Below are 56,217 nucleotides of genomic sequence, written 5' to 3'. Positions count from 1 at the left end.
GACAACGACATCACCCACAACGGACTGTCGGGCGTGTCGATCGCAGAGGGCGGCAACCCCACGCTGCGCCGCAACCAGATCCACGACAACAAGCAAAGCGGCGTCTACGTCCACACCAGCGGTCTGGGCACGCTGGAGGACAACGACATCACCCGCAACGGCCTGGCGGGCGCGTCGATCAAGGAGGGCGGCAACCCGACCCTGCGCCGCAACCGGATCCACGACAACACGCAAAGCGGCGTCTACGTCCACGCCAACGGTCTGGGCACGCTGGAGGACAACGACATCACCGGCAACACCATGGCGGGCGTGACGATCCAGGGCGGCAGCAAGCCGACCCTGCGTGCCAACCGGATCAATGGCAACGGGTACGAGGCGGTGTGGATCTACGAGGGCGGTGGTGGTGTGATCGAGGACAACGACCTGAGGGACAACCGCAGGGGCGCGTGGGACCTCGCAGACGGGTGCGAGGGCAATGTGTCCCGTGCCCGCAACAAGGAATGAGACGAAGCGAAAAAATCCGGCGCTCTTCGCCGCTGAGGTGATTCCGGAGGCCGCTGCACCATGACGGCCCACCGACGGCCCCGGCGACCGGACATCCTGGGCCGACGGCCTGCCCGGCCATCGACCCAGGATGCGAGAGCACCCACCAAACAGCCCTGACCTGCGGCTACAGCACCGGCAGGTTCTTGCGCAGCTCGAATGCCGTGACCTCCGAGCGGTACTCCTCCCACTCCTGCTTCTTGTTGCGCAGGAAGAAGTCGAAGACGTGTTCGCCCAGGGTCTCGGCGACGAGGTCGCTGCGCTGCATCAGGGCGAGCGCCTCGCCGAGGTTCTGCGGGAGGGGCTCGATGCCCATCGCCCTGCGCTCGGCGTCCGTGAGCGCCCACACGTCGTCCTCGGCGCCCGGCGGCAGCTCGTAGCCCTCCTCGATGCCCTTCAGGCCGGCCGCCAGCAGGAGCGCGTAGGCCAGGTACGGGTTGGCGCCCGAGTCGAGCGAGCGGACCTCGACCCGTGCCGAGCCGGTCTTGCCCGGCTTGTACATCGGGACGCGGACCAGGGCGGAGCGGTTGTTGTGGCCCCAGCAGATGTACGACGGCGCCTCTCCGCCCGCGCCCGCGGTGCGCTCGGAGCCGCCCCAGATGCGCTTGTAGGAGTTCACCCACTGGTTGGTGACCGCCGAGATCTCCGCCGCATGGCGCAGCAGACCCGCGATGAAGGAGCGGCCGACCTTCGACAGCTGGTACTCGGCGCCCGACTCGTAGAACGCGTTGCGGTCGCCCTCGAAGAGGGACAGGTGCGTATGCATGCCGGAGCCGGGGTGCTCCGAGAACGGCTTCGGCATGAACGTCGCCTGGACGCCCTGCTCCAGCGCCACCTGCTTCATGACCAGGCGGAACGTCATGATGTTGTCGGCCGTGGAGAGCGCGTCCGCGTAGCGCAGGTCGATCTCCTGCTGGCCCGGGGCGCCCTCGTGGTGGGAGAACTCGACCGAGATGCCCATGGACTCCAGCATCGTGATCGCCTGGCGGCGGAAGTCCATGCCGACGTTCTGCGGGGTGTGGTCGAAGTAGCCGGAGTTGTCGGCCGGGGTGGGGCGGCTGCCGTCGAGGGGGCGGTCCTTCAGCAGGAAGAACTCGATCTCCGGGTGGGTGTAGAAGGTGAAGCCCAGGTCGGAGGCGCGGGCCAGGGCGCGCTTGAGGACGTAGCGCGGGTCCGCGAAGGACGGGGAGCCGTCCGGCATGAGGATGTCGCAGAACATACGGGCCGTGCCCGGGGCCTCGGCGCGCCAGGGCAGGACCTGGAACGTCGACGGGTCCGGCTTGGCGATCATGTCGGACTCGTAGACGCGCGCGAAGCCCTCGATCGCGGAGCCGTCGAAGCCGATGCCCTCGTCGAAGGCCTGTTCCAGTTCGGCGGGCGCCACGGCCACGGACTTGAGGAAGCCCAGCACGTCCGTGAACCACAGGCGTACGAAACGGATGTCGCGCTCCTCCAATGTCCGGAGCACGAACTCCTGCTGCTTGTCCATCTTCCGCTTCCCCATCCTTGCTGGTCAGGCCGCCTGCCCCCGGTGCCGCGGGGGAGACGGTCGGGCACCTGAGCATCCCACCACAACAGCGTTTCGTGCGCGTTGCGGACCATGATCGGCCGGCCGATCCGGGACCGAACGCCTCACTACGGCGGGTGTTCCGCTCTGCCGCCCATCTTGCCTGTTCGTCGGCCCATCTGTAATGGCCGGCCTCATCCGGGTTCCCCACTAAAATTTGCATCTCAGATGCAAGTTTTATTACCGTGATGCCGGCCGAAAGGCCGCCCATCCCCCGCGTAAGGAGTGCCGATGCTGTCCGAACAGTCCGCCGCCACCGTCCGCGCCACCCTTCCCGCCGTCGGCGCCGCTCTCGGCGAGATCACCGAGCGCTTCTACGCGGGGCTGTTCGCGGAGCACCCGGAGCTGCTGCGCGACCTCTTCAACCGCGGCAACCAGGCGGCCGGCACCCAGCGGCAGGCGCTGGCGGGCTCGATCGCCGCCTTCGCCTCGTTGCTCGTGGAGCACCCGGACCGGCGGCCCGACGTGATGCTGCACCGCATCGCCCACAAGCACGCCGCACTGGGCGTGACGCCCGAGCAGTACAAGGTCGTCCACCAGCACCTCTTCGCGGCCATCGTGGAGATCCTCGGCGACGCGGTCACCCCTGAGGTCGCGGCCGCCTGGGACGAGGTCTACTGGCTGATGGCGAACGCGCTGATCGCGATCGAGAAGCGGCTCTACGCGGCGAGCGGGCAGACCGGCTGGCGGACCTGGACGGTCGCCGGACGCGTGGAGGAGACCGCGGACGTCGCCACCTTCCAGCTGCGCCCGGCCGACGACGGTCCGGTCCCGGACTTCCGCCCCGGCCAGTACGTATCCGTCCGCGTCGAACTCCCCGACGGCGCCCGGCAGATACGCCAGTACAGCCTCTCGGCCGCCCCCGGCTCGCCGCTGCGGCAGATCAGCGTCAAGCGGGTGCAGGGCGACACGGCCCCCGACGGCGAGGTCTCCGGCCACCTCCACGCGCGCGTGCACGAGAACGACACCCTGGAGCTGTCCGCCCCGTACGGCGACCTCGCCCTGGACGCCACCGACGCGCCCCTGCTGCTCGCCTCCGCCGGTATCGGCGTGACCCCGATGATCGCCATGCTGGAGCAGCTCGCCCACATCGGCCACACCGCCCCGGTCACGGTCGTGCACGCGGACCGCTCCCCCGCCGCGCACGCCCTGCGCGCCGATCAGGAGGGCTTCGCCGCGAAGCTCCCGGACGCCGACGTGCACTTCTGGTACGAGCAGGACGCCCCCGAGACCGCGCACACCGGCCGTGCCGACCTCTCGGCGGTGGCGGTCGCGCCCGGCACGCACGCATACCTGTGCGGTCCGCTGCCCTTCATGCGGGCGGCGCGCGCCCAGCTCATCGAGAAGGGCGTGGCGCCCGCCGACATCCACTACGAGGTGTTCGGGCCGGACCTCTGGCTGGCCCAGGACTGAGGGGCCGCGGGGTCCCGCAGGGCTAGGGCTTCCGGGAGATGCCCAGCAGCAGGGGCCCCGTCGGTGCCGCCACCACGTCCTCCACCGTCACCGGGTCCAGCGCGGCGAAGAACGCCTCCTGGGCCCGGCGCAGCGCACCCCGCAGCCGGCATCCGGTGTGCAGGGGGCACGGTGTGGCTCCCTCGCAGTCGACGACGTCGCCCTCCCCCTCGAAGGCGCGCACGATCGCGCCGACGGACGCCGTGCGGCCCGCCTCGGTGAGCGCGAGCCCGCCGCCCCGGCCGCGGCGCGCATCGAGCAGACCCATGTGCTGGAGTTCGGCGACGACCTTGGCGGCGTGCGTGTAGGGCACATCCATGGCCGCCGCGACCTCCCGGGTCGTGGGGCTGGACCCGCCGGTGACGGCGAGCCGCATCAGGACGCGCAGCGCGAGGTCGGTGGAGCGCAACAGCCGCATGCCTTCAGCGTAAATAATGTGCATCTGGTCTTCAAATTAACGGAACGAAAGCCGCTTCTTCGGTCATTGGCGTGTCCGGCCTACGTCCGCGCCGTCCCCGCCCACTACGATCAGCGGTTCCGAACGTCCTCCCCCCTCTCCAAAAGGACTGGCCATGGGCTCCGCCAACAAGACCGGCTCCGCCGACCGCAAGGCCCGGATAGAGGAGATGCGTCGCGCAGAGCGCGCCCGGCAGCGGCGCAACCGGATCCTCACGATCGCGGCCAGTGCGGTCGTCGTCGGCGGCCTGGTCGTCGGCGGTGTCGTCCTCATCCAGTCGCAGACCGGCGACAAGGCCGCCGCGGCGAGCGACGCCAAGGGGGCGAGCCACGCCAAGAGCCCGGGCCACTTCGTCACCGGCGCGGACGGCGTCAGGACATGGAAGGGCACTCTGGGCCGCACCCACACCACGAAGACCGTGTCGTACCCCATGGAGCCCCCGGTCGGCGGCGACCACCACCCGGTGTGGCAGAACTGCAACGGCGACGTCTACACCAAGCCGGTCGACAGCATGAACGCCGTGCACTCGCTGGAGCACGGCGCGGTCTGGGTGACGTACAACAGCAAGGCGGCCAAGGCCGACGTCGACGCGCTCGCCGCCAAGGTCAGGAAGACGCCGTACACGCTGATGAGCCCCGTCGAGGACCAGAAGGACCCGATCATGCTCTCCGCCTGGGCCCACCAGCGCACGGTGACGAGCGCGAGCGACCCGAACGTCGACAAGTTCCTCGCCGAGTTCGTCCAGGGCGCCCAGACGCCCGAACCGGGCGCGGCCTGCACGAACGGGCTGGGCCAGTGAGGCATATCGGCTGGATCGCCGGGGCCGCGGCGGCCGCGCTCGTCGCGGCCGGGGCGATCACCTACGCGGTCGCCGAGGACACGGGGCCCACGACGAAGGCGCCCACCGCCGACTCCGCGGACGCGGGCTTCGCGCGCGACATGGCGGTGCACCACCAGCAGGCCGTGGAGATGTCGTACATCGTGCGCGACCGCACGCGGAACGAGGAGGTCCGCCGGCTCGCGTACGACATCGCACAGACGCAGGCCAACCAGCGCGGCATGCTGCTCGGCTGGCTCGATCTGTGGGGACTGCCGAAGGTGTCCGCCGATCCGCCGATGACGTGGATGGGCATGGGCGACATGGCCTCGGGCGAGGACGGCGCGCTGATGCCGGGCATGGCCACCGACACCGAGCTGAGGAAGCTGAACACGCTGCAGGGCAAGCAGGCCGAGATCCTCTACCTGCAGATGATGACCGACCACCACAGGGGCGGCATCCACATGGCCGAGGGCTGTGTCGCCAAGTGCACGGTGGGCGTGGAGAAGAAGCTCGCACAGGGCATGGTCGACGCACAGCAGTCGGAGATCGAGCTGATGGCGACGATGCTCAAGGAGCGGGGCGCCAAGCCGCGCGACTAGGAGTCTCGCCGCTGCGCCATGAGGGGGCCGCAGGCCGCCGCAAGGAAGCCGCGACGATCGCAACCTTCCTGCAATCAACGGGAGTTGCCGAAACCGGGTCAAATGCCCCCTACTGCCAGCCACTTGGCTTCTTCTTGACCTCTTCATTCCCCTGGCATGAACCGTTCACCGGGAGAGTGGCCCCGATCGTGTGATCCATTCACCGCGCCGTTACCGCGCGATGTTCTACGCGGGTCACCGACCGACCACTCCATGCGACGAACCGCATCCAGGGGGTTCTATGAGATCCAACCGCGCCAAGGCGCGCGCCGGAGTGAGCTTGGCAGCGACACTGCCGCTGCTCACCGGCGCACTGGCGCTCGGCATTCCCGCGGCGCACGCCGCGGACAACCCCGGCCGGGCCTCGCTCGCGGGCACCAAGCCCGCGTGGGCCACGGCCAAGGCGGACAAGGGCGCTGCCTCGAACAGCGCCCAGGTCTCGGCCCGCGTCTACCTCGCCGGCCGCGACGCCGCCGGCCTGGCCGCCTACGCGAAGGCCGTCTCCGACCCGAGCTCGCCGCTGTACGGCAAGTACCTCAACGCCAAGCAGACGCAGGCGCGTTTCGGCGCGACCAAGGCCCAGGTCAGCGCGGTCAAGTCGTGGCTGAAGTCCGCGGGCCTCACGGTCACCGCGGTCACGCAGCACTACGTCGCCGTCACGGGTGACGTGGCCGCCGCCGAGAAGGCGTTCGGCACCCAGCTGCACAACTACGCCAAGGGCTCGAAGACCTACCGGGCGCCGTCGAAGACGGCCTCCGCGCCCGAGGCCCTCAAGGGCGCGGTGCTGACCGTCACCGGCCTGGACAACGCCCCGCACAAGGCGAGCCACCACGACCAGCTGCCGCCGCCGGACGCCGTGTTCAAGAACTCGGGGCCGTTCTCCTCGTACTTCGGCTCGAACACCGCCACGACGCTGCCGGACGCGTACGGCACCAAGATCCCGTACGCCGTCCAGGGCTACACCGGCAAGCAGCTGCGAGCCGCGTACGGCGCCGGGACGTACACGGGCAAGGGCGTCAGGATCGCCATCACCGACGCCTACGCCTCGCCGACCATCGCCTTCGACGCGGCCAGCTACGCGAACAAGCACGGCGACGCCGCCTACACCACCAGCCAGCTGCGCCAGGTGCTGCCGGACGGCTACACGAAGACCAAGGAGTGCGGGGCCGCCGGCTGGTACGGCGAGGAGACCCTCGACGTCGAGGCCGTGCACGCGGTCGCCCCCGCCGCGAACATCACCTACGTCGGCGCCGCCTCCTGCTACGACGACGACCTGCTCGACTCGCTCGGCAAGATCGTCGACAACCACCTGGCCGACATCGTCTCCAACTCCTGGGGCGACATCGAGGCCAACCAGACGCCGGACCTGGCGGCCGCCTACGACCAGGTCTTCCAGTTCGGCGCGGTGCAGGGCATCGGCTTCTACTTCTCCTCCGGCGACAACGGCGACGAGGTCGCCAACACCGGGACGAAGCAGGTCGACACCCCGGCCAACTCGGCGTGGGTGACCGCGGTCGGCGGCACCTCGCTGGCGGTCGGCAAGGGCGACAAGTACCTGTGGGAGACCGGCTGGGGCACCGAGAAGGCCGCGCTGTCCGCGGACGGCAAGAGCTGGGTGAACTTCCCCGGCGCCTTCACCTCGGGCGCGGGCGGCGGCACCAGCAAGACCGTGCCGCAGCCGTACTACCAGAAGGGCGTCGTCCCGAACGCGCTGGCCACGGCGAACAACGCCGCGGGCAACCGTGTCGTCCCGGACATCGCGGCGATCGCCGACCCCAACACCGGTTTCCTGGTCGGCCAGACGCAGACCTTCCCGGACGGGTCGCAGCAGTACAGCGAGTACCGGATCGGCGGCACCTCGCTCGCCGCGCCGGTGATCGCGGCCGTCCAGGCCCTGGCGCAGCAGGCGCAGGGCGGCAAGGCGATCGGCTTCGCCAACCCGGCGATCTACGCCAAGTACGGCTCGAAGTCGTTCCACGACGTCACGGACAACCCGACGGGCTCCGGCCTCGCCGTGGCGCGTGTCGACTTCGTCAACGGCCTGGACGCGAGCGGCGGTCTCAACACCTCCGTGCGCAGCCTGGGCAAGGACAGCTCCCTGAAGGCCGTGAAGGGCTACGACGACGTGACCGGCGTGGGCTCGCCCGCCCCGGGCTACGTCGACTCGTGGCGCCGCCCCTGACCGGCGGAACCTCTCGGTGACCGCGTCGCGCCCGTCCCCCTCGTCGGGGGGCGGGCGCACGTGCGTGTGCGCCCGGGATCGACACGACGGGATCGTCAACCACGGGGATGGGTACGAGACGGGGCGCCCCGGCTGCCTGCCGTCGGCCGCGTGGGCTGGGCCACACCCCATTGCGTCGCTTTGACGATTACACTGGGCACGTGCCTCAACTACGCCTCGCCCTGAATCAGATCGACTCGACCGTCGGAGACATCGCCCGGAACGCCGAGGCGATCGTCCGCTGGACCCGGCACTCCGCCGACCAGGGGGCGCATCTGGTGGCGTTTCCGGAGATGGCGCTGACCGGATATCCGGTCGAAGACCTGGCCCTGCGGTCGTCGTTCGTCGAGGCCTCGCGCACGGCCCTGACGGACCTCGCCGCGCGTCTGGCCGGCGAGGGCCTCGGGGAGCTGCCGGTGATCGTCGGCTATCTGGACCGCTCCGAGACCGCCCAGCCGAAGTACGGCCAGCCGGCCGGCGCCCCTCAGGACGCGGCGGCGGTGCTGCACCGCGGCGAGGTCGTCCTCACCTTCGCCAAGCACCACCTGCCCAACTACGGCGTCTTCGACGAGTTCCGCTACTTCGTGCCCGGCGACACGATGCCCGTGGTGCGGCTGCACGGGATCGACGTCGCCCTCGCCATCTGCGAGGACCTCTGGCAGGACGGCGGCCGCGTGCCGGCCGCACGCACCGCCAAGGCCGGGCTGCTGCTCTCGATCAACGCCTCGCCGTACGAGCGGGAGAAGGACGACACGCGCCTGGAGCTGGTGCGCAAGCGGGCGCAGGAGGCCGGCTGCACCACCGCCTACATCGCCATGATGGGCGGACAGGACGAGCTGGTCTTCGACGGGGACTCGATCGTGGTCGGCCCCGACGGCGAGGTGATCGCGCGGGCGCCGCAGTTCGTCGAGGGCTGCGTGGTCCTGGACCTCGATCTGCCGGCTGCGCAGCCTGACGCGCCCGAGGGTGTGGTCGACGACGGGCTGCGCATCGACCGCCTGGTGCTGTCCGAGGAGCCGCTGCCGCCGTACGAGCCCGAGCTGACGGGCGGGTACGCGGACCGGCTCGAGGACGACGAGGAGATCTACTCGGCGCTGGTGACGGGCCTGCGGGCGTACGTGACGAAGAACGGCTTCCGGTCCGTCCTCATCGGTCTCTCGGGCGGTATCGACTCGGCGCTGGTCGCGGCGATCGCGTGCGACGCGGTGGGCGCGGAGAACGTGTACGGGGTCTCCATGCCCTCCAAGTACTCCTCCGGGCACTCCAGGGACGACGCGGCGGAGCTGGCCCGGCGCACGGGCCTGCACTTCCGTACCGTCCCCATCGAGCCGATGTTCGCCGCCTACATGGACGCACTGGGGCTGACCGGCCTGGCGGAGGAGAACCTCCAGTCCCGGCTGCGCGGCACGCTGCTGATGGCGATCTCCAACCAGGAGGGCCACATCGTGCTGGCGCCCGGCAACAAGTCGGAGCTGGCGGTGGGCTACTCCACGCTGTACGGCGACTCGGTGGGCGCGTACGGCCCGATCAAGGACGTGTACAAGACGTCGATCTTCCAGCTCGCGCGGTGGCGCAACCGCGCGGCGGCGGAGCGGGGCCAGACGCCGCCGATCCCGGAGAACTCGATCACGAAGCCGCCGAGTGCGGAGCTGCGCCCGGGACAGGTCGACACGGACTCGCTGCCCGACTATCCGGTCCTGGACGCGATCCTGGATCTGTACGTGGACCGGGACCAGGGCGCGGACGCCATCGTGGCGGCGGGCTTCGACCGCGACCTGGTGGTGAAGACGCTGCGCATGGTCGACACGGCGGAGTACAAGCGCCGGCAGTACCCGCCGGGCACGAAGATCTCGGCGAAGGGCTTCGGCAAGGACCGCCGTCTGCCGATCACGAACCGCTGGCGCGAGCACGCGTGACGCTCCGCCGGGGGCGCCGTGGTCCATACGGCGTCCCCGGTGCGACGGGCCGTGGCCCGGTGGCTGCCGTCGGGCCGTGGCCCGGTGACTGCCGTCGGGCCGTGGTCCGGTGACTGCCGCCCGCCATGGCCTGGGGCTGCCGCCCCGGACTCCGCTGCGGCCTCAACGGCCCCGGGGCCCGGCCCGCCTGGCTCGCGCCTCAGCCGCGCACGCTCTCGGCGTGCTCAGGGACATGCGTCGCCACCAGCCGCTCCCGGGCGGGCCGCGGGGCACTCCGGCCACGGTCCACGGCATACGCGACTGCCGCCACCGCGAGGCCCAGCACCGCCAGGCCCGCACCCGTGAGCGCCGGGGAGGTGACGCCGAGGCCCGCGGCCAGGGCCAGGCCGCCGATCCAGGCGCCGCCCGCGTTGGCCAGGTTGAAGGCCGCCTGGTTGGCCGAGGACGCCAGGGAAGGGGCGGCGGACGCCTTCTCCATGACCATGAGCTGCAACGGGGAGCCGGTGACGAACGCCGCCGTGCCCAGCAGCGCCACGGCCAGGGCCGCGCTCCACTCGGCGTTCATCAGCAGCGGGAACAGCCCCAGCACCGCCGCGAGCGCGATCAGGCCGCCGAAGAGGGTTCCCCGCAGCGAGTGGTCCGCGAGGCGGCCACCCACCAGATTGCCGATCGTCGCGCCCACGCCGAACAGAGCCAGGAGCAGGGTCACGCTGGCGTCCGCGTAGCCCGCCGCGTCCGTCAGCATCGGCGCGATGTAGCTGTACGCCGCGAACAGCGCGCCGAAGCCGGCCACCGTCGTGCCCAGCGCCAGCCAGACCGGCAGGGAACGCAGGGCGGCCAGCTCGCCCCTCAGGCCGCCGGCCGGGGCGTGGGTGTGGTCGCGCGGGATCAGGAGGGAGAGCGACACGATCGCCGCCACGCCGATCGCGCTGACGCCGAGGAACGTCGCCCGCCACCCCAGGTGCTGGCCCATCAGGGTGGCCACCGGCACGCCGGCGATGTTGGCGACCGTGAGGCCCATGAACATCAGCGAGACCGAGCGGGCCTTGCGCTCGGGGGTGACCAGACCGGTCGCGACGACCGCGCCGACGCCGAAGAAGGCACCGTGCGGCAGTCCGCTGAGGAAGCGGGCGGCCAGCAGCCAGTCGTAGCCGGGCGCGAGCGCGGACAGCGCGTTGCCGACGACGAACAGGGCCATCAGGCCGATGAGGACCGTGCGGCGGGACAGCCGGGCGGTGAGCGCGGCCAGCAGCGGCGCGCCGATCACCACGCCCAGCGCGTACGCCGAGACCAGGTGCCCGGCGGTGGGGATGGATATGTGCAGGTCGTCCGCGACATCGGGCAGCAGGCCCATCATCACGAACTCGGTGGTGCCGATGCCGAAGGCGCCCACGGCGAGGGCGAGCAGGGCCAGGGGCATGAGGGACCTTTCAGAGCGGAGTTCCGTACCGGGGACGTCAGTATGTTCAAGTACGGAACAAAGTCTCTCACGTCAAGTATTCCTGCGGGTTAAGACCCCATGTCTTACAGACCCATGTCTTACAGACCCATGTGTTACAGACCCATGTGTTACAGACCCATGTCTTACGGCCCCATGTCCCGGGGCCCACCGCAAGAGCTCGTGCCACAAGGCCCCACGCCAGAGGCCCGGTGCCTCTACGACCCGGTGCCGACCTTCACACGGGCCGCGACCGGCAGATGGTCGCTCCCCGTGCGCGGCAGGGTCCACGAGCTCATCGGCTCCACACCCCGGACCATGATCTGGTCGATCCGCGCCATCGGGAACGACGCCGGCCAGCTGAACCCGAAGCCGCTGCCCGCCGCGCCCTGCGTGGAGCGCATCTGCGAGGTGACCTCGTTGAGGGCACGGTCGTTCATGGTGCCGTTGAGGTCCCCGAGCAGGATCACCTTGTCCAGCTGCTCATGGACGATGGCCTCGCCGAGCGCGTCCGCGCTGGTGTCGCGCTGGCGCGCGGTGAACCCGGCCGCCAGCTTGACGCGCACCGAGGGCATGTGGGCGACGTAGACGGCGATCTGCCCCTGGGGCGTGTCCACGGTGGCCCGCATCGCACGTGTCCAGCCCAGTTTGATGTCCACGGCCTTCACCCCGCCGAGCGGGTACTTGCTCCACAGGCCGACCGTGCCCTGCACCGAGTGGTACTTGTACACCGGCGCCAGCGCCCGCTCGTAGACCGGGACCTCGGACGCCTTGAGCTCCTCCAGGGCGAGCACGTCCGCCCCCGAGGCGGCGACGTCGCGAGCCGTGCCGGAGGGGTCGGGGTTTTCGGCGTTGACATTGTGCGTGGCGACGGTCAGATCGCCGCCACTGCCGGTCTTGTCGCCGAGCAGCCCACCGAAGAGGTTGAGCCAGACCGTCACCGGCACCACCATGGCGATCAGCGCGGTCGCCGACTTCCGTACCAGCGCGAGGATCAGCAGCAGCGGGATGCCGACGACACCGAGCCAGGGCAGGAAGGTCTCGCTGAGACTGCCGAGGTTGCCGACGGCATTGGGGATCTGCGCGTGCAGCAGCATCACCAGCGCGAGGAGGAGCGCGAGCGCGGCCGTCACGATGCCGCGGCGCCAGATGCCGCGGTCGCCGCGCAGTCTCTGGACGAGGCGCCGGAGCCGGAATCCTGGGCGGCGGGGACCCGTGCCGCCGCTGCCCGTCTCCGTCATGTACGCCTGCGCCATACGTCGCCTCACACCTTGCCGTGCATACCGTCGTCCCCCGGGTTACGACCCTAGGGGATGATCGGTCCGATCCCGCCGTCCCATGACGGCCTTACGCGGACGAGGACGAGGACGGCCGCCTCCGGAGTTCCGGAGGCGGGCACGAGGGGGCCTTCTGTGACAAAACCAGCACACAGGGCCCGGGAAACTCAGGAACTGACGGGCCGTAGCCCTTCCAGGACCGTGTCGACGATCTCCTCGGCGAGGCCCTCCTCCAGCGCGGCGTCGGGGCGCAGCACGGAACGCACCAGCATGGGGCCGACGAGGATGTCGTTCATCAGCTCGATGTCCACGTCCCCTCGCAGCTCGCCGTTCTCCTGCCCGCGGCGCAGGACTTCGAGCCCGAGCCGGCGCCGGGGGGCGACGACGGTGGCGTGGTAGGCGGCCCAGATCTTGGGGCTGCTCTTCATCTGGGCGTGCACGTTGTGGAGGATCGCCGAGGAGCGGCTGGCCAGGCCGCGCTGCCGCAGCGACTCCAGGAGCACGACGAGGTCGTCGCGCGTCGAGGTACCGGGCAGTTCGGGGTCCTCGGGCTCGGTGGCGCGCATGACGTCGACGAAGAGGTCCTCCTTGTTGCTCCACCGGCGGTAGATGGTGGCCTTGCCGACGCCGGCGGTGCGGGCGATGCCCTCTATGGACAGGTCCGCGAGGGACACACCGTCCTCGATGAGCTTCATCACACCTTCGATGATGGCCCGTTCGACGGCCTCGCTGCGGGGGCGTCCGCGTACGGGGCAGTACTGCTGGGGCCGGCTGTCGGCGAGGCTCACATTCGACTCCGTCCTTGCTTCACTGGGGACATTCTCCCCGGTGTGCGCGGTGCCGGGCACCCGCACGCTGCCGGTGCCCGGGGTTGACGCGTCGTCAGCGGTCGTCAGTGGTCCGCGGCCACCAACTCCGCTTCCTCTTTGCCCTTCGGCGCCACGGGCGCCTTCCCGGGCAGGAACAGTGCCACCACGAGGGCGCCGATCACCGCCACGCCCGCACCCCACAGCGCCGTCACGTGCATCGCGTGCAGGAAGGCGTCGTTGGCCGGGGAGACCAGCACCTTGCCGTTGGGGCCGAGCTTCGCGGCCACGCCGAGCGTCGCCTCGATCGACTCGCCCGCGGTGTGCCGGACGCCCGCCGGGAGGAAGGCCAGTTTGTCCTGGATGCCGTCGCGGTACGTCGTCGACAGCACGGAGCCGAGCACCGCGATACCGAGCGCACCGCCGACCTGGCGGAAGGTGTTGCTGAGCGCGGACGCGGAGCCCGCCTTCTCGCGCGGCAGCGCCTGCATGATGACGACGCTGGTCGGGGTCATGATGTGGGCCATGCCGGTGCCCATGAGGAAGAAGACGACCTCGAGGATCCAGATCGGCGTGTCCGCCTCCAAGGCGGCGAAGGCGGCGAGCATCGCCGCGATGACGATCATGCCGGCGGTGGTCGTGGCGCGGTTGCCGAACCGGTCCACCAGCAGCCGGGCGCGCGGAGCGAAGATCATCTGTGCGGCGGCCAGCGGCAGCATCAGCAGACCCGTCTGGAGCGGCGAGTAGCCCCGGACGCTCTGGGTGTAGAAGACCGAGAAGAAGGTGACGCCCATCAGCGCGAAGAAGACCAGGGCTATCGCGGCGATGGCGGCGGAGAAGACCTTGTTCTTGAAGTACGCGACATCGATGGAGGGATGGTCGCTGCGCTTCTCGAACACCACGAAGAGCGCGAGGACGGCGAGACCGGCGGCGATCGTCGCCAGCACCTTGGTGTCGGTGAAGTCGGCGAGCTGGCCGCCCTTGATGATGCCGTAGACGAGCAGGACCAGGCCGACGACGGACAGGAGCACGCCGACGGGGTCGACCCGACCGGGGCGGGGGTCGCGGGAGTCGGGGACCAGCCAGATCATCAGGGCCAGCGCGAGGATCACGATCGGCACGTTGATCAGGAAGACCGAGCCCCACCAGAAGTGGGCGAGGAGCACACCGCCGGTGATCGGGCCTATCGCGATGGCGAGGCCGACGCCGCCGGCCCATATACCTATGGCCTTGGGCTGCTCCTCCCGCTCGAAGACGTTCATGAGTACCGCGAGCGTCGCGGGCATCACGAAGGCCGCGCCGAGGCCCATCACCGCGCGGAACGCGATGAGCTGGGCCGGGGAACCGGACTCCGCGGCGAGCGCCGACCCCACGCCGAAGACGGCGAGTCCGGCCAGCAGCGTCTTCTTCCGGCCCAGGCGGTCGCCGAGGAGTCCCGCGGTGAACAGCAGCCCGGCGAATACGAGGGTGTAGGCGTTGATGGCCCACTCCAGCTCGCTCTGGGTGGCACCGAGACCGGTCGGCGCCGGAGTGGAGATCGTCTTGATGGCGACGTTGAGGATGGAGTTGTCGAGCACAACGATCAGCAGGCTGAGCATCAGTACGCCGAGGATGGCCCATCGGCGCTGGTGCACCGCCTCCGGCACCCGCCGTTCGACAGAGGCAGCTGGAGTAGTCATGGTCATGAGCCTAGGGCATTTACGAAACGGAACCGTCTCGTATCGAAACTCTTTACGCAGACGTTGACTTCTTTACGTAGATCTTAAGAAGTGGCCACCCGTGGCACCGGCGCCCATGGCACTAGCCGCCCGTGGCACGAAGTGCCACCATGGGGGTGATCCGGGGACGCCGTCAGGGCGCCTCGAGATGACAGAAGGAGCCGTTGCGATGACGCAGCTTCCGGCTGCCCAGGAGCAGCCCGTCCAGGGTGCGCTCAAGCCCTCCGACAGCAGCAAGGCGCTGTACGGGGGAAAGAGCACCCGACGCATCACCGTCCGCGACATCACCGCCGCCAAGGAACGCGGCGAGAAGTGGCCCATGCTCACCGCCTACGACGCGATGACCGCGTCCGTGTTCGACGAGGCCGGCATCCCGGTGATGCTCGTCGGCGACTCGGCGGGCAACTGCCACCTCGGGTACGAGACGACCGTGCCCGTCACCCTCGACGAGATGACCATGCTCTCCGCCGCTGTCGTCCGGGGCACCAGGCGTGCGCTGATCGTCGGCGACCTGCCCTTCGGCTCCTACCAGGAAGGCCCGGTGCAGGCCCTGCGCTCGGCCACCCGCCTGGTGAAGGAGGCCGGGGTCGGCGCGGTCAAGCTGGAGGGCGGCGAGCGCTCGCACCGCCAGATCGAACTGCTGGTGGAGTCCGGCATCCCGGTCATGGCACACATCGGCCTGACCCCGCAGTCCGTCAACGCGATGGGCTACCGCGTGCAGGGCCGGGGCGAGGAGGCCGCCGCGCAGCTGATGAGGGACGCCAAGGCGGTGCAGGACGCGGGCGCGTTCGCGGTGGTCCTGGAGCTCGTCCCGGCCGAGCTGGCGGCCGAGGTGACACGGGCGCTGCACATCCCGACGGTCGGCATCGGGGCCGGGCCGGAGACGGACGCGCAGGTGCTGGTGTGGACCGACATGCTGGGGCTGACCGGGGGCCGGGTGCCGAAGTTCGTGAAGAAGTACGCCGATCTGCGCCAGGTCATGGGCGACGCGGCAAGGGCGTTCGCCGAGGACGTCACGGGCGGAACGTTCCCGCTCGAGGAGCACTCGGTCCACTGAGCGGCCGCCGGGTGCGCTGACCGACCCACTGCGGGCCGTTTCAGGCCGGCCGCGCAGTATCCCGCGCCCCCCTGGCGGGGCGCGCGACAGCCCGCCGATCTTCCCCCGTCGGCGGGCTGTCGCTCTTTGTGCTCCCGAACCGGCTCGGCTCCCGCGGACCTGTGCTCGCCCGGGACCCGTCGCCGGCTGTCGGGGAATCATCGGTGGCTGTCGGCGCCCTGTAGGCGGTTTGTCGGTGGCGGCTGACACCTTGGTCGGCATGACGCGAATCGACAACAACCCCAGCGAGGCCGCCCCGGACGCGGCCGTCACCGTACGGGGGCTGGTCAAGCACTACGGCGAGACCAGGGCGCTGGACGGCGTCGATCTCGATGTGCGCGAGGGCACCGTCCTCGGCGTGCTCGGGCCGAACGGCGCCGGCAAGACCACCCTGGTCCGCTGCCTGTCCACCCTCATCGCCCCCGACGCCGGCCACGCCACCGTCGCGGGCTACGACGTAGTACGGCAGCCGCGGCAGACCCGCCGCGTGATCGGTCTCACCGGCCAGTACGCGTCGGTCGACGAGAAGCTCTCCGGCTTCGAGAACCTGTACATGATCGGCCGGCTCCTCGACCTGCCCCGCAAGGAGGCCAGGGCCCGCGCCGACGGGCTCCTGGAGCGGTTCTCGCTCACGGAGGCCGCCAAGCGCCCGGCGCGCACGTACTCCGGCGGCATGCGGCGGCGACTGGACCTCGCCGCCTCGATGATCGGGCACCCGGCCGTCCTGTACCTGGACGAGCCGACCACCGGCCTGGACCCCCGCACCCGGAACGAGGTGTGGACCGAGGTCAAGCGGATGGTCGCCGAGGGTGCGACCGTGCTGCTCACCACCCAGTACATGGAGGAGGCGGAGCAGCTGGCCTCCGAGCTGACCGTCATCGACCGCGGCAAGGTCATCGCGGGCGGACGTATCGACGAGCTGAAGGCCAGGGTCGGCGGTCGCACGCTGCGCATCCGTCCGGCCGATCCGCGGGAGCTGCGCCCGACGGCCACGACCCTCGACGAGTTCGGCCTCACCGGCCCCGGCCACGCGACCGTGGACACCGAGACCGGCACCGTCCTCGTACCGATCCTCAGCGACGAGCAGCTGACCGCGGTGCTCGGCGCGCTCACCGCCCGCGGCATCACGCTCGCCGCCATCTCCACCGAACTGCCCAGCCTGGACGAGGTGTTCCTGTCCCTCACCGGCCACAAGGCCAGTGCCCCGCAGGACGCGTCCCCCGCCCCCGAGGAGGTCGCCGTATGAGCACGGCCACCGTCACCGCGCCCACCGCACCGGTCGCCGACGGCCGCATCGGGCTGCGCGGCAATCTGCGCCACATCGGCGCCCTGGTCCGCCGCAACCTGCTGTGGATCCGCCAGGACCCGGAGTCGATGTTCGACGCGATCCTGTTCCCGATCGTCTTCTGCCTGCTGTTCGTGTTCGTGTTCGGCGGCGCGATCTCCGGGACCCACAACCGGCACGCCTATGTGAACTACGTGGTCCCCGGACTGATGGCGATGATGGGCATGAACATCGCCCAGGGCGTCGGCACCGGCTTCAACGAGGACTTCCAGAAGGGCGTGATGGACCGCTTCCGGTCGCTGCCCATCAGCCGGGGCTCCGTTCTGATCGCCAAGATCGCCGTGGAGATCGGGCGGATGCTGGTCGCCACGGCGGTGCTGCTCGCGGTGGGCTTCCTGCTCGGCCTGTCGGTGTCGAACGTGCCCGGCCTGTTCGCGGCCATAGGCCTGTCGATGGTCTTCGGATTCGGCGTCATGTGGATCTTTCTGACCCTGGGCGTGGTGATGAAGAGCGCCCAGGCCGTCCAAGGGATGGGGTTTCTCGTGCTGATGCCCTTGCAGTTCGGTTCGTCGATCTTCGCCCCGACCAGCACCATGCCGGGCTGGCTGCAGGCCTTCACCGACTACAACCCGCTGTCGACGCTCGCGGACGCGGCCCGCGGCCTGATGAACGGCCACGAGCCGGTCGCCCATGACGTGCTGATGACCCTCGGCTGGTCGGTCGTCCTCACGGCGGTGATGGCGCCGATCGCCATCCGCAAGTTCACCACCAAGAGCTGACCGGCCGGGCGGCACCGCCGGCCCGCGTCAGACGAGGGCGGCGGCCTCCTTCGCGGAGAGGCCGCCGCCCTCCGCGTACGCGGCCTCGTACGCCGCGTCGCCCAGCACGGCCCGCACGTCCGCCTCCGCCCTGGCCCGGGTCTCGCGCTCCATCCTTGCCTGGAAGTGGCCGGGCGGCAGCAGCCCGTCGGCGGCACCCAGACAGACCGCCGCGTCCCGGGCGCGGCTCCCGCCGTCCGCACGGGCGAGCGCGATCGCCGCGGTCGTCAGATGAATCGAGGTCAGGTGGGGCGCGATCATCACCGCCATCCGGTCCCCGGCCCGCTCGAGCGCCTGCCGCACCCTGGCCAGGGCCTGCGGGTACCGCTCCTCCAGCACATCCAGCCAGGCGTCCAGACCGAGCACGATGCCGTCGAAGACCGGAAAGGTGAAGGCACCGAACTCTGTGCGCAGGATGCGCACTTGCTCGCGTGCCTCGGGGAGCCGGCCGGTGCGGCTGAGCCACCACGCCAGGGAGAGCCGGGCGAACGGATTGGCGCCGTTCGTCGTGTCGTGGACTTCCTCGATGACCTCGCGCAGCAGCCGCTCCCCCTGTTCCCCCTGCCCGGCCTCCAGCAGCACACTGCCCAGACGGGCTCCGAGCACGGCCATCTGGGTGCGGGCGCCGAGCTGTTCGGCGTACTCCCGGGCGGCCCGGTAGTCGTCGGCGGCGGGCAGGCAGTCGCCGCGCCGTTCGCGGGCCTCGCCGCGGGCGGACAGGGCCTCGGCCGTGCCCCAGGCGTCCCCGAGCCGGCGGAAGATCTCCAGTGCCTCGTCGGCGTCCCGGGCCGCGTCCCCCGCCCAGTCGCTGCGGTTGGCGAGCATGTTGGCGCGCACCTGGAGGGTCTGTGCCAGCTCCCAGGTGTAGCCGAGTTCACGGCAGGTGCGCACGGACTCGTCGAGGACCGCGAGCATCCGGTCCAGGTCGGCGCTGAGCAGGACCGCGAAGAACCACAGGGAACCGGGCACCCGGCAGGTCTGCGGCTGGCCGGGACGGTAGGTCTCGCTGACGACGCGCAGCTTCTCCCTGGCCTGCGGCGTGTCCCACGCCTGGAACTCCATGTCCATGCAGGCGAAATGGACGAGGTGGGCGCCGCGGCGGGCCTCCTCGAGGAGCTCCGGGCGCATCGGCGGCGGGCTGTCGGTGCACCGCTCGGGCAGATCGGGCACCGGCCGCGCGGGCGGCACGAAGGGATCGGGGCCGAGCGCCATGACGGCGGTGGACCAGATACGGCCCTCGGCGCGCAGATCCCGCATCTGCCAGTACCAGCACAGCGAGAGCAGCAGACACAGCGCCTCCTGCTCGTCGTGCGCGGCGACGGCACGGCGCAGCGCGGTGCGCAGGTTCTCGTACTCCACCTGCAGCCGTTCCATCGCGGAGCGCTGGGCCGACGAGCGCAGCAACGGGTCGGTGGTGCGGGCCAGTTCGCGGTAGTACGTGAGGTGCGCGCGCTCGGCGTCGGACCGTTCACCCGACTCGTCCAGCCGTTCGCCGGCGTACTCGGCGACGGTCTCCAGGAGCCGGTAGCGCATCTGTCCGTCGCCCGAAGGGGCGGCCACCACGAGGGACTTGTCGACGAGCGAGCCCAGCGCCTCCAGCGCGGCAGGTCCGCACACGGCCTCGGCGGCGGTCAGGTCGCAGCCGCCGGAGAAGACGGACAGCCGGCGCAGCACCGCGCGCTCGTCCGCGTCCAGGAGGTCCCAGGACCAGTCGACGACGGCCCGCAGGGTCTGCTGCCGGGGCAGCAGGGTGCGGCTGCCGGAGGTGAGCAGCCGGAAGCGGTCGTCGAGCCGGTCCGCGATCTGGCGCGGCGACAGCATCCGCAGCCGGGCCGCCGCCAGTTCGATGGCGAGCGGCAGTCCGTCCAGACGGCGGCAGATCTCGGCGGCGGCCGCCGCGGTCTCCTCGTCGGCGTCGACACGGAAGCCGGGCCGGGCGGCGGCGCCGCGGTCGGCGAGCAGCTTCAGCGCGTACGGCTGCGGCAGCGGTCCGACCGGGCGCAGCAACTCTCCCGGTACGCCGAGCGGTTCACGGCTGGTGGCGAGGACCGTCAGCCCGGGGCAGTGCCGCAGCAGATGGTCGACGAGGCGGGCGGCGGCGTCCACGACGTGTTCGCAGTTGTCGAGGATGAGCAGCATGCGGCGACGGGAACAGTGCTCGGCGAGCCGCAGGAGCGGGTCGTCGTGCCGGTCGGCGACGACGCGCATCTCCTCGGCGCCCGCGCCGCGCAGCACGGTCTCCCGGGCTCCCACGGCGGTCAGCACGGCCTCGGGCACCGCCTCGGGGTCGTCGAGGGGCGCGAGCTCGGCCAGCCACACCCCGTCCGGCGCCTCGCGCGCCACGGCCTCGGCGGCCTCCTGGGACAGCCGCGTCTTCCCGGCGCCGCCGGGCCCGAGCAGGGTCACGAGCCGGGCGGCCGCGAGGTCACCGCGCAGGGTCTCGATGTCGGTGTCCCGCCCGACGAAGGAGGTGAGGCGGGCCCGGAGGTTGCCGGGGCGCGACGAGGGGACGGGACCCGTGCCGCCGGGAGGTGCGGCGGGCGTGTGCGGGACCGTGGCGTGCGGGGCGTCGGCGTGCGGCAGGGCGCCGGACGGCACGGGTGCCGGGACGCGCGCCGCCTGTCCGTGCAGCAACTGCCCGTGCAGCGCCCGCAGTTCCGGCCCCGGATCGGACCCGAGGCGGTCCGCCAGCAGCTGTCGTACGTCCTCGTAGGCGGCCAGGGCCTCGGCCGGACGGCCCGCGTCGCGCAGCGCGCGCAGCCGCAGTGCCTGGAGGGACTCGTCGAACGGATGCAGGTCGCACAGGGCGGTCAGCTCGGGCAGATGCCGCTCCCCGTCGCCGAGGCCGAGGGCGGCGGCCAGGCGGCCACGCCGCGCGTCGAGGCGGCGGGTCTCCCAGCGGGCCCCCTCCGCGGCGCGGTCCGGAAGGTCGGCGAGGGCGGGCCCGTGCCACAGGGCGAGGGCGTCGTCGAGCACGACCGCCGCCTTCCCCGGGTCGCCGTCGGCCAGCGCGCGCAGACCCTCGCCGACGAGCCGCTCGAAGCGGTGCAGGTCGACGTCGTCCGGGGCCGCCGCCAGCCGGTAGCCGCCGTCCGCCGACTCCACCGCGTCCGGCCCGAGCGTCCGGCGCAGCCGTCCGACCAGCGCCTGCAGGGCGCCGGTGGCGTCGGCGGGCGGGTCGCCGTCCCACACCTCGTCGACGAGCAGGGCGACGGGGACCGGCCGGCCGGCCCGCAGGGCGAGCACGGTCAGCAGAGCACGCAGCCGTGCCCCGCCGATCGGGACGGGCGTGCCGTCGGCGCAGAATGCCTGGGTGGTGCCGAGGATGCGATAGCGCACGGGGTCCATTGTCTCCGGTGGCGAGAGGAGTACCGCCCTGCTCATGGGCCCCCGCCCGGAGTGAGGCCGGGAAGGCGGGTAAACCGTGAGTCGGGGCGGGCCGGTCACGGGCCTTGCAGGGCCCCGCCGGGCACATCGAGGTCGACGAGGACGCCCGACCGTCCCTCGCCGAACCACTTCGGGCAGCGGTACACGACGTCCAGCGAGCGCTCGCCGGGCACGGGCACATGCGTGCGCGAGCCGGGCGAGACCGGAGCCCAGGTCTGGTTCACCAGCCGGATGGCGCGCACCTGCCCGGTCGTCTCGGCCCGGAGATCGCTGTGACGCTCGACACAGAGCAGACCGCCGAAACGGCCGTCCGCCCCCGCGGCGTCCCCGGACAGGGCGGCAACCAGCCCGTCCACCGCCCGCACCATCCGGAGCTCGCCGGTCGCCTCCACCACCGATCCGGGGAAGGTGCTCAGCCCGTCGTCCCAGCCTCCGCCGAGCACGTCGTCGGCGTCCGCGAGCAGCAACGGCCAGCTCACTTCCTCGCCCACCGAGAACGGTGTGCCGCAGCACTCCATCTGCCAGTCCGCGTAGAACACCTTCCAGATACCCACGCCCCCACCTTTGCGGAACTCGGTCCCGACGGCGAGACGTTTTCCGGGTGTGCCCGGTACGGTCGGGCAGTCCGCCGCACACGCAGAGTCCAGGGAGCCCCATGACCACCGCCGCCACCCGGCGCAGCGACCGGAGGATCAGCCCCGTCTTCGTCGGGCTGCTGGCCGTGACGGCGGTCACCGGCTGGGCCACCTGGACCGGTTTCGCCGAACAGCCGGGCGTCGCCGTGTTCCTGTTCGTGACGGCCGCCTGGATCGTGTCGCTGTGTCTGCACGAGTACGCGCACGCGCGCACCGCCCTGCACAGCGGTGACATCTCGATCGGCGCGAAGGGCTATCTCACGCTCAACCCGCTGAAGTACACCCACGCGCTGCTGAGCATCGTGCTGCCGGTGCTCTTCGTGATCATGGGCGGGATCGGTCTGCCTGGCGGCGCGGTCTTCATCGAGCGGGACCGGATCCGGGGCCGCTGGCGGCACAGCCTGATCTCGGCGGCGGGCCCGCTGACGAACGTCCTGTTCGCGGTGGTGTGCACGGCCCCGTTCTGGCTGCACGCACTGGACGGGGTGCCCGCCGACTTCCGGTTCGCCCTGGCCTTCCTGGCACTGCTCCAGGTCACGGCCGCGATCCTGAACTTCCTGCCGGTGCCGGGCCTGGACGGCTACGGGGTGATCGAGCCGTGGCTGTCGTACAACGTCAAGCGCCAGGTGGAGCCCTTCGCGCCGTTCGGTCTGCTCGCCGTGTTCGCGATCCTGTGGATGCCGTCGGTGAACGTCGCGTTCTTCGACGCGATCCACTCCGTGCTCAACGCGCTGGGCATCGACGACCTGCACAGCTACTGCGGTCAGGAGCTGTACCGCTTCTGGCGGCCCACGCCCGACGTCTGCGTCAGCCGGTGACCGACCGGCCCCGGTCCCGGCTGCGGCGGACGTAGTACCAGGCCATGTTCGACGAGATTCCCGCGAGCAGCACCCAGACGATCCCCAGCCAGCTGCCCTGGACGAAGGAGACGACGGCCGCGGCGACGGACAGGACGCACACGGCGAGGGCGTAGAAGGCGAGGCGGGGCATGGGGGTCGGCTCCTGAGGGACGGACGGTGTGGTCGTACGGCCTCCAGTGTCCCCCATGCCCGGGGCCCGGTCGGGGCCCGGTCGGCCCTGCCGGTCTAGACGTCGGTCACCCTCAGCCCGGCGTGCGCCTTGTACCGCCGGTTGACGGAGATCAGGTTCGCCACGAGAGCCTCGACCTGGTGGGCGTTGCGCAGCCGCCCGGCGAAGACGCCGCGCATGCCGGGGATGCGGCCGGCCAGCGCCTGCACGATCTCGACATCGGCGCGCTCCTCGCCGAGGACCATGACGTCGGTGTCGATCTGCTCGATCCCGGGGTCCTCGAGGAGGACCGCGGACAGATGGTGGAAGGCTGCGGTGACCCGCGAGTCCGGCAGCAGCGCCGCGGCCTGCTCGGCGGCGCTGCCCTCCTCGGGCTTGAGCGCGTAGGCGCCCTTCTTGTCGAAGCCGAGCGGGTTGACGCAGTCGACGACGAGCTTGCCGGCCAGCTCCTCGCGCAGGGACTCCAGGAGCGGGCCGTGGCCCTCCCACGGCACGGCGACGATCACAAGGTCGCTGCGGCGCGCGGTCTCGGCGTTGTCGGCGCCCTCGATGCCGTGGCCGAGCTGCTCGGCGGCGGCCTGGGCGCGCTCCGTCACACGGGAGCCGATGATCACCTTCTGGCCGGCCCTGGCGAGCCGGTAGGCGAGGCCCTTGCCCTGCGGCCCGGTTCCGCCGAGCACGCCGACGACGAGCCCGGAGACGTCGGGGAGATCCCAGGGGTCCTTGGCGGGGGCCTTGGATGCACTGTCGCTAGAGGTCATGGGCCGACTCTACGTGCGCTCCGGTCCCGCCCGCCGCTCCGATGAGGGCGGTCACGGGGATCCGGCGGAAGGTGATCGTCTCGTAGGCGCCGAAGTCGCCCGTCTCGTAGAGCAGGCCGACGGTGTCCGCGTCGGCACGGACCAGGTCGGAGTACGCGGCGGGCAGTCCGTCGAGGGGGTACGCGGGCCGCCAGGTGGTGCCGGCGTCGGCGGAGACGCGCACGGTCATCAGGGCGCGGAAGGCGGGGTCCGCGGGGCCGGAGAACAGAAGAAGGTCGGGGTCGCGCAGATGCAGGACGCTGCCCTGGCAGACGGGGGCGACGAGGCCCGCCTGCGGGCGGAAGGGCTTCACCAGGGTGCGGCCGCCGTCGGCGGAGTGGGCGTCGGCACGGTTGCCGGGGGACCGGGAGTCGTTGCGGGTGTTGAAGTAGACGCGCCCGTCGGGAAGTTCGGCCGCCGTGGTCTCGTTGACGTTGACGTAGCCGTCGGTGTTCTCGTCCAGGTAGCCGAGGTACCAGCTCTCGCCGCGGTCGTCGCTGAGGAGGCAGTGGCCGCTGTTGTACTTGGCCTCGGTGCCGGTGTCGGTGCCGGTGGGCGGGCGGGTGTGGTTGCCGGGGACGAGGACGCGGCCGGTGCTGAGCTGGAGGGCGTGGCCGGGGGTGGTGGCGTACCAGCGCCAGCCCGGCTTCTTCACCTGTGCGGTGATCTCGCGCGGGGCGGACCAGGTCAGCCCGTCGTCGTCGCTGTGCTGCACCCAGACGCGGCGCGCGTCGGCTGCCTTGACCTTGCCGCGCAGGATGGCGTCCTCCGTCGCGCCCGCCGCCGCGCGGACGTGGACGAGCAGGATGCGGCCGGTGTCCAGGACGACCGGCGCGGGGTTGCCGGCGAGGCCGTTCCCGTTGCGGGCGACGACCTGGAGCGGGCCCCAGGTGCGGCCGCCGTCCAGGGATCGTCTGAGCACGATGTGGATGTGCCCGTGGTCGGCGGCGGAGGCCACCCGCCCCTCGCAGAAGGCGAGGAGGGTACCGGCTCGCGTCGCCACGACGGCGGGGATCCGGTAACTGGCATGGCCTTCGCGTCCCGCCCGGAAAGGCACGGATCTCCCGACGGCCTCGGTGGTAACGGACCCTTCGGGGGTCTCGGTGGCCTCGCCTGACTCGACTGCCCCGGTGTTCTCGGTCATGCGGCTCCTCGGGCGGAACGGCTGCGGTACGGGACACGGCTCCTGTGAACCCTGGGTCGGCTCTTTGCCCGGTCGGGGCGAATTCGGGATGAACTCCGGGTCACGAGTGGCCGGTTGCGGCAGGATGCCTTCGTATGGACGCCGTACGGGTCGCGTTGCTGCGGGAAGTGCTCGCCGGGACCGAGTGGCTGGGTGCCACGCGGCGGTTCGCGGGGACCCTGCGCGGTTCCGTGGTGTCGCACGGGGGCGGGCTGCTGCTGGTCGGCACGGAGGAGTACGAGCCCTGGCACCTGGCCGCGCACCTGGTCGACGAGGCGGCCTGGTCGGGTATGCCGGAGCTGTCGCCGACGCTGGTCCGGCACGCCGCGCGGCCGTCGGATCCGGCGCATCTGGCGGTGGGGCTCGGGCGGCTGTCGGCGGCCCGGCGTGGGGAGACGCTGCTGGTGGTGTCGCCCGCCGCGCCGGGGGACGGGCTGCTGGAACGGGTCCATGACGCGCGACGGGCCGGGGCCACGGTGCTGGCGCTGGAGTCCGGGGACCGCGAGCTGGTGGCCATGGCGCACGAGGCGCTGACCGTGCCGGTGGACACGGACCTCGACCTGGACACGGTGCAGCACCTGGTGAGCGCGGCGGCCGGGGAGAACGCGCTGCCGGTTCCGCGGGGCCGCCGTCGCTTCCGGGACCGGTTGTCACGCCTGGCCGACCAGCTGACGTCACCGCCGCCGACACGCTGGTGAGCGCCCGGAAAACCGGTTGTCCCGGGCGCCGGGTCGGCTGAGCATGGCCCGCCGTGACCGAAGACACCTCCCACTGCCCGCCGGCTGCCTCGCACACCCCCACCTCGGCCCCGGACCCGCCCGCCGACGCGGAACCCGGCGCCCGGCCGCGCGCCCTGCTCCCCGACCTCGCGCCCTGGCGGGCCTCGGCGGACTTCCGCAGGCTCTGGCTGGCCGGGCTTATCACCAACTTCGGCAGCTTCCTGACCTTCGTGGCACTGCCCGTGCAGCTGAAGGAGCTCACCGGCTCCACGGCGGCCGTCGGCGCGATCGGGGCCGTGGAACTCGTCCCTCTGATCGTCTTCGGCCTGTACGGCGGTGCGCTCGCGGACGCCCTGGACAAGCGCAAGCTGATCGTCCACACGGAGGCCGGCCAGGGCCTGCTGTGCGCCGCCCTGCTGCTGAACGCGGTGCTGCCCGAGCCCCGGGTCTGGCCGCTGTACCTGGTCGCAGCCCTGACCTCGGCGCTCGCCTCGGTCCAGCGCCCCGCCCTCGACTCCCTCGTGCCGCGCATCGTCGCGCACGAGCATCTGCCCGCCGCCGCCTCGCTCAACTCCCTGCGCTGGACGGTCGGCGGGGTCGCCGGCCCGGCGCTGGCGGGTGTGGTGGTGGCGTATGCGGGCCTGGCCTGGGCGTACGCCGCCGACCTGGTGACCTTCGCGGTGTCCGTCACGCTGGTCGTGGGACTCGCCGCCTCCCCCGCGTCGCGCGAGGCGGCGAGGCCCTCGCTGCGGTCGATCGCGGAGGGCGCACGGTATGCCTGGAGCCGGAAGGAGCTGCTGGGCACGTACGTCGTCGACATCGCCGCGATGCTCTTCGCGATGCCGCTGGCGGTGCTGCCGTTCCTCGCGGACGAACTGGGGGCCGCGTGGTCGCTCGGGCTGATGTACGCGAGCATTCCGGCCGGAGCCCTGGTCGTGTCGCTGACCAGCGGCTGGACATCACGCATCCACCGGCACGGCCGGATGGTGGTCCTCGCGGCGGCGGGCTGGGGCCTGGCCGTCGCGGCGGCGGGGGTCGTGCGGAACGTCTGGCTGGTGCTGCTGTTCCTCACGCTCGGCGGCTGCTTCGACATGATCAGCGGAATCTTCCGCGGTGCGATGTGGAACCAGACGATCCCCGACGAGCTGCGGGGCCGCCTGGCCGGGATCGAGCTGCTGTCGTACTCGGTCGGCCCCCAGCTGGGCCAGGTCCGCTCCGGCGGGATGGCGGCGTGGCGGGGCGTCCGTACGTCGATCTGGTCGGGCGGCCTGGTGTGCACGGGCGCGGTGGCCCTGCTGGCCCTGTGCCTCCCGGCGCTGATGGACTACGACGCCCGCACCAACGAACACGCCCGTCGTATGAGGGCGCGGCGGGCGGGGACGGCGGGCTGAGGAGCGGCCCGCCCGCCCCGCCCGCTCAGTCGTCCTCCCGTTCGCCCGCGGGAGCGTCGTGCCAGCGGGGGTCGGTGTCCCACTCGTCGTTCCGCTCGCGCGCGATCTCCATCGCGTGTTCGGCCTCCCCGCGGGAGGCGTACGGCCCGAAGCGGTCCTTGGCCGGGCACTCCGGGCCCTCCTCGACCTTGCGGTGCTCCAGGCAGTAGTACCACTCTCCGGGCTTCCCGACCGTCCGCTTCTTGAACAGCGCCATTGCAGGAGCTCCTTTCACCAGGGCCCATGTTCCCGTAGACGCGCTGGATAGACTCGCTGGCATGTCTGGCCAGTCGCTGCTCGTACCAGGAGAGCTGTCTCCCACCCGTTCCGTGCCCGGAAACATCCGGCGCCCCGAGTACGTCGGCAAACCCGCGCCGACCCCGTACTCCGGGCCCGAGGTGCAGACCCCGGAGACCATCGAGGCGATGCGCGTCGCCGGTCGGATCGCGGCCCGGGCGATGGCCGAGGCCGCGAAGCTGATCGCCCCGGGCGTCACCACGGACGAGCTGGACCGGGTCGCGCACGAGTACATGTGCGACCACGGCGCCTATCCGTCGACGCTCGGCTACCGCGGCTTCCCCAAGTCGCTGTGCACCTCGGTCAACGAGGTCATCTGCCACGGCATCCCGGACTCCACGGTCCTGCGCGACGGCGACATCATCAACCTGGACGTGACGGCGTACATCGGCGGCGTCCACGGCGACAACAACGCCACGTACCTGGTCGGCGACGTGGACGAGGAGTCCCGGCTGCTGGTCGAGCGCACCCGCGAGTCCCTCGACCGCGCGATCAAGGCCGTCCGGCCGGGACGGCAGGTCAACGTCATCGGGCGGGTCATCGAGTCGTACGCCAAGCGGTTCGGTTATGGCGTGGTGCGGGACTTCACCGGGCACGGGATCAACTCGTCGTTCCACTCCGGGCTGATCATCCCGCACTACGACAGCCCGCACGCGACGACGGTCATGCAGCCCGGCATGACGTTCACCATCGAGCCGATGCTCACCCTCGGCACATACGAGTACGACATGTGGGACGACGGCTGGACGGTCGTCACGAAGGACCGCAAGCGTACGGCCCAGTTCGAGCACACGCTGGTCGTCACGGACACGGGCGCGGAGATTCTGACCCTGCCGTAGGCCCCCGACGCTCCGTCCGCGTCTGCGAGCCCGCTCCGCCCATGGAGCGGGCTCCGTCGTATGGAGAGGCCCCGGCATCCTGGGTACGGTCTTACCGACAGACTGTCGGCAAACCCGTGGAGGCCCCATGAACGCGCCGGACCCGTCCCGCACGGAGTTCTCGACGCTCCTGCGCACCGCGTCCTACGACCGCCACCGGGAAGCGAACACCTCGGCCTTCATCACCGATCTGCTCGCCGGCAGGCTCGGCATCGAGGCGTACGCGCGGTACACCGAGCAGCTGTGGTTCGTGTACGAGGCCCTGGAGGCCGGCGCCGAGCGGCTGGCCGGGGACCCGGTGGCCGGCCCCTTCGTACGGCCGGAGCTGTTCCGGCTGGCCGCGCTGGAGCGCGACCTCACGCATCTGCGCGGCCGCCGCTGGCGGGCCGGCCTCACCGCGCTGCCCGCGACACGGGCGTATGCGGCCCGGGTGCGGGAGTGCGCCGAGCAGTGGCCCGGCGGCTACGTGGCCCACCACTACACCCGCTATCTGGGCGACCTCGCCGGCGGCCAGATCATCCGCGACACCGCGGAGAGGACCTGGGGTTTCACCCGGAAGGGCGATGGGGTGCGGTTCTATGTGTTCGAGGGGATCGCCAACCCGGCCGCCTTCAAGCGGGCATACCGGGCACTCCTGGACGGGATCCGGGTGGACGACCTGGAGAAACAGCGGGTCGTCGCCGAATGCGAGCGGGCCTACACGATGAACACTGCGGTCCTGCGGGCCCTGGGCGAGGAGTTCCCGCAGAGCGCCTAGCCGGCGCCCGGCGGCCCTCAGCGCTCCAGGACGACCCGGCCCCCGACCTCGACCCATCCCTCCGGCTGCGGGGCCGTGAGGATCTGGGAACCCGCCCCCTGGCGGATGTTGAGCGCGCGGCCCAGCCGGGCCGTCAGCAGCAGGGCCGCCGCGCCCGTCGCCTCGTCCTCGTCGATGCCGTCGTCACGCCCGGGGAATCCTCGCGCCCTGATCCGGCCCGCCGCCACGTCTTCCCAGGCCCAGGCGTAGATCCACTCCCCTGGCGGCGGGACGTCCAGGGCGTCGACCTCGGCCGCCGTCGCGTACTGCCGCAGCGTGCGCGGCGGCGCCCACTCCGGGCGGGCCTCGATCCAGCTGAACTCGCCGTCCAGGCGCGCCTGCACCACCCCGGCCGGAGTGACGAGTTCCGGTACGTCGAGCAGCCAGGCCGCGCCTACACAGGGATGCCCGGCGAACGGCAGCCGCAGGGTGGGTGTGTAGATGTCGATGACGCCGCGCTCGGGGTCGTCGACGAACACGGTCTCGCTGAAGCCGAGCTTCGCGGCGAACGCCTGGCGGTCACCCCGCTCCGGGATCGCGGAACCGTCGCGAACGACGCCCAGTTCGTTGCCGTATGCACCGCGCGGTCCGCAGAAGACACGCAGCACGTCGTAGTCAGTCACGCGGGCATTGAAGCACCCCACGCCCGCTCGGCCGCCGTTCGACCGCGCCTCGGTCTCAGCCGTCGGCGGTCGTGATGAAGTCGTGCCTGTGATCTTTCTCGAAGGCCGAATCACGGCAGGGGTGGTTTTTAGTCAGGTAAGCCTCATGTAAGTTAGGGCAGCCTCACCGAACTGCCCCGCCCTGAGCCTGGAGCACCCATGCGAGCCGTCCGACTCTCCGTCGTCACCGCAGCCGCCGCGGCAGCCCTGACCACCGTCACGGCCTGCACCGCCAAGAGCGACGCCAAGGAAGGCGACGCGATCCAGGTCACGGCCGCCGACTCCACGTGCAAGACCTCCGCGAAGTCCGTGCCGGCCGGCCACGTGACGCTGAGCATCGAGAACAAGGGCTCGAAGGCCACAGAGGTCGAGATCGTGTTCCCGGACGACCGCATCGTCTCCGAGAAGGAGAACATCGGCCCGGGCACCAAGTACACGCTGACCGCCGAGGTCAAGGCCGGTTCCTACGAGATCGCCTGCCGGCCCGGTATGAAGGGCCACGGCGTACGGCAGAAGCTGACCGTCACCGGCGGCTCGGTGGCCAAGCGGGACCCGAGGCTGGACAAGGCCGTCGCCGACTACCGCGCGTACGCCCAGGACCAGGCGGACGAGACGCTGCCCCGCGTCGAGGCCTTCGTGAAGGCCGTCAAGGACGGCGACCTGGAGGCCGCGAAGAAGGCGTACGCGCCCTCCCGCATCGGCTGGGAGCGCACCGAACCGGTCGCGGAGTCCTTCGGTGACATCGACCCGAAGGTCGACACCCGCGCCGACGGCCTGGAGCAGGGCCAGAAGTGGACCGGCTGGCACCGGCTGGAGAAGGCCCTCTGGCAGGACCAGAAGATCGGCGCCGAGGAGAAGACCCTCGCCGACCGGCTCGTCACGGACCTGAAGGACTGGCAGAGCCGGGTCGGCAAGGCCGAGATCACCCCGACCTCCATGGCCAACGGCGCCAAGGAACTGCTCGACGAGGTCGCCACCGGCAAGGTCACCGGCGAGGAGGACCGCTACTCGCACACCGACCTCGTCGACTTCAAGGGCAACGTCGAGGGCGCGCAGAAGGCCTACGAGCTTCTCAAGCCGGTGGCGCAGAAGAACGACGCGGCACTGGTCACCGAGCTGGACAAGCAGTTCACGGCGCTGAACGCGCTGCTGCACAAGTACCGCACGGACAAGACCTCCTACGACTTCGTCTCCTACGACAAGGTCGGCAAGGACGACCGCAAGGAACTCTCGGACGCGGTGAACGCGCTCGCCGAGCCGCTGTCGAAGCTCGCCGCCGCGGTTGTGAAGTAAGGAGCCAGGACCATGACGGACACGACCGCTCCGGAGACCACCGCTCCGGAGACCACCGCCACCTCCTCTCCCGCCCCCTCGCGACGCGCCCTGATCGGCTGGGGCGGCGCGGGACTCGCGCTGGGCGCCGCCGTGGCCGGCGGCGCGGTGGCCATGACCCGCACCGGCGACGACGTGGACCCGGCGGGCGCCACGACGGGTGCCGCCGTCGAGTTCCACGGCACGCATCAGGCGGGTATCGCCACGCCCGTCCAGGACCGGCTGCACTTCGCCGCGTTCGACGTGAAGACCGACGACCGCGCCGAGTTCGTGCAGATGATGAAGGACTGGACTGCGGCCGCGCGGCGGATGACGGCGGGCCAGGCGGTCGGTGGGGGCGCCTACGGCGGGCTCGCCGAGGCCCCGCCGGACGACACCGGTGAGGCACTGGGCCTCAAGCCGTCGCGGCTGACGCTGACCATCGGCTTCGGGCCGTCGTTCTTCGAGAAGTTCGGGCTGGGCGGCAAGCGGCCCGACGCGCTGGTCGATCTGCCTCCGTTCCCGGGCGACAATCTCGACAAGTCCCGCACCGGCGGCGATCTGTGCGTCCAGGCCTGCGCGGACGACCCGCAGGTCGCCGTGCACGCGATCCGCAACCTGGCCCGGATCGGCTTCGGCAAGGTCGCCATCCGCTGGTCGCAGCTCGGCTTCGGCAAGACCTCGTCGACCACCCCGGACGCCCAGACGCCCCGCAACCTCATGGGGTTCAAGGACGGCACCCGCAACATCGCGGGCACGGAGACGGACCGGCTGAAGAAGTTCGTGTGGGTCGGCGACGGCGACGGGCCCGGCTGGATGACGGGCGGCTCCTACCTCGTGGCCCGGCGTATCCGCATGAACATCGAGACGTGGGACCGCACTTCGCTGCAGGAGCAGGAGGACGTCTTCGGCCGCGACAAGGGCGAGGGCGCTCCCGTCGGCAAGGCGAAGGAGCACGACACGCCGTTCCTGAAGGCGATGAAGCCCGACGCGCACGTACGGCTCGCGCACCCCGACTCCAATGGCGGGATCACGATCCTGCGCCGCGGCTACTCCTTCACCGACGGCACGGACGGGCTCGGCCGCCTGGACGCAGGTCTGTTCTTCCTCGCCTACCAGCGCGATCCCCGCAAGGGATTCATCCCGCTGCAGCGCAAACTGTCGGCGTCCGACGCGCTCAACGAGTACATCCAGCACGTCGGTTCGGCCGTCTTCGCCGTGCCGCCCGGCGTCCGCGACAAGGACGACTGGTGGGGCCGGACCCTGCTGTCCGAGGAGGCGTAGCCCGTGTTCTCCAACTATCTGATCGGCCTGCGCGAAGGGCTGGAGGCCAGCCTCGTCGTCTGCATCCTGATCGCCTATCTGGTCAAGACCGGCCGCAGGGACGCCCTGAAGCCGATCTGGACCGGCATCGGCATCGCGATGGCGCTCGCGATGGGCTTCGGCTGCGTCCTGGAATTCGGCTCGCAGGAGCTGACGTTCCAGGCGCAGGAGGCGCTGGGCGGCTCGCTGTCGATCATCGCGGTCGGCCTGGTGACCTGGATGGTCTTCTGGATGCGGCGCACGGCACGGCATCTGAGGTCCGAACTGCACGGCAAGCTGGACGCGGCCCTCGCGATGGGCACGGGCGCGCTGGTCGCCACCGCGTTCCTGGCGGTCGGCCGGGAGGGCCTGGAGACCGCGCTGTTCGTGTGGGCGTCGGTGCACGCGGCCAGCGACGGCACCCCGCGCCCGCTCATCGGCGTCGCCCTGGGTCTGGCCACCGCGGTCCTGCTGGGCTGGCTGTTCTACCGCGGTGCCCTGAAGATCAACCTCGCCAAGTTCTTCACCTGGACCGGCGGCATGCTGGTCGTCGTCGCCGCGGGCGTCCTCGCGTACGGCTTCCACGACCTTCAGGAGGCCGGCTGGATCCCGGGTCTGACGGACCTGGCCTTCGACATCAGCGGTGTCATCCCGCCGGACAGCTGGTACGGCACCCTGCTCAAGGGCGTCTTCAACTTCCAGCCGGACCCGACGGTCGTCCAGCTGACGATCTGGGCCCTGTACCTGGTTCCGACCCTGGCCGTCTTCCTCGTCACCCCGGAGCTCATCGCCCGGCTGACGGGCCGGCAGGCGGACGAGGCGGCCCCCGCGGTCGAGACGAAGGTACCCGCGTCCGAGTGACGCAGGCGGGTTGGGGAACCCCCCGCCCGCCCGGCTCCCCGCCCCGGTAGGGTTCGCCTCCGGGAAGGGGAAGGTGAAGGTCACTGATGAGCAGGGATCGCGGGGATCGCAACCCTCGAACGTTTCGTCGTCGCAGCCGTTTCGCCCTGGCGGCGGCGCTGGCCGCCGCTGTGTCCATGGGGGCGAGCGGCTGCGTCGTCGTCCACGGCGAACGTGAGGTCGTGCCGACGGCGGCCAGGGCGGAGGCCGCCCGCGCGCTCAAGGACTTCCTCGCCGCCTACAACAAGGCGGACAAGACCTACGACCGCTCGAAGGACGCGGACCGGGTCGCCGGCGCCCTCGCCGACATCGACGCCGGCAAGCTGGAGGCGGGGCACACGAACAACCCGGGCGGCAATCCCGGCCATTCCCCGCTGACGCTCACCGACGCCAGGTTCACGATCCCGAAGAAGGCCGGCTGGCCCCGCTGGTTCGTCGCGGACACCCACGCCAACAAGGGCAGCGCGGACGCCCATTGGCTGCTCGTCTTCACCCGTTCCGGCCCGGACAAGGTGTGGGCGGTGTCGTATCTGACGATCCTCGCGGCGAACGACGTGCCGGCGTTCGAGACGGACAAGGACGGCTGGGCCAAGCCCGTCACCGCGGACGACGCGGCGCTCGCCGTGCGCCCGCGCCGGCTCCCGGCGGCGTACACCTCGTATCTCCACAGCGGCGGCGAAGCCTTCGCGCCCGGGCCGCACACCTCACAGTGGCGGGCCAGCCGGCTGGCGGACGCGCGCAAGCCCGGGCTGGCCCGGCAGTACATCGACCAGCCGCTGACGAACGGCGCGTACGCCCCGGTGGGGCTGCGCACCACCGACGGCGGCGCGCTGGTGTTCTTCGCCACGCGCCACTACGAGAAGCAGACGGCCGCGCGGGGCGTGAACATCAACATCACCGACGCGAACATCAAGGCTCTGGTGACCGGCGAGGTCAAGCAGTCGCTGACGCTTCAGTTCATCTCGAACCAGGCGGTGCTGGACCCGGCGCGGGGCAAGGTGAAATTCCTGAGCCGGGTGCAGGGGCTGACCGGGGCACAGGGCGAGTAGCCGCCCCGGCGCTCCGGCTCAGTGGTGGTGCGGCCAGCCCGCGAGCCGGTCCTCGGGGGCGTCCCCGGCGTACCGGGCGCACGCGTCCGTCAGGTGCTCCAGCAGGCTCAGCGGATCCGGCAGCGCGTGCTCCGGCCCCCGTACCCACTCGACCGTGAGCTCACCGGGCAGCTGCGCGGGCGGTACGAGCACGTACGAGCCCCGGCAGTGCCAGCGCAGGCCCGGATGCTCGTCCATCGTCTCCGGGTGGCAGTCCAGCGCGCACGGCCACCACTCGTCCTCGTCCTCGGGGGTGCCGCGGGTCAGCGTGAAGAACAGCATGCGCCCGTCGCCGGTGGCGGCGACCGGTCCCACCTCCACGCCGGAGACGAGCATCCGCTCCAGGGCCTCCTCGCCGGCCTCCCGCGGGACGTCCAGCACGTCGTGCACCATCCCGGTCGCGGTGATGAAGTTCGCCTGCGGCTGGTGCCGGGCCCAGCGCTCGACCTGCGCCCGGTCCGTCGTGGACTGGGTCTGCCAGGCGAAGGAGACGGGGTGCCGGGCGGGCGTGGGACAGCCGATGCGGTCGCAGGAGCAGCGGTAGCCGACGGGGTGCGCGGCGGGCGCGAGCGGCAGTCCCGCGGCGGCGGCAGCCAGCAGCATCGCCTCACGGCCGCCGTCGGCGTCCTCCTTGAGACGGGCGGGACGGCGTCCACGCAGCCACTGGGAGATCCTGCCCTGCCCGCCCGCGCGGCGGCCGAACTCTGCGCTCATCTATCCCCTCGTCTCACTGCCGTGGTCGGGAATCATCCCCCCATCGTCCCACCATCCTGAGCCCCGGGTGACCGGGGCCCCCAACCGGGGTAGCCGGGGCGATGCCAACCGCGAGCCGGTATGAGAGGGCATTGCGGGATTTACCACTATGTGTCCGGCGGAGGGGAAGGCCGAGAGGTGCCCGACGGAGTGCCCTTTCGCACCGCCGTACGACCGGCCCGACGACGACCGGCCCGACGAGACCGGCCCGATGAGACCGGCCCGTTTCGTGCGGCGCGGTTGAGGGCCTGTGCGTCAGTCCTCGTGCGGTGGGGGCCAGGGGGCGCCCCAGTGCGTGTCTCGGGCCGCCCGGTAGAGGGGGCCGTGGCGTTTGGTCACGGTGTCGCGGTGCAGGGACTCCTCCGGGCCGCACAGGTCGAGAAGCACCTGGCCCTTGCGGATCTGCGGTCTGCGGACGACCCGGGAGCGGGCCGGCCGCACCGGGAAGCGGGCCGCGGCGACATAGCTGAACTTCTCGTCCTCGTACGCCAGGGAACCGCCCTTGACCTGGCGGTGCAGCGAGGATCGGCTGACCCGGGCCGAGAAGTGGCACCAGTCCTCGCCGGGCACGATGGGGCAGGCCGCGCTGTGCGGGCAGGGCGCGGCGACGCGGAATCCGGCGCCGATCAGACGGTCGCGGGCCTCGATGACGCGGGCGTAGCCGTCCGGGGTGCCGGGTTCGACGACCACGACGGCCTGCGCGGCGGCCGCGGCGGCGTCGACGACCGCGGCACGGTCACCCTCGGTCAGCTCGCCCAGGACATAGGAGACCGTGACGAGATCGGTGCTCTCGAGGGAGAGTCCCGATCCGATACGAGAGCGGTGCCAGGCGGCGGTCGTCAGCGCCGGGTTCGCGGCGGCGATCTCCCGGCCCAGCGCGAGCGCGGGCTCGGCCCAGTCGAGCACGGTGACCGGGCGCTGCCCGTCCCAGGTCGCGCTGACGGCCCAGGTCGCCGCACCCGTGCCGCCGCCGATGTCCGTGTGGCTCCCCGGCGTCCATCCGGGCACGGCGTCGGCGAACGCCGCCAGCGCCGCTGACACCGCCTCGAACGTCGCGGGCATCCGGTAGGCGGCGTACGCGACCACGTCCGAACGGTCCCGCAGCACGGGCGCGTCCGTCGGGGTGCGCCCCCGGTAGTTGACGATCAGCCGCTCCACGGCCTGCGCGGCCTGCTTGGGCGGAAGCCCGTCGAGCAGTCCGGCGAGCGCGGCGCGAAGGGTGTCGGCTGGGGAGACGGGGGCGTTCACCCACCGATTCTCTCAGGTGCCCCGGATCGCCCGCGCCAGCCGGTCCCCCGCTGCGACCCGCAGCCGGTGGTCCGGGTCCCGGCGGCGGGGATGGACCGTGTTCGCGAGGAGGACGAGGAAGGTGTCCGTCGCGGGGTCCAGGACCAGGGACGTGCCCGTGAATCCCGTGTGGCCCGCCGCGCCCCGGCCCGCCAGCGCGCCCATGAACCACGGCTGGTCGACCGCGAAGCCCAGGCCCGGCGCGGTGAGCATCAGCTCGACGAAGTCGGGGCCCAGGATGCGGGCGGGTCCGTGGGAGCCGCCGGACAGCAGGGCGCGGCAGAAGACGGCCAGGTCCCGTGCCGTCGAGAAGAGGCCCGCGTGCCCGGCCACACCACCGAGCGCCCACGCGTTCTCGTCGTGGACCACCCCCCGCAGCATGCCCCGGTCCGTCTTGGCCCAGGGCCGCCGCTGGTCCTCCGTGGCCGCCGCGTCCGGGCACGGCCCGAAGCCCGTGGCCGTCATCCCGAGCGGGCGGGTGATGCCGTCGCGGACGAGTACGTCGAGGGTGCGGCCGGTGATGCGCTCCAGGACGTACTGCAACAGCAGCAGGTTCAGGTCCGAGTAGCGGTGGGTGCCGGGCGCGGCGGCAGGGGCCTCCGCGCGCAGCAACGCCAGCCGGGCCGCAGGCGAAGGACAGTCGTACAACGGGAGTTCGGGCCGCAGTCCGGAGGTGTGCGTGAGCAGCTGCCGTACGGTGATGCCGTGTTCCGCGGCCGCGTGGAACTCCGGCAGGTACGACGCCACGCGCGCGTCGATGCCGAGCGTGCCGCGCTCCAGCTGCTGCATCGCGGCGACCGCGGTGAAGAGTTTGGTGAGCGAGGCCAGGTCGAAGGGCGTGTGCACGGTCATCGGCACCCGTGCCTCGGGCGGCAGTTCGACGCCCCGGTCCGTCTCCGCGTCGTACGCGGCGTAGCGGACCGCCCAGCCCGCGGCCTCCTCCAGGGCGATCACCGGGCCGCGCCCGGCGATCACCACGGCACCCGCCGCCCAGGGGCGCTCCCCGCCGACGGCGTCGTGGAGGTCCCGGACGACAAGACGCAGTTCCTCCGGATCGAGCCCGGCCCTCTCCGGGGTGTCGATGCGCAGTCTCGGCGCGCTCAGCTCTCCTCCCCCACTCTCTCCACGCCCGCGCGTGTGCGGGTGTTCCAGGGACGGCACAGTGCCATGAAGCAGGTGGCGGCCACCAGTGCGGCCGCCAGTTGGACGAGGGCCATCGGGACGGCGGTGTGCTCGCCCGCGACCCCGACGAGCGGCGAGACGACGGCGGCGATGAGAAAGGAGGAGGTGCCGAGCAGCGCGGAGGCGGACCCGGCGTGGTGACGGGTGCGCATCAGGGCCAGCGCCTGGGTGTTGGGGAGGGTGAAGCCCATCGCCGTCATGAGGACGAAGAGGGCGGTGGCGACCGGGGCGAGCCCGACGGGCCCGAGGACGCCCGTCGCCATCAGCAGCAGCGTGGCCGCGGCGAGCGTGACGACGGTGAGGCCCGCCGCCAGCACCTTGTCCAGACCGACCCGCCCCACCAGGACCTTGCCGTTGATCTGCCCGGCGACCACGAGCCCCACGGAGTTGAGGCCGAACAGCAGGCTGAAGGTCTGCGGGGAGGCGCCGTAGATCTCCTGGACCACGAACGGGGAGGCGCTGATGTAGGCGAAGAGCGCGGCGAAGGCGAAGCCGCCCGCGACGGTGTAGCCGGTGAAGGCGCGGTCCGCGAGCAGGGCCCGCACGGAGCGCAGGGCCGCGCCCACTCCCCCGCCTTGCCTCCCTGCCGGGGGAAGCGTCTCGGGCAGCCTTGCCCAGACCAGCGCGGCGAGCGCGATCCCCACGGCCGTGAGGACGACGAAGACACCCCGCCAGTCGGTGACGCGCAGAATCTGGCCGCCGATCAGCGGCGCGACGATCGGCGCGGCCCCGGAGATCAGCATGAGGGTGGAGAAGAACCGGGCCATGGCCACGCCGTCGTACAGATCGCGGACGACGGCACGCGCGATCACTATCCCGGCGGCGCCCGCAAGCCCCTGCACCAGCCGGAAGGCGACGAGCGCCTCGACGGAGGGCGCGAGCGCGCACAGCGCGGTGGCGACGACGTAGACGGCCAGGCCCGCGAGCAGCGGGCGCCGCCGTCCCCACTTGTCGCTCATCGGGCCGACCAGTAGCTGGCCGAGCGCCATGCCGGCGAGGCAGCCGGTGAGGGTGAGCTGCACGGTCGCGGCGGGCGCATGCAGGGACGTGGTGACCTCCGGCAGCGACGGGAGGTACATGTCCATCGCCAGCGGGGGTGTGGCGGTGAGGCCGCCGAGGAGGAAGGTGACGAGGAGACCGGTGCGGCGGAGCGCGGCATCGTCCCGGGCGGGGGCCGCGGCTCCGGCGGTCGGCGGGGGCGCGGCGGAGGCCGTCGCCTCCGCCGCGGGTATGTGGCCTTCCGGCTCGTTGTGGTGCGGCGTGGTGCGGCCACGCTCGGGCATGTACCCCTCCCTCTCCTCACGGTCCGCCCTCCATGCTCTCAGCTCCTTCGGGGTGGCAGGCGTAGCGGTCGCGAAGGCGCTCCTTGCGTTGCGGGATCCATGACGGACGGGACAGCCGGATAGCGGTCGGTCAGCGCGACATCGGCGACGCGGCGACCGGGCTTTGGGCGATCGTTCAACCTACACAAGCGGAATATAAAACTCCGCACCATGCGGGTAGGTGGCGGGCTTATGCTCGATACTCCTCCACCAAAACTTCACAGTTGAAGTGGTGGGATTCCGGACCACTCCAGGGGGGTGGCAGCCGTTCCGCGGACCGGCAGGGGGTGGACCCCGCATGGGACCGCGGGGTGCGCACGGATCGCGGAACGGCTGCCCGCACATCGTCGGTGTGCCCGCCGCCCCTCGACGGCGTCCGGTGACACCCGCGTCAACGCCGGTGACGCCCCTCCGCCGCCTCCCGCCGCCGGCGTCCCCGCAGCGCGTACGCCCCGCCGGCCAGCAGCGCCAGCACTCCCGAGGCCCCGCCGGCCAGGCCCCATGACGAGCTGTCACGCGCGGTGGCATCCCCGGCGCCCGGCGCTTCCCCGCGCCCCGCCCTGGCCGGCGCGGGCGTCGCCTTCGCCCCGCCCTCGCTGAGCGGCTCCACCAGCACGCCCACGGCCCGGGCGGTCCCCGCGTGCGCGAAACCCCAGTCGAGCAGGGCGGCGGTCTCCTCGTAGACGCCGTTGCCGCCGGGCTCGGGGTGCATCACGGTCACGAGAAGGGTGCGGCCCCCGCGGGTGGCGGCCCCCGTGAAGGTGTTGCCCGCGTGACTGGTGTAGCCGTTCTTGACGCCGATGATGCCCTGGTAGGTGCCGAGACCCCACGCGCCGGTCAGCAGGCGGTCGGTGTTCTGGATCTGGAAGGTCTTCCTGCCGCCCGCCGGGAAGTCGGCGGTCCTGGTGGCGCAGTACCCGCGGAAGTCGGCGTTCTTCAGGCCGTGGCGGGCGAACAGAGTGAGGTCGTACGCCGAGGACAGCTGTCCCTTGTGGTCGAAGCCGTCGGGGCTGACCACATGGGTGTCGAGGGCCTGCAGGTCCTCGGCCCTGGCCTGCATCTCGGCGACGGTCTTCTCGAGCCCGCCGTTGAGGTGGCTCAGCACGTGCACCGCGTCGTTCCCGGAGCGGAGGAAGACACCGAGCCACAACTGCTCCACGGTGTAGGTGATTCCGGGCTTGATGCCGACGAGACTGGAGCCCGCGGGCACGTCCGCGAGTTCGGCGTCGGTCACCCTGTGGGTCAGGCTCCGCTCGAACTTCCCGACCACGGTGTCCGCGAACAGCATCTTCAGGGTGGAGGCGGGCGGAAGCCGCCGGTGGGCGTTGTACGCGGCCAGCACCTCGCCGCTCGCATGGTCGGCGACGAGCCAGGAGCGGGCGGTGAGTCTCCTCGGCAGGCCGGCGGCGGCCCCCTGCACCTGCACGCCCGAGCCGCCGAGGCGTGCACCGCCGACGGTCGCGGAGCGCCCGGGACTTGCCCGGACGGGCGCGGCGACGGTCAGCGGCGCGGCGGCGGCGAGCCCGAGAACGGCACGCCGCGACACGCGCGCGCCACGAGGGGGGAACGAAGCGGAATCACGCACCCCGGGACCGTACAAAGGGAGCCTGTGGCAGCACGCGACGGGGTGACAAAGGGGCGGCAAAGGCCGGGTCATGACGGGGTCACCACGGGGAGTGCCCGGCGGCGTGCCCCGGCCCGTGCGGGCCCTGCCACCCGAACGGCACCGTGGGCGGGCCGTGTGCGAGTGGGCGATGGGACGGTGGGAACGCGGAGCAGGAACGGTTCCTGTTGTCTGGCCCGGGAGTGATCGTGGACTGTGTCGACCGACGTGACGTGGGACTGCTTCTGCTCCGGCTGGGCGCCGGCGGCGTGCTGGCCGCCCATGGTGCGCAGAAGCTGTTCGGCTGGTTCGGCGGCGGCGGTATCGAGGGCACGGGGCAGTTCATGGAGTCCGTGGGCTACCACCCGGGGAAGGCGAGCGCGACGGCGGCCGGGCTCGCGGAGGCGGGCGGCGGGACGCTGCTGGCGCTCGGCCTCGCGACACCGGCGGCCGGCGCGGCGGCGGCCGGCGCGATGGCGGGGGCGGCGGCGGTGCACGTGCCCAGCGGCTTCTTCGCCCAGAGCGGCGGCTACGAGCACGCGGCGACGCTCGGCCTCACGGCGGCGGGCCTGGCGATCAGCGGGCCCGGCCGGCTCTCCGTGGACGCGCTGTTCGGGCATGCCGTGAACCGCGACTGGATGGTCCCGGCGGCCTTCGCGGTGACGGCGGCGGCCACGACACTGGTGATCGGGACACGGAACAAGCGGCTGCGGAGGCAGAGGGAAGGGGAGCAGGAGACCCTGTTCGACGAGTAGCCGGAGAGCGTGTCCGGGGAGCGCCGGCCGCATGGCACGCTGCGGGTATGAACGAACACGGCGCCCCCGCGGACCTCTGGGACTCGATCGGCCGGCTGCACGCCTGGCTGGACACGCACCGCGCGCAGGGCGGCGCGGACGGCCTGCTGCTGCGGGTCCTGAAGCTGTCGGAGGAGGTCGGCGAGGTCGCCCAGGCGGTGATCGGCGCGACGGGGCAGAACCCCCGCAAGGGCACGACGCACAGCTGGGAGGACGTCCAGGCGGAACTGTGCGATGTGGTGATCACGGCCCTGGTGGCGCTGCGCACGATGACCCCGGACGCGCGCGAGGTGTTCACGACCCATCTGGAGCGCGTCACAACACGCTCGCTGGGCGCGCCGGACGGGGGTTCCTGAGTCGCTCGGGGTTCCTGAGGCGCTCCGGCCCCTTGGAGGTCACGATGCACCGACGCCTCGGACAAGGAGATCCGAAACGACAGACGAGTCGGGCTGTACGCCGGGTTCTGTACCGGGGGTCCTCGCGGGCCCCTCGGTGACGGCCATCCATCTAGGGCCGACGTTGCCGCCGGCCTCGTGCGGTCTACCCGCGGACTCGGGCGGGCAGCCCTCAAGCGTCCGCGCAGAGCCGCCTGTGAGGGCGGCTCCTTTTGACCTTGCTCCAGGTGGGGTTTACCTAGCTGCCCAGGTCACCCTGGGCACTGGTGGTCTCTTACACCACCGTTTCACCCTTACCGAGGACCGAGATCCCCGGCGGTCTGTTTTCTGTGGCACTGTCCCGCGGGTCACCCCGGGTGGCCGTTAGCCACCACCCTGCCCTGTGGAGCCCGGACGTTCCTCGGGGAGGTCCAGAGAACCTCCACGCGGCCGTCCGCCCGGCTCGTCTGCCGTGACGACCATGGTACCGGGCCCACGCCCCGGCCGCTCCGGCGGCCAGAGGAACCCCTTCGTCTCCAGCTCGAAGGCGAAGGGCTCCGGAAGGGCCGGCGGCTTGCCGAAGGGCAGGGTGCGGTGCCGGCGGTAGTCGTCGTCCTCCGGGTCGCTGAACAGCGTGACCGAGGAGGCGTCGCGGTCGGCCAGCAGGTAGGGCGGGATGCCGCCACGGGCATGGCAACGGCGTCTGGTCTCGCGGTCGTTGCGTGGCTTGGTGGAGGTCACCTCGAGAACCATCGCCACACCGTGGCAGGGCGTCCAGGAGTCGGCACCCCGGAAGAGCCGCAGCTCCCTGGGTGCGAACGTGCCGTCGGGGATCACGTGATCCCTCGGCCGGCCGCCACCGCTCGTCAGCATCAAGCCCTTGTTCCCGGAGAACTGCATGGGCGTGCGGGACCTCCCGTACACCTGGTTCACGATCAGCTCGATGTAGTCCTCGTGATCCCCGTCCGGCAGCGGTGTCACAACGATCTCCCCTCGATCGGTTCGGCCCGGAAGCCCTCCGGGGTGTCGAGGGCCGGGAAGATCTCCGGCAAGCCCTCCGCCGGCGTGCGCGGGATCGGGAACCGTCCCCTCGATGGTGGCGCATGGGCACGCTCTCCGTCAGGGACGCACGGGGTGAGCACGCGCGCGTCAGGGGGCGGACGTCCGACCCCGTACGCTGGCGCGGAGCCCGAGAGAAGGAGAACCCGTGCTGGTCCTGCTGCCCCCGTCCGAAGGCAAGGCTCCGTCGGGGAACGGTGCCCCCTTGCGGCCGGAGTCGCTGTCGCTGCCCGGACTGGGCGCCGCGCGGGAGGCCGTGCTCGGCGAGCTGGTCGAGCTGTGCTCGGGGGACGAGGACAAGGCGCGCGAGGTGCTCGGGATCGGCGAGGGCCTGCGCGGGGAGATCGCCAAGAACGCCGCGCTGCGGACCGCGGGGGCGCGGCCCGCCGGGGAGATCTACACCGGTGTGCTCTACGACGCCCTGGACCTCGCCTCCCTGGACGCGGCGGCCGGGCGGCGCGCGGCCGGGTCCCTGCTTGTCTTCTCCGGTCTGTGGGGCGCGGTCCGCGTGACGGACCGGATTCCCTCGTACCGCTGCTCGATGGGCGTCAAGCTGCCCGGGCTGGGCGCACTCGGCGCGTACTGGCGTACACCGATGGCCTCCGCCCTGCCGGAGGCGGCCGGCGACGGGCTGGTGCTCGACCTGCGCTCGTCCGCCTACGCGGCCGCGTGGAAGCCGAAGGGCGAGGTCGCCGGGCGGACGGCGACCGTGCGGGTGCTGCACTCCCGCATGGTGGACGGGGTGGAGAAGCGGTCGGTGGTCAGCCACTTCAACAAGGCCACCAAGGGGCGGATCGTCCGCAGCCTGCTGACGGCGGGGGCCGTCCCGGCGGACCCCGCGGAGCTGGTGGAGGCGCTGCGGGACCTGGGGTATGCGGTGGAGGCCGAGGCGCCGGTCCGGGCGGGGAAGGCCTGGTCGCTGGATGTGGTGGTGACCGAGATCCACTGAGCGGCGTCTGTCGTATTGCATTCTCTGCAACGTTGATTGCACCACCTGGTTGCCCTCGGCAGGATGAGGCCATGACCTCGCCCCTGCCCTCCTCACCCCTGCCCTCGTCTCCCTCCCCCGCCTCCGTCCTCGGCCTCGCCCCCGTCGTCCCCGTGGTCGTGGTGACGGACGCCGCCGATGCCGTACCGCTGGCGCGGGCCCTCGTGGCCGGCGGGCTGCCCGCGATCGAGGTGACCCTGCGGACGCCGGCCGGGCTCGAGGCGATCCGGGCGATCGCCGCGGAGGTCGAGGGCTCGGTGGTCGGGGCCGGGACGGTGCTCACTCCCGCGCAGGTCGGCGAGTGCGTGGCGGCGGGCGCTCGTTTCCTGGTCAGCCCGGGGTGGACCGACGCGCTGCTGACGGCGATGCAGGCGTCCGGGGTGCCGTTCCTGCCAGGGGTCTCGACGGCCTCGGAGGTCGTCGCGCTCCTGGAACGGGGCGTCACGGAGATGAAGTTCTTCCCGGCGCAGGCGGCGGGCGGCACGGCGTTCCTGAGGTCGCTGGCCGGACCGCTGCCACGGGCCCGGTTCTGTCCGACGGGCGGGATCGGCCCGGTGAACGCCCCGGAGTACCTGGCGCTGCCCAACGTCGTCTGCGTGGGCGGGACTTGGATGGTTCCACAGGACGCGATCGAGGCGCGGGGCTGGGCGAGGATCGAGGGGCTGGCTCGGGAGGCCGCCGCGCTGCGGGCGTAGCGGCTCGGCGGGCGGACCCGCAGGCCGCCCGCTCAGCGCAGGTGGGACGTGTCGTTGAGGAGGCGGACGCTCGCGTTGCCGTCCGCGTAGTACGCCACCGCCGTCAGGGAGGCCGCCGACAGCTCCATGCGGAACAGCGCCTGAGGGGGTGCCCCGAGGGCGAGGCGGACCAGCGTCTTGATCGGCGTGACATGCGAGACGAGCAGCACCGTGCGGCCCGCGTACGAGGCGACGAGCCTGTCCCGCGCGGCGGCGACCCGGCGGGCGACGGCCTCGAAGCTCTCTCCGCCTCCGCTGGGCTCGGCCTCGGCGTCGCGCAGCCAGGCGTCCATGTCGTCCGGGTACCGCTCGCGGACCTCTCCGAAGGTGAGGCCTTCCCAGGCGCCGAAGTCGGTCTCGCGCAGCCCGTCGTCGACGTCCACCTGCACGCCGAGGCGGTCGGCCACGATGGCTGCGGTCTCCCGGCAGCGCGCCAGCGGTGACGAGACGACGGCCTGGACGGTTCCCCGCGCGGCGAGCACACCGGCGGCCAGTTCCGCCTGGCGCCGGCCCACGTCGGACAGCGACGGATCGCTGCCACCGCTGCCGGAGAACCGCTTGAGCGGGGTGAGCGGGGTCTCGCCGTGCCGCAGCAGCACGAAGGTGGTGGGGGTGCCGAGATCGGGCGGGGCCGAGGCGACGTTGCGGGCGGCCCGCACATCGGCCGTCGCGGAACCACCGCCGTGAGCGGCCTCGGCGGCCTCGGCGGCCCCGCCGGCGGCAGTCGTCGCCGAACCGCCGGGACGGGCGGCCTCGCGGGTGGCGGCCGGGGCGGCGGTGGCGGCTGCCAGGGCCGCACGGGCGCGGGCCGCGCCCGCGGCCGCGTCGCCCGGCGGGCCGGCCGGCTCGGGGGCCGTCACCCGGTGGGTGTCCAGCTCCGCGGTGGACCGGGCGGCTTCCCACCGCTCCCCCCGGCTCCCCGCGTCCATCGCCTCGTTGGCGAGCCGGTCCGCGTGCTTGTTCCGCTCGCGCGGGATCCACTCGTAGGTGACCTGTCCGGCCGGGAAGAGGGCAGCCGCCTGCATCGCCAACGGCTTCATCGCCGGATGCTTGATCTTCCAGCGGCCCGACATCTGCTCCACGACCAGCTTGGAGTCCATACGGACATGCACCCGAGCGGCCGGGTCCAGTTCATGGGCCGCGCGCAGCCCGGCCAGCAGCCCCCGGTACTCGGCGACGTTGTTGGTGGCGGTCCCGATGAACTCGGCCCGCTCGACGAGCGTTTCACCCGTCGCCGCGTCCCTTACCACGCTGCCGTACCCCGCGGGCCCCGGGTTGCCCCGGGAACCGCCGTCGGCCTCGACGATGAACTCCCGCACGCGCAACGCCTCTTACAGGCCGGACTCGGACGTGCGCACCAGGATGCGGCGGCAGTTCTCGCAGCGGACGACCGTGTCGGGGGCGGCCGCGCGGATCTCGTTCAGCTCGGTGATCGCCAGCTCCTGGCGGCAGCCCTGGCAGGTGCGCTGGTACAGCTTGGCCGCACCGATGCCGCCCTGCTGCCCGCGCAGCTTGTCGTAGAGCTTCAGCAGGTCCGCGGGCACCGAGCCCGAGACGACCTCGCGCTCCTTGGCCACGGTCGCGGCCTCGCCGTCGATCTCCTCCAGGGCCGCGTCCCGGCGCGCGGTCGCGTCGTCGATCTTCGACTGCACGGACGCGACCCGCTCCGTCAGCTCGGCGACCCGCTCCTGCGCGGACTCGCGGCGCTCCATCACCTCCAGGACGACGTCCTCCAGGTCGCCCTGCCGCTTGGCGAGCGAGGCGATCTCGTGCTGGAGGTTCGCCAGGTCCTTCGGGGAGGTGACCGCGCCCGAGTCGAGGCGCTGCTGGTCACGGGCGGCGCGCTGGCGCACCTGGTCCACGTCCTGCTCCGCCTTGGTCTGCTCGCGGGCGGTGTCGCTCTCCTCGGTCTGCGCGGCCACCAGCAGGTCGCGCAGCTGCGTGAGGTCCTTGGTCAACGACTCGATCTCGGCGTGCTCGGGCAGGGACTTCCGCTTGTGGGCGAGCTGCTGGAGACGCACGTCCAGAGCCTGTACGTCGAGGAGTCGGATCTGGTCGGCGGGCGCGGCGTTCAGTTGGGGGCTCCAGGGGTTTTCGTATCGGAGGGGGCGCGCGAAGCGCTCCCTGGAAGGGCGTCGGCGGACGCCGCGTGGGCGGTCCAGGGGTCGGTGACCGTCTTGGAGACGTGGACGCGCAGGTCCCATCCGTGCCGGTCGGAGATCTCGTCGAGCTGGGCGGCGGCCAGCTCGCACCAGGGCCATTCGGTGGCCCAGTGCGCCGCGTCGAGCAGCGCGAGAGGACGGTGGGCGCGCCCCGCCATGAACTCGGACGCCGGGTGGTGGCGCAGGTCCGCGGTGAGGAAGGCGTCGACGCCGGCCGCGCGGACCTCGTCGAAGAGGCTGTCGCCGGAGCCGCCGCTGACCGCGATCGTGCGGATGACGGCTTCGGGGTCGCCGGCCACCCGGATGCCCTGCGCGGTGGCGGGCAGCCGCTCGGCGGCACGGGCGGCCAGCTCGCGCAGGGGCAGGGGGTGGTCGAGTTCGCAGACGCGGCCGAGGCCCCGGCGGCCCTCCGGGTCGGACGTGTCCGGTACGAGGGGGCGTACGACCCGCAGGTCGAGTGCGCCGGCGAGCGCGTCGCTGACACCCGGGTCCGCCGTGTCCGCGTTGGTGTGGGCCACGTGCAGGGCGATGTCGTTCTTGATCAGGGTGTGCACGACGCGGCCCTTGAAGGTGGAGGCCGCCACCGTGGTCGTACCGCGCAGATAGAGCGGGTGATGGGTGACCAGCAGGTCCGCGCCCAGTTTCACCGCCTCGTCGACGATCTCCTGGACCGGGTCCACGGCGAAGAGGACGCGGGAGATCTCCTGGTCCGGATCGCCGGCGACGGTGCCGACCGCGTCCCAGGACTCGGCCCGCTCGGCGGGCCACAGGGTCTCCAGCGCGGCGATGACTTCAGACAGACGGGGCACGGGGAAAAGGCTACCTGCCCCGGGTCCCTGCCCCACCGGTCACGGGTGATTTCCGCAGGCCGGGCTCCGGAGGCCTCCCCCCGCGGCCGGGTGAGGCCCGCGGCCGGGGGGTGCAGGCAGCCGAGGGGCTCAGGCAGCCGGAGGGCACAGGCGGCAGGGACGCGCAGGCGGCAGGATCCGGCGGCCGTCGGATGCCGAGGCGGCGGCGGAGGCCGGTGAGGGAGGCCGGGGGAGGGAGGGGCGGGGTTGTGTACGGGCGTCACGCGCGCCCCTTCGTGCAGCACACCCGCCCCGGTTTCCTCAGGCGATCGGCCGCACGAACACCCTTATGTGTGAAACGCCCGTCCTCGCATGCCACGTCCGTGCGTACGAAACTAGCTTCGTCGCCGGAGGTGACCGAACGATGACGGCCTGTGCCTACACGTCCGCCACGGCGGACGGAACCGAGTGGGCGGCCCGGCCCGGATGCGTGATCACCGCGGACGGGTCCTACGCGGCCCGCCTCGCCCTGGACGGCGAGTCCTGGTACCCGGAGCGCTGGACCCTGGACGGCCCCGAGCCGTACGCCGTACCGCTGCCCGGCAACCAGCCGGAGGAACCCGGCACCGAGGTGCAGCCGCTGGCCGACGGCCGCGTGCTGATCCATCGCCTCGTGGACGGGCGCCACGTGTTCTCGCTGCTGTATCCGGCCGGGCCCGGGACCGGGGAGCTGCCGCTGGGCGCGGTGGGCGGCCCCTGGGAGGAGACCCGGCTGCGGCTGCTGCCGCCCGCGCCGACGGGGGACCGCGCGTTCGCGCTCGCGGTGGGCCCGCACTCCACAACGGTGTGGCTGGTGGCGGGCGGGGCGGGCGGACCCGAGCGCCTGGCGGAGCTGCCCGGGCACTGCTCGGGCGGGGTATGGCTGGACCGTACCGGCCGGATGCTGGCCCTGGACCGCACGGCGGACGGGGGTCCCACGAAGACGGTGGTGGTGGATCTGGCGCGGGGGGAGGTGTCGCCGCTGCTGGAGATCGCGGACGGCAGCCATGACCGGCTGCTGCTCGCGGATCCGGACAGCGGGCTGCTGCTGATCGGCTCGGACGCCCCCTCACCCGGCCGGGAGCGGCTCGGCTGGGGAGTGTTGGGCAGCACGCTGCCGGTGCGCTTTCCCGACTGCCTGGGCCTGGACTGCCCGGTGACCCCGTTCGCCATCCAGCCGGGACAGGTGCTCACACCGGAGAGCTGTGCGGTGGCGCTCAGGGTCGATGGGGCGGCGGGCAGTTGGGTCGGGGTCTGGCGCCCCGCGCACCGTCGGGTCCTGCATCTCGCCGCGCCCGAGGGGTGGTTGGCGGGAACGGGGCTCTGGACCCGGGAGGGGGTGCTGCTGCTGCCGTTCACGACGGATGGGGTGCGGTGCGGAGTGGCACGGCTGGAGCCACTCGCGGCGATGGCCGGGCCTTCGGCGCGGGGACCGGGCGAGTGGCCCGCCCCACACTCCGCGTGGCCCGAAGCACCGCGTCCGCTGCCGGGATCGGCGCAGTGGGAATCGGCTAGGCCGGGATGGGCGGAGGCGGAATCGACGGACGCGGAGTCGGCGGACCTGAAATCAGCGGACGTGAAATCAGTGGACGTGGAATCAGCGGGGTCGGGGCCGGTGCGGCCGGTGCCCTTGCAGCAGGCTCCGTTGCCACAAGCACCCTTGCAACAGGGACCGTTGCCACAGACCCCGTTGCCACCCGCCCCGCTGCTCCGCCCGTCCCCGCCACGCCCCCGCAAGGCCCCCGCGTCGACCGGGGTCTTTCTGCGCCGCGCCCTCGCGCAGACACGTCTGGCGGCCCCCACACCACCGGTCCCCACACCACCGGCCCCCACCGCCTCCGGCACGGCCGTCCTCGAGGCCCCCGACACGACCGTCCTCGTAGCCCCCGGCACGGCTGTCACCGCGGCCCGTTAGACTCGCCCGGCTGTACGAAGGATCATGTTTTGACGGGGTGAACACTTCTCATGAGCGACACCAGCACCGCATCGCCGCTGTCCGCCGAGGCCCAGGACCTGGGACACGGCCGGCACCGTGGCCCGGGCGCCGCCGAGGATCACGAGGCGGCGCCGCACGGTCGGCACCGCAAGCCGTCCGCGCAGCCGGAGGACACCGGCACCGCGGCCTGACCGGCACGAGACGGCGTTGAACCGACCGCTCGTCCACCACGGTGAGCGCGCCGGTCACCGCACCGGACACGGCCCCCCCGTCCCACGACGGGCGGGGCCGTTCCGCGCACGGCTCCCAGTGCCGACGGACGGCCGACGGACAGCCGACGGACAGCCAACGGACGGCACCGCTCGACGATGGGCTCGGCGATCGCTCGGCGACCGCTCAGCGATCCGCCGCCGTATGCCTGAGCCCGAGCACCTCGACGGCCGCGAACGTCTCACCCCGGGGCCGCTGCGCGTAGTGCGGGGTGAGCAGCGCGTCGAGTTCCTCGTAGGTGAAGGCGTCCTGCTTGGTGTCGAACCTGGCCCCCACCCGGGGCCGTTCGACGATCGCCACCATGCCACCGTGCACCACGAGAAGCTGCCCGTTCACCTGTGCCGCGGCCGGTGAGGCCAGATAGCCGACGAGCGGGGCCACATGCTCGGGGGCCAGCGGGTCGAGGCCCTCGGGGGGCCGCTCGGCGCCGGTGAAGACGTCCTCGGTCATCCGGGTGCGGGCGCGCGGACAGATCGCGTTCGCCGTCACCCCGTACTTGGCGAGGGCGTGCGCGGTCGAGGTCGTGAGCCCGACGATCCCGCCTTTGGCCGCCGCGTAGTTGGGCTGACCGGCCGAACCCGCCAGGAAGGCCTCCGAGGACGTGTTCACGATCCGCCCGTACACCGGACCTCCGGCCGCCTTGACCCGGTCCCGCCAGTGCGCGGCGGCGCAGCGGGTGGTGTTGAAGTGGCCCTTGAGGTGGACGCGGATCACCGAGTCCCACTCGTCCTCGGACATCGAGAAGACCATGCGGTCGCGCAGGATGCCCGCGTTGTTGACGAGGATGTCCAGCGGACCGAACTGCTCGACGGCGAACTCCACCAGCGCGCGGGCCTGTTCGTGGTCCCCGACGTCCCCGCTGTGCGCGGCGGCCCGGCCGCCGGCCGCGCGGATCTCGGCGGCGACCTCCTCTGCGGGTACCACGGAGGCCGCGCCGGAGCCGTCGCGCCCGGGCTGTCCGTAGTCGTTGACGACGACGGACGCGCCGAGCCGGGCCAGTTCCAGTGCCTCCGCCCGGCCGAGGCCCCGCCCGGCCCCCGTGACAATCGCGGTCCGTCCCTTAAGGGGCAGTGACATCGGGCTCAGCTCCCGTCACGCTGGTCGAAGGTTCAGATGTCGATGCACGTGCGCAGCGCCGTGCCGGTGCGCATCCGGTCGAGCGCCTCGTTGATCCCGGCCAGCGGCACCCGGTGCGTGATCAGGCCCTCCAGATCGATCCGGCCCGCCCGCCACAGCGCGATCGTGCGCTCGTAGGAGCGCAGGACGTCTCCGCCGCCGTACAGGGACGGCAGGATCCGCTTCTCGTCGAAGAACAGCTCGAACATGCTGAGCCGGAGGAAGTCGTCCAGCGCGCCCGCGCCGACGACGACCAGGGTGCCGCCGCGCCGGGTGTTCTCGTACGCGGTCCGGGCGGTGGCCGACTTTCCGACGACCTCGAAGACGTAGTCGAAGCCCTCGCCGCCCGTCACCTGCTGCTTGGCGTCGGGCAGGGCGTCGGGAGCGACGGCCCTGGTGGCGCCGAACCACAGGGCCGCCTCACGGCGGGAGGCGACCGGGTCGACGGCCACGATCTCGGCGGCGCCCCTGAGCCGCACGCCCTGGATCGCGGAGATACCGACGCCGCCGCAGCCGATGACGGCGACCGACGAGCCGGCCTCCACCTCGGCGGTGTTGAGGGCGGCCCCGAGTCCTGTGGTGACCCCGCAGCCGATCAGGGCCGCGATGTCGAAGGGCACGTCGTCGGGGATGGGCACCGCGCAGCCCGCGTCGACGACGACCTCCTCGGCGAAGGTGCCGGTGCCCGCAAAGCCGAACACGTCGGAAGAACTACCGCCGGTGAGCCGGAAGTTGGGGGTTGCGGCGTTCATGAATCCGGCGAGACACAGCTCGGTCTGCCCCCGCTTGCAGGCGGGACACGCGCCGCAGGCGGGCAGCCAGCACACCACGACCCGGTCACCGGCCTTCACATGGCTCACGCCCTCGCCGGTTTCGAGGACCTCGCCCGCGCCCTCGTGTCCCGGCACGAAGGGGGCCGGCTGCGGCAGCACGCCGTTCATCGCGGACAGGTCCGAGTGGCACAGGCCCGTGGCGCGCACCCGGATCCTCACCTTGCCGGGACCGAAGCCGGCCGCCTCGACGTCGTCGAGGACCTCCAGCTTGTCCTGGCCGATCTCGTGCAGTACGGCTGCGCGCATGGTGCGGCTCCCCTCGAGGACGACTCGGTGGCTGGGGCGTGCTGCTCTCAGGTGTGTTCGACGACGGTGTCGGCGAGGACGGGCGCGTCGTCCCGTTCGACGGCGCTCACGGCCACCCGCACGGCGCCGTTCTGCCGCCACATGCGGATACGCAGGGTCTCGCCCGGATACACGATCCCGGCGAAGCGCGTGCGGTAGGACCGCACCCGGGTCACGTCGCCGCCGAGCAGTGTGTCGACGACCGCCTTGAGCGTCATGCCGTAGGTGCACAGGCCGTGCAGGATGGGCCGCTCGAACCCGGCGAGTTTCGCGAACTCGGGGTCGGCGTGCAACGGGTTCCAGTCGCCGGAGAGGCGGTACAGGAGGGCCTGGTCCTCGCGGACCGGCCGCTCGACGGTCTTGTCGGGGTCGCCGGTGGGAGGCTGGGTGGGGGTCCCCCCGCTCGAGCGAAGCCGAGAGTCGGGGCGGGTGGAGGGGCCGCGGTCGCCGCCCCAGCCGCCTTCTCCCCGTACGAAGATCTGGGCGTCGTTGGTCCACAGCGGGCCGTCGGTGTCGGCGACCTCGGTGCGCATCACGAGGATCGCCGCCGTGCCCTTGTCGTACACGGCGGCGATACGGCCGGTGGCGGTCGCCGTCCCGGCCACCGGGACGGGCCGGTGCAAAGTCAGGGTCTGGCCGCCGTGCAGGACGCGCGCGAGGTCGACTTCGATGCCGGGCATGGACAGGCTCTTGATCACACCGGGCGAGCCGGAGCCTGCGACCGTGGCGAAGCTCGGCAGGACGTGCAGCCGGGACTCCAGGGTGTAGCGAAGCTCGTCGGGATCCGTCGCGGGCAGGCCCGCGCCGATGCCGAGGTGGTAGAGCTGGACGTCCTTGGAGTTCCAGGAGATCTCGCCGGTACGGGGCTCGGCCGCGAGGGCCTTGGCTGCGTCGATGGGCATGGGTCTCCTTGCAGGGTCCAGGACCTCGGCGCGGCCGTCCGCACCGTCGGCCGCACCGAGGTCGCCACGGGGCCGCGGAACCCGCCCGTTCTAGAACGCGTTCCAGTACGGCGCACCCTGTATAGCCCAGCGCCCGCCGGTTGTGAAGGCTCACGACGCCAGCCCCTGACACTTCGTCAGATACAGTGGGCGGTGACATTTGTCCTGCCGGAGCCCGTACAAGCGCATCTGCCGGACGGCTTCCGGCGCTTGTAGCGTCGTGGTCATGACGAAAACGACCGGGACGCCACCCGCGGTGTCCTTCACGGGGGCGGTCAAGACCTACGGCGCCGTCCGCGCCCTCGACGGCATCGACCTGGAGATCATGCCTGGCGAGACGGTGGCCCTCCTGGGCCGCAACGGCGCCGGCAAATCCACCTCGATCTCGCTGCTGCTGGGCCTGCGCGAGCCCGACGAGGGGACGGTGGAGCTGTACGGCACGCCCCCCGAGCGGGCGGTGCGCGCGGGCCGGGTGGGCGCCATGCTGCAGGAGACGCGAGCCGTGCCCCGGGTCACCGTGCGCGAGCTGGTCTCGTTCGTGGCCGGGCGCTACCCCGAGCCGATGCCCGTCGCCCGGGCGCTGGAACTCGCCGGGATCACCGAGCTGGCCGGGCGGCGCGTGGACCGGCTCTCCGGGGGACAGACGCAGCGTGTGCGCTTCGCGGTCGCGCTCACCGGGAACCCCTCGCTGCTCGTACTGGACGAGCCGACGGCGGCCCTGGACGTGGAGGCCCGGCACGCCTTCTGGAATGCGATGCGGACCTACGCCCGGCAAGGTCACACCGTCCTGTTCTCCACCCACTACCTGGAGGAGGCGGACGCGTACGCCGACCGGATCGTCGTCATCGACCGCGGCCGGATCGTCGCGGACGGCACCGGCGAGCAGCTGCGGCGGTCCGCGGGCGGCAACCTGGTCTCCATCGACCTGGCGGGCCGTGGCACCGAGGGCCTGACCCTGCTGCCCGGTGTGCGGTCGCTGGAGGTGCGCGGGGGGAGGGCACTGCTGCGCACCGACGACTCCGACGCGACGGTGATCGCCCTGGCCGAGCTGGGCGCGATACGCGGCCTGGAGGTGGCGCCGGCGTCGCTGGACGACGCGTTCCTGGCCCTGACGGCACACGAGAGGGAGACGGTGTGATGGTGGACTACCTGCGGCTCGAGGTGCGCCGGACCCTGCGTGACGCCGGCTTTGTGATCGGCGGGATCGCGGTACCGGTGATGATGTACCTGCTGTTCACCAACATCGGCGGCGACGGCGGCACCGGCTGGAAGACGGCGTCCATGGTGGGCATGGCCGCCTACGGCGCGGTCGGCTCGGCCCTCAACACCGGCGGTGGGGTCGCCGAGGACCGGGCGATCGGCTGGCTGCGGCAGCTGAGGGTGACCCCGATGACGCCGCGCCAGGTGGTCGCCGGGCGGGCGCTGACCGGTTCGGTGACGGTACTGCCCGCGATCGTCGCGGTGCTCGCGGCGGGCGGCCTGGTCAACGGCGTACGGCTGGCCGCCTGGCAGTGGGCGGCGATCGCGCTGCTGCTGTGGCTCGGCTCGATCCCCTTCACTCTGCTCGGGCTCGGCAACGGCTACCGGCTGACCGCGCAGACCACGGGCGTGGCGAACCTGGTCTGCAACCTGGGGCTCGCGGTGCTCGGCGGTCTGTGGTTCCCGGTCGACCTGTTCCCCGGCTGGCTGCGGGAGCTGTCCGCGTACACCCCGACCCGCCGCTTCGCGCAGCTCGGCACGGCGGTCGCCGACGGGCACGCCCCGGCGCTCGCCGCGATCCTCGTGCTCGCGGCCTGGCTGGCGGCGTTCGGTTCGTACGCCGTGCTGTCGTACCGCCGCAGCGCGGCGACCATCTGAACGGGGGGCGGGACATGTCCTCGTGGCGCGGGTTTTCCCGGCACTGGACCGCGTGGCAGCTCGCGCGTGAGGAGTACAGGGCGGACATGCGGCGGTTCCGGGCCGGGCAGAAGGCGGCCCGGAAGGGCGGAGAGGCGCCGGAGCACCCGGGCCCGCCGTCCAGCGGGTTCACCCTGCTGCCCTGGCTGCTGATGGGGCTGGGCGCCTTCTCGAACGTCTTCCAGGGCAAGACCGCGAACCCGTGGATCGGCGGTCTGGGCCTGCTCACCTTCAACTCGCTCTACATCTACGTGACCTTCCGCGCCTTCGACAAGTGCAGGCGCGAGGCGCGGTCCACACGGGTGGCTCTGCTGCTGCTGGGCGTGGTGACCTGCGCCCTGGCCATCGGATACGGCGGCAGCTGGCTGCTGTTCTTCCCGCTGCTGGGCCTGGCGACGGGCGCGATCGTGCGGGGTCCCTGGCTCGGGAAGACCGGCATGGGTGTCGCCGCCCTGGCCGGAGCCGTCACCGCCGTGCGCGGCGACGGCGGCGACTGGGTCACCATCACCTACGGCACCTTCCTGTCGACGATGGTGACGGCCGCGATCCTCTCCCTGGCCGAGGCGGTGAGGGATCTTCGCGCCGCCCGCGAGGAGTTGGCCCGGCGCGCGGTGGAGCAGGAGCGTCTGCGCTTCTCCCGCGATCTGCACGACCTGCTGGGCCACACCCTGTCGGTGATCGTCGTGAAGTCGCAGGCGGCCCGCCGTCTGGCCCCCCGGGACCTGGAGGCGGCGCTGGCGCAGGTGACGGACATCGAGTCGGTGGGCCGTCAGGCGCTCACCGAGATCCGTGAGGCGGTGACGGGCTACCGGGAGGGGAGCCTCGCCGCGGAGCTGGACGGCGCCCGCTCGGCCCTGACGGCCGCCGGCATCGAACCCCGGGTACGCCGGTCGGGGCCGCCCCTCGCCCCCCAGACCGAGGCCCTGCTCGGCTGGGTGGTGCGGGAGGCGGTCACCAATGCCGTGCGCCACAGCGGTGCCGCGCACTGCGAGATCACCATCGAGGGCACCTCCGAACGCGTCCGGCTCAAGGTCGTCGACGACGGGGAGGGTGCTTTTTCGCGGCCCGCTTCGGAGGGTGCCGGCGGCACCGGCCTGAAGGGCCTGACCGAGCGCCTCGCCGCGGCGGGCGGCTCGCTGCGGGCCGGCCCGTCGCCACGCGGCGGCTTCACGGTCACCGCCGAACTCCCCGTGGACGGCGCGGACCTCGCACAGGAGACGAGGGTGCCGCTTTCCACGGCCCCCGGCGGAACGTGACCGGCCGGCCCCCGCCGCCCGTCCGGCCCGGGAGGCGTGGGCTGCTCCTTACGATGGGGCCGTGAACGAGATGCCAGGGGACGACCGGCCTGCCCCGTCCATCCGCGTGCTGCTCGCCGAGGACCAGGGC

50 protein-coding genes, 1 other RNA gene and 3 pseudogenes (2 of these 54 only partly in view) are annotated in these 56,217 nt (G+C 72.1%); 28 read left to right on the top strand and 26 right to left on the bottom strand.

The window, feature by feature from the left end; translation table 11 throughout:
* A protein-coding gene (locus LZ604_RS05650) for a right-handed parallel beta-helix repeat-containing protein (protein ID WP_234513058.1) crosses the window boundary here: on the top strand, positions 1-504 show its 3' end. The gene continues 1,341 nt to the left of window position 1, outside the view; only the last 504 of its 1,845 coding nucleotides appear in the window; the start codon falls outside the window, past its left edge; the stop codon is at positions 502-504.
* Between the two features lie 166 nt (positions 505-670).
* Here the strand turns inward: LZ604_RS05650 and glnA2 are convergent, their stop codons facing one another.
* The gene (gene glnA2, locus LZ604_RS05645) at positions 671-2,032 is read right to left on the bottom strand and encodes a gamma-glutamylpolyamine synthetase GlnA2 (RefSeq protein ID WP_234513056.1); all 1,362 of its coding nucleotides are present in this window, start codon (positions 2,030-2,032) and stop codon (positions 671-673) included.
* Between the two features lie 309 nt (positions 2,033-2,341).
* Between glnA2 and LZ604_RS05640 the strand changes: the two genes are divergently transcribed.
* Positions 2,342-3,523, top strand: coding sequence for a globin domain-containing protein (locus LZ604_RS05640; protein WP_234513054.1), 1,182 nt, complete (start codon positions 2,342-2,344; stop codon positions 3,521-3,523).
* Positions 3,524-3,545: 22 nt separating this feature from the next.
* On the opposite strand, the gene LZ604_RS05635 is transcribed toward LZ604_RS05640, so the two are convergent.
* Positions 3,546-3,980, bottom strand: a complete 435-nt coding sequence (locus LZ604_RS05635) for an RrF2 family transcriptional regulator (protein ID WP_234513053.1) — start codon at positions 3,978-3,980, stop codon at positions 3,546-3,548.
* Positions 3,981-4,134: 154 nt separating this feature from the next.
* Here LZ604_RS05635 and LZ604_RS05630 point away from each other — a divergent pair, with 154 nt between their 5' ends.
* From LZ604_RS05630 to LZ604_RS05615, 4 genes are all read left to right on the top strand, one after another.
* Positions 4,135-4,818, top strand: coding sequence for a thioredoxin-like domain-containing protein (locus tag LZ604_RS05630; RefSeq protein ID WP_234513052.1), 684 nt, complete (start codon positions 4,135-4,137; stop codon positions 4,816-4,818).
* Positions 4,815-5,438: a DUF305 domain-containing protein gene (locus LZ604_RS05625; protein ID WP_234513051.1), complete on the top strand. Its 624-nt coding sequence runs from the start codon at positions 4,815-4,817 to the stop codon at positions 5,436-5,438. The genes LZ604_RS05630 and LZ604_RS05625 overlap by 4 nt, the downstream gene beginning before the upstream one ends.
* Positions 5,439-5,718: 280 nt before the next feature.
* The gene (locus LZ604_RS05620) at positions 5,719-7,659 is read left to right on the top strand and encodes a S53 family peptidase (protein WP_234513050.1); all 1,941 of its coding nucleotides are present in this window, start codon (positions 5,719-5,721) and stop codon (positions 7,657-7,659) included.
* Between the two features lie 200 nt (positions 7,660-7,859).
* The gene (locus LZ604_RS05615; RefSeq protein ID WP_234513049.1) at positions 7,860-9,614 is read left to right on the top strand and encodes an NAD+ synthase; all 1,755 of its coding nucleotides are present in this window, start codon (positions 7,860-7,862) and stop codon (positions 9,612-9,614) included.
* Positions 9,615-9,813: 199 nt separating this feature from the next.
* Here LZ604_RS05615 and LZ604_RS05610 read toward each other — a convergent pair whose 3' ends face one another.
* The 4 genes from LZ604_RS05610 to LZ604_RS05595 form a co-directional block, all read right to left on the bottom strand.
* Entirely contained in the window at positions 9,814-11,034 is a 1,221-nt protein-coding gene (locus tag LZ604_RS05610; RefSeq protein ID WP_234513048.1) for an MFS transporter, read from the bottom strand.
* 236 nt (positions 11,035-11,270) lie between these two features.
* Positions 11,271-12,308 carry an endonuclease/exonuclease/phosphatase family protein gene (locus tag LZ604_RS05605; protein ID WP_234513046.1) on the bottom strand — a complete coding sequence of 346 codons (1,038 nt, stop codon included), beginning with the start codon at positions 12,306-12,308 and terminating at the stop codon, positions 11,271-11,273.
* 188 nt (positions 12,309-12,496) lie between these two features.
* Positions 12,497-13,117: a TetR/AcrR family transcriptional regulator gene (locus LZ604_RS05600; RefSeq protein WP_234513044.1), complete on the bottom strand. Its 621-nt coding sequence runs from the start codon at positions 13,115-13,117 to the stop codon at positions 12,497-12,499.
* A 104-nt stretch (positions 13,118-13,221) separates the two neighbouring features.
* Entirely contained in the window at positions 13,222-14,814 is a 1,593-nt protein-coding gene (locus tag LZ604_RS05595) for an MFS transporter (RefSeq protein WP_234513041.1), read from the bottom strand.
* 208 nt (positions 14,815-15,022) lie between these two features.
* Between LZ604_RS05595 and panB the strand changes: the two genes are divergently transcribed.
* The 3 genes from panB to LZ604_RS05580 all read left to right on the top strand — a co-directional run bounded on the left by panB (position 15,023) and on the right by LZ604_RS05580 (position 18,013).
* Positions 15,023-15,910 (top strand): 3-methyl-2-oxobutanoate hydroxymethyltransferase, encoded by an 888-nt coding sequence (gene panB / locus LZ604_RS05590; protein ID WP_234513039.1) that lies wholly within the window; start codon positions 15,023-15,025, stop codon positions 15,908-15,910.
* A gap of 259 nt (positions 15,911-16,169) precedes the next feature.
* The gene (locus LZ604_RS05585) at positions 16,170-17,195 is read left to right on the top strand and encodes an ATP-binding cassette domain-containing protein (RefSeq protein WP_234513038.1); all 1,026 of its coding nucleotides are present in this window, start codon (positions 16,170-16,172) and stop codon (positions 17,193-17,195) included.
* Positions 17,192-18,013, top strand: coding sequence for an ABC transporter permease (locus LZ604_RS05580; RefSeq protein WP_234513037.1), 822 nt, complete (start codon positions 17,192-17,194; stop codon positions 18,011-18,013). The genes LZ604_RS05585 and LZ604_RS05580 overlap by 4 nt, the downstream gene beginning before the upstream one ends.
* Before the next feature lie 27 nt (positions 18,014-18,040).
* Here LZ604_RS05580 and LZ604_RS05575 read toward each other — a convergent pair whose 3' ends face one another.
* Positions 18,041-21,400 carry an AfsR/SARP family transcriptional regulator gene (locus LZ604_RS05575; protein WP_234513114.1) on the bottom strand — a complete coding sequence of 1,120 codons (3,360 nt, stop codon included), beginning with the start codon at positions 21,398-21,400 and terminating at the stop codon, positions 18,041-18,043.
* A 95-nt stretch (positions 21,401-21,495) separates the two neighbouring features.
* Positions 21,496-21,993: a DUF6578 domain-containing protein gene (locus LZ604_RS05570; RefSeq protein WP_234513036.1), complete on the bottom strand. Its 498-nt coding sequence runs from the start codon at positions 21,991-21,993 to the stop codon at positions 21,496-21,498.
* A 101-nt stretch (positions 21,994-22,094) separates the two neighbouring features.
* Here LZ604_RS05570 and LZ604_RS05565 point away from each other — a divergent pair, with 101 nt between their 5' ends.
* Entirely contained in the window at positions 22,095-22,892 is a 798-nt protein-coding gene (locus LZ604_RS05565; RefSeq protein WP_234513035.1) for a site-2 protease family protein, read from the top strand.
* Here the strand turns inward: LZ604_RS05565 and LZ604_RS05560 are convergent.
* From LZ604_RS05560 to LZ604_RS05550, 3 genes are read right to left on the bottom strand one after another with little or no spacing between them, the layout of a single operon-like run.
* Entirely contained in the window at positions 22,882-23,121 is a 240-nt protein-coding gene (locus LZ604_RS05560; protein WP_234513034.1) for a hypothetical protein, read from the bottom strand. The genes LZ604_RS05565 and LZ604_RS05560 overlap by 11 nt on opposite strands.
* A 38-nt stretch (positions 23,122-23,159) precedes the next feature.
* The gene (gene npdG, locus LZ604_RS05555; protein ID WP_234513033.1) at positions 23,160-23,864 is read right to left on the bottom strand and encodes an NADPH-dependent F420 reductase; all 705 of its coding nucleotides are present in this window, start codon (positions 23,862-23,864) and stop codon (positions 23,160-23,162) included.
* Complete coding sequence (locus LZ604_RS05550; RefSeq protein ID WP_234513032.1) at positions 23,854-25,047, bottom strand: sialidase family protein; 1,194 nt, start codon at positions 25,045-25,047, stop codon at positions 23,854-23,856. The genes npdG and LZ604_RS05550 overlap by 11 nt, the downstream gene beginning before the upstream one ends.
* A 134-nt stretch (positions 25,048-25,181) precedes the next feature.
* Between LZ604_RS05550 and LZ604_RS05545 the strand changes: the two genes are divergently transcribed.
* Entirely contained in the window at positions 25,182-25,784 is a 603-nt protein-coding gene (locus tag LZ604_RS05545) for a hypothetical protein (protein WP_234513029.1), read from the top strand.
* Between the two features lie 155 nt (positions 25,785-25,939).
* Entirely contained in the window at positions 25,940-27,196 is a 1,257-nt protein-coding gene (locus tag LZ604_RS05540; protein WP_234513112.1) for an MFS transporter, read from the top strand.
* 25 nt (positions 27,197-27,221) lie between these two features.
* Here the strand turns inward: LZ604_RS05540 and LZ604_RS05535 are convergent, their stop codons facing one another.
* Entirely contained in the window at positions 27,222-27,452 is a 231-nt protein-coding gene (locus tag LZ604_RS05535) for a hypothetical protein (RefSeq protein ID WP_234513027.1), read from the bottom strand.
* Positions 27,453-27,513: 61 nt separating this feature from the next.
* Between LZ604_RS05535 and map the strand changes: the two genes are divergently transcribed.
* Positions 27,514-28,371 carry a type I methionyl aminopeptidase gene (map, locus tag LZ604_RS05530; protein ID WP_234513026.1) on the top strand — a complete coding sequence of 286 codons (858 nt, stop codon included), beginning with the start codon at positions 27,514-27,516 and terminating at the stop codon, positions 28,369-28,371.
* 127 nt (positions 28,372-28,498) lie between these two features.
* Positions 28,499-29,167, top strand: a complete 669-nt coding sequence (locus tag LZ604_RS05525; RefSeq protein WP_234513025.1) for a biliverdin-producing heme oxygenase — start codon at positions 28,499-28,501, stop codon at positions 29,165-29,167.
* Between the two features lie 17 nt (positions 29,168-29,184).
* Here LZ604_RS05525 and LZ604_RS05520 read toward each other — a convergent pair whose 3' ends face one another.
* Positions 29,185-29,829, bottom strand: a complete 645-nt coding sequence (locus LZ604_RS05520) for a PhzF family phenazine biosynthesis protein (RefSeq protein WP_234513024.1) — start codon at positions 29,827-29,829, stop codon at positions 29,185-29,187.
* 198 nt (positions 29,830-30,027) lie between these two features.
* On the opposite strand from LZ604_RS05520, the gene efeO reads away from it, so the two are divergent.
* From efeO to LZ604_RS05500, 4 genes are all read left to right on the top strand, one after another.
* A complete protein-coding gene (efeO, locus tag LZ604_RS05515; RefSeq protein ID WP_234513023.1) occupies positions 30,028-31,161 on the top strand; it encodes an iron uptake system protein EfeO in 1,134 nt (377 codons plus the stop codon).
* A gap of 12 nt (positions 31,162-31,173) precedes the next feature.
* Positions 31,174-32,463 (top strand): iron uptake transporter deferrochelatase/peroxidase subunit, encoded by a 1,290-nt coding sequence (gene efeB, locus LZ604_RS05510; RefSeq protein ID WP_234513022.1) that lies wholly within the window; start codon positions 31,174-31,176, stop codon positions 32,461-32,463.
* 3 nt (positions 32,464-32,466) lie between these two features.
* Entirely contained in the window at positions 32,467-33,342 is an 876-nt protein-coding gene (gene efeU, locus LZ604_RS05505) for an iron uptake transporter permease EfeU (RefSeq protein WP_234513021.1), read from the top strand.
* Positions 33,343-33,428: 86 nt separating this feature from the next.
* The gene (locus LZ604_RS05500) at positions 33,429-34,430 is read left to right on the top strand and encodes an SCO2278 family lipoprotein (protein ID WP_234513020.1); all 1,002 of its coding nucleotides are present in this window, start codon (positions 33,429-33,431) and stop codon (positions 34,428-34,430) included.
* Positions 34,431-34,448: 18 nt separating this feature from the next.
* Here LZ604_RS05500 and LZ604_RS05495 read toward each other — a convergent pair whose 3' ends face one another.
* The 5 genes from LZ604_RS05495 to LZ604_RS05475 all read right to left on the bottom strand — a co-directional run bounded on the left by LZ604_RS05495 (position 34,449) and on the right by LZ604_RS05475 (position 40,670).
* Positions 34,449-35,183, bottom strand: a complete 735-nt coding sequence (locus tag LZ604_RS05495) for a bifunctional DNA primase/polymerase (protein WP_234513018.1) — start codon at positions 35,181-35,183, stop codon at positions 34,449-34,451.
* Between the two features lie 294 nt (positions 35,184-35,477).
* Complete coding sequence (locus LZ604_RS05490; RefSeq protein WP_234513016.1) at positions 35,478-36,470, bottom strand: small ribosomal subunit Rsm22 family protein; 993 nt, start codon at positions 36,468-36,470, stop codon at positions 35,478-35,480.
* 12 nt (positions 36,471-36,482) lie between these two features.
* Positions 36,483-37,670, bottom strand: coding sequence for a serine hydrolase domain-containing protein (locus LZ604_RS05485; protein WP_234513014.1), 1,188 nt, complete (start codon positions 37,668-37,670; stop codon positions 36,483-36,485).
* Entirely contained in the window at positions 37,610-38,974 is a 1,365-nt protein-coding gene (locus LZ604_RS05480) for a multidrug effflux MFS transporter (RefSeq protein ID WP_234513013.1), read from the bottom strand. Before LZ604_RS05480 ends, LZ604_RS05485 begins: the two co-directional genes overlap by 61 nt.
* Before the next feature lie 430 nt (positions 38,975-39,404).
* Positions 39,405-40,670 carry a D-alanyl-D-alanine carboxypeptidase family protein gene (locus tag LZ604_RS05475; RefSeq protein ID WP_234513012.1) on the bottom strand — a complete coding sequence of 422 codons (1,266 nt, stop codon included), beginning with the start codon at positions 40,668-40,670 and terminating at the stop codon, positions 39,405-39,407.
* Between the two features lie 155 nt (positions 40,671-40,825).
* On the opposite strand from LZ604_RS05475, the gene LZ604_RS05470 reads away from it, so the two are divergent.
* Both LZ604_RS05470 and LZ604_RS05465 read left to right on the top strand, forming a co-directional pair.
* Positions 40,826-41,371 (top strand): DoxX family protein, encoded by a 546-nt coding sequence (locus LZ604_RS05470; RefSeq protein WP_234513011.1) that lies wholly within the window; start codon positions 40,826-40,828, stop codon positions 41,369-41,371.
* Between the two features lie 47 nt (positions 41,372-41,418).
* Positions 41,419-41,766: a MazG-like family protein gene (locus LZ604_RS05465; RefSeq protein WP_234513010.1), complete on the top strand. Its 348-nt coding sequence runs from the start codon at positions 41,419-41,421 to the stop codon at positions 41,764-41,766.
* Positions 41,767-41,846: 80 nt separating this feature from the next.
* Here the strand turns inward: LZ604_RS05465 and rnpB are convergent.
* Positions 41,847-42,250, bottom strand: an RNA gene (gene rnpB, locus LZ604_RS05460) — RNase P RNA component class A.
* A gap of 56 nt (positions 42,251-42,306) precedes the next feature.
* Positions 42,307-42,860: pseudogene (locus tag LZ604_RS05455) on the bottom strand (Uma2 family endonuclease); the annotation flags it as partial.
* 131 nt (positions 42,861-42,991) lie between these two features.
* Here LZ604_RS05455 and yaaA point away from each other — a divergent pair.
* Positions 42,992-43,792, top strand: coding sequence for a peroxide stress protein YaaA (gene yaaA, locus LZ604_RS05450; RefSeq protein WP_234513009.1), 801 nt, complete (start codon positions 42,992-42,994; stop codon positions 43,790-43,792).
* 71 nt (positions 43,793-43,863) lie between these two features.
* On the top strand, positions 43,864-44,526 hold the full coding sequence (gene eda, locus LZ604_RS05445; RefSeq protein WP_234513008.1) for a bifunctional 4-hydroxy-2-oxoglutarate aldolase/2-dehydro-3-deoxy-phosphogluconate aldolase: 663 nt from the start codon (positions 43,864-43,866) through the stop codon (positions 44,524-44,526).
* A 32-nt stretch (positions 44,527-44,558) separates the two neighbouring features.
* Here eda and LZ604_RS05440 read toward each other — a convergent pair whose 3' ends face one another.
* The 3 genes from LZ604_RS05440 to LZ604_RS05430 are packed head-to-tail and all read right to left on the bottom strand — an operon-like array spanning position 44,559 to position 47,536.
* On the bottom strand, positions 44,559-45,884 hold the full coding sequence (locus LZ604_RS05440; protein WP_234513007.1) for a bifunctional RNase H/acid phosphatase: 1,326 nt from the start codon (positions 45,882-45,884) through the stop codon (positions 44,559-44,561).
* Positions 45,885-45,896: 12 nt separating this feature from the next.
* Entirely contained in the window at positions 45,897-46,640 is a 744-nt protein-coding gene (locus LZ604_RS05435; protein WP_234513111.1) for a zinc ribbon domain-containing protein, read from the bottom strand.
* A complete protein-coding gene (locus LZ604_RS05430) occupies positions 46,637-47,536 on the bottom strand; it encodes a Nif3-like dinuclear metal center hexameric protein (protein WP_234513006.1) in 900 nt (299 codons plus the stop codon). Before LZ604_RS05430 ends, LZ604_RS05435 begins: the two co-directional genes overlap by 4 nt.
* Before the next feature lie 403 nt (positions 47,537-47,939).
* Between LZ604_RS05430 and LZ604_RS05425 the strand changes: the two are divergent.
* Positions 47,940-49,202, top strand: a pseudogene (locus LZ604_RS05425) (hypothetical protein); the annotation flags it as partial.
* Between the two features lie 317 nt (positions 49,203-49,519).
* A complete protein-coding gene (locus LZ604_RS05420) occupies positions 49,520-49,681 on the top strand; it encodes a hypothetical protein (RefSeq protein WP_234513004.1) in 162 nt (53 codons plus the stop codon).
* A gap of 205 nt (positions 49,682-49,886) precedes the next feature.
* Here the strand turns inward: LZ604_RS05420 and LZ604_RS05415 are convergent, their stop codons facing one another.
* Genes LZ604_RS05415 through LZ604_RS05405 form a run of 3 tightly spaced genes read right to left on the bottom strand, consistent with a single transcriptional unit; the run spans position 49,887 to position 52,896 of the window.
* Positions 49,887-50,837, bottom strand: coding sequence for a 3-oxoacyl-ACP reductase (locus LZ604_RS05415; RefSeq protein WP_234513002.1), 951 nt, complete (start codon positions 50,835-50,837; stop codon positions 49,887-49,889).
* Between the two features lie 32 nt (positions 50,838-50,869).
* Entirely contained in the window at positions 50,870-51,955 is a 1,086-nt protein-coding gene (locus LZ604_RS05410; RefSeq protein ID WP_234513001.1) for a Zn-dependent alcohol dehydrogenase, read from the bottom strand.
* Between the two features lie 47 nt (positions 51,956-52,002).
* The gene (locus LZ604_RS05405) at positions 52,003-52,896 is read right to left on the bottom strand and encodes a MaoC/PaaZ C-terminal domain-containing protein (protein ID WP_234513000.1); all 894 of its coding nucleotides are present in this window, start codon (positions 52,894-52,896) and stop codon (positions 52,003-52,005) included.
* Between the two features lie 265 nt (positions 52,897-53,161).
* Between LZ604_RS05405 and LZ604_RS05400 the strand changes: the two genes are divergently transcribed.
* The 4 genes and pseudogenes from LZ604_RS05400 to LZ604_RS05385 form a co-directional block, all read left to right on the top strand.
* Entirely contained in the window at positions 53,162-54,073 is a 912-nt protein-coding gene (locus tag LZ604_RS05400) for an ABC transporter ATP-binding protein (protein WP_234512999.1), read from the top strand.
* Complete coding sequence (locus LZ604_RS05395; RefSeq protein WP_234512998.1) at positions 54,073-54,792, top strand: ABC transporter permease; 720 nt, start codon at positions 54,073-54,075, stop codon at positions 54,790-54,792. Before LZ604_RS05400 ends, LZ604_RS05395 begins: the two co-directional genes overlap by 1 nt.
* A gap of 14 nt (positions 54,793-54,806) precedes the next feature.
* A complete protein-coding gene (locus tag LZ604_RS05390; RefSeq protein ID WP_234512997.1) occupies positions 54,807-56,087 on the top strand; it encodes a sensor histidine kinase in 1,281 nt (426 codons plus the stop codon).
* A gap of 70 nt (positions 56,088-56,157) precedes the next feature.
* A pseudogene (locus LZ604_RS05385) lies at positions 56,158-56,217 on the top strand (response regulator); it runs 574 nt beyond the window's last position.

Origin of the sequence: Streptomyces glomeratus (assembly GCF_021462825.1) — a bacterium.
GTDB classification, from domain to species: Bacteria; Actinomycetota; Actinomycetes; order Streptomycetales; family Streptomycetaceae; genus Streptomyces; species Streptomyces glomeratus.
Note: the sequence above shows the minus strand (reverse complement) of the source record. Positions and strands in the feature narration are given on the sequence as shown.

Bases quoted from the DNA above. Each gene is read 5' to 3' on its own strand.
- LZ604_RS05630 (WP_234513052.1), top strand. From the start codon at position 4,135: ATGGGCTCCGCCAACAAGACCGGCTCCGCCGACCGCAAGGCCCGGATA.
- LZ604_RS05465 (WP_234513010.1), top strand. From the start codon at position 41,419: ATGAACGAACACGGCGCCCCCGCGGACCTCTGGGACTCGATCGGCCGG.
- LZ604_RS05390 (WP_234512997.1), top strand. From the start codon at position 54,807: ATGTCCTCGTGGCGCGGGTTTTCCCGGCACTGGACCGCGTGGCAGCTC.
- eda (WP_234513008.1), top strand. From the start codon at position 43,864: ATGACCTCGCCCCTGCCCTCCTCACCCCTGCCCTCGTCTCCCTCCCCC.
- LZ604_RS05640 (WP_234513054.1), top strand. From the start codon at position 2,342: ATGCTGTCCGAACAGTCCGCCGCCACCGTCCGCGCCACCCTTCCCGCC.
- LZ604_RS05405 (WP_234513000.1), bottom strand. From the start codon at position 52,896: ATGCCCATCGACGCAGCCAAGGCCCTCGCGGCCGAGCCCCGTACCGGC.
- LZ604_RS05545 (WP_234513029.1), top strand. From the start codon at position 25,182: ATGGACGCCGTACGGGTCGCGTTGCTGCGGGAAGTGCTCGCCGGGACC.
- LZ604_RS05595 (WP_234513041.1), bottom strand. From the start codon at position 14,814: ATGACTACTCCAGCTGCCTCTGTCGAACGGCGGGTGCCGGAGGCGGTG.
- LZ604_RS05480 (WP_234513013.1), bottom strand. From the start codon at position 38,974: ATGCCCGAGCGTGGCCGCACCACGCCGCACCACAACGAGCCGGAAGGC.
- LZ604_RS05585 (WP_234513038.1), top strand. From the start codon at position 16,170: ATGACGCGAATCGACAACAACCCCAGCGAGGCCGCCCCGGACGCGGCC.
- panB (WP_234513039.1), top strand. From the start codon at position 15,023: ATGACGCAGCTTCCGGCTGCCCAGGAGCAGCCCGTCCAGGGTGCGCTC.
- LZ604_RS05420 (WP_234513004.1), top strand. From the start codon at position 49,520: ATGAGCGACACCAGCACCGCATCGCCGCTGTCCGCCGAGGCCCAGGAC.
- LZ604_RS05580 (WP_234513037.1), top strand. From the start codon at position 17,192: ATGAGCACGGCCACCGTCACCGCGCCCACCGCACCGGTCGCCGACGGC.
- LZ604_RS05395 (WP_234512998.1), top strand. From the start codon at position 54,073: ATGGTGGACTACCTGCGGCTCGAGGTGCGCCGGACCCTGCGTGACGCC.
- LZ604_RS05550 (WP_234513032.1), bottom strand. From the start codon at position 25,047: ATGACCGAGAACACCGGGGCAGTCGAGTCAGGCGAGGCCACCGAGACC.
- LZ604_RS05620 (WP_234513050.1), top strand. From the start codon at position 5,719: ATGAGATCCAACCGCGCCAAGGCGCGCGCCGGAGTGAGCTTGGCAGCG.
- LZ604_RS05610 (WP_234513048.1), bottom strand. From the start codon at position 11,034: ATGCCCCTGGCCCTGCTCGCCCTCGCCGTGGGCGCCTTCGGCATCGGC.
- LZ604_RS05410 (WP_234513001.1), bottom strand. From the start codon at position 51,955: ATGCGCGCAGCCGTACTGCACGAGATCGGCCAGGACAAGCTGGAGGTC.
- LZ604_RS05525 (WP_234513025.1), top strand. From the start codon at position 28,499: ATGAACGCGCCGGACCCGTCCCGCACGGAGTTCTCGACGCTCCTGCGC.
- map (WP_234513026.1), top strand. From the start codon at position 27,514: ATGTCTGGCCAGTCGCTGCTCGTACCAGGAGAGCTGTCTCCCACCCGT.
- LZ604_RS05635 (WP_234513053.1), bottom strand. From the start codon at position 3,980: ATGCGGCTGTTGCGCTCCACCGACCTCGCGCTGCGCGTCCTGATGCGG.
- LZ604_RS05475 (WP_234513012.1), bottom strand. From the start codon at position 40,670: ATGACCCGGCCTTTGCCGCCCCTTTGTCACCCCGTCGCGTGCTGCCAC.
- LZ604_RS05535 (WP_234513027.1), bottom strand. From the start codon at position 27,452: ATGGCGCTGTTCAAGAAGCGGACGGTCGGGAAGCCCGGAGAGTGGTAC.
- LZ604_RS05575 (WP_234513114.1), bottom strand. From the start codon at position 21,400: ATGGACCCCGTGCGCTATCGCATCCTCGGCACCACCCAGGCATTCTGC.
- efeB (WP_234513022.1), top strand. From the start codon at position 31,174: ATGACGGACACGACCGCTCCGGAGACCACCGCTCCGGAGACCACCGCC.
- LZ604_RS05605 (WP_234513046.1), bottom strand. From the start codon at position 12,308: ATGGCGCAGGCGTACATGACGGAGACGGGCAGCGGCGGCACGGGTCCC.
- LZ604_RS05400 (WP_234512999.1), top strand. From the start codon at position 53,162: ATGACGAAAACGACCGGGACGCCACCCGCGGTGTCCTTCACGGGGGCG.
- LZ604_RS05495 (WP_234513018.1), bottom strand. From the start codon at position 35,183: ATGAGCGCAGAGTTCGGCCGCCGCGCGGGCGGGCAGGGCAGGATCTCC.
- LZ604_RS05500 (WP_234513020.1), top strand. From the start codon at position 33,429: ATGAGCAGGGATCGCGGGGATCGCAACCCTCGAACGTTTCGTCGTCGC.
- efeO (WP_234513023.1), top strand. From the start codon at position 30,028: ATGCGAGCCGTCCGACTCTCCGTCGTCACCGCAGCCGCCGCGGCAGCC.
- npdG (WP_234513033.1), bottom strand. From the start codon at position 23,864: ATGACCTCTAGCGACAGTGCATCCAAGGCCCCCGCCAAGGACCCCTGG.
- LZ604_RS05560 (WP_234513034.1), bottom strand. From the start codon at position 23,121: ATGGGGGACACTGGAGGCCGTACGACCACACCGTCCGTCCCTCAGGAG.
- LZ604_RS05415 (WP_234513002.1), bottom strand. From the start codon at position 50,837: ATGTCACTGCCCCTTAAGGGACGGACCGCGATTGTCACGGGGGCCGGG.
- glnA2 (WP_234513056.1), bottom strand. From the start codon at position 2,032: ATGGACAAGCAGCAGGAGTTCGTGCTCCGGACATTGGAGGAGCGCGAC.
- LZ604_RS05565 (WP_234513035.1), top strand. From the start codon at position 22,095: ATGACCACCGCCGCCACCCGGCGCAGCGACCGGAGGATCAGCCCCGTC.